This window comes from Enterococcus aquimarinus (assembly GCF_001885765.1).
Taxonomy (GTDB): Bacteria; Bacillota; Bacilli; order Lactobacillales; family Enterococcaceae; genus Enterococcus_I; species Enterococcus_I aquimarinus.
Window position 1 is genome coordinate 1 of sequence record NZ_JXKD01000016.1, and the last position, 57,191, is coordinate 57,191.

Genomic DNA, 57,191 nt, shown 5'->3' on the forward strand with positions numbered 1-57,191 from the left:
GCTTCTTTAAACGTAAAAAGGTTTTGTATTCAGAAACCTTATTTAGCTGAGTATTGACGGTTTTAAACCCCCATTTAATAATAGATTGATTGTTTTCCACCCCACATTTGAGACAACAATCAGGCGTGTAGGAAAGCGTGGCATGGAAAACATGACAGATTTCTTCTTTAATAAATTCCTTGGTATAAAGATCTTCTTCTTTTTCGCCTTGAAAAACGATAGTAAAGTCTAGAATATTTAGCATGGTTCTGATAAAATGAAGTTCGAGCATCTTGAATTCCCCCTTGGATTTGTTTTAGACGACTTAATTCTAGAGGATTCAAGATGTTTTTTCAATACACAAAAATAGTGCTGGTAAATTTCTACCAACACTAGAAAGTATAGAACCTATAACATGAAATTCACGTGGTGTTTTTTTATGGATTTTTAGAGGTGGCTAACCTCATTATAAAATCCTCCAGTGAATTAACTTGCTTTTTTTCCTTCCCTTATTTATAATAAGTTTGACATTAAAATAAGAAGTGCGGGAGTAACTGGCAGTTTTTTACTGCTACAGTGCCACCAAACGTAGATAATTTATCTGCTGGTGCTGTATTAAATAGTAAGACGCATACGGAAGTGAGTTTTTCCGTATGCGTCTTTATTTGTCTCACTCCAAAAGCATAGAAAGGACAGAAAATGGATTATTATAAAGAAAGTATTGAAACGGTATTGTCGTCTTTAAACACCTCTACCGAAGGAATTATGACGGAGGATGCAAAAAAGCGGCAAGAAGAACAAGGGTTTAATGAAATCAGTAGAAAAGATAGACAGTCTACACTCTCTATGTTCATTGATACCTTTAAAGACCCATTGGTTATCGTCTTGCTTATCGTTGCCATCGTGCAAATCGTATTAGGAGAAGCTGTTGAATCTCTCATTATTTTTGCGGTGCTTATCATCAATTCAATCTTAAGTGTCGTTCAAACAAAAAAGGCAGAAGATTCTTTAGAGTCTTTAAGACAAATGGCTACTCCAACGACTACAGTCATTAGAAATGGTCGTCCACAAAATGTCGAGGCTAGAGAACTGGTCAAAGGGGACATTGTTCTTTTAGAAGCGGGAGACAATATTCCAGCAGACGGAAGACTGATTGAAGCGGAATCTCTTCAAGTCGTAGAAGGGGCATTAACAGGTGAATCGGTTGCTTCAGATAAATTCGTTGCTAAGCTGGAAGAAGATGCCCCTCTTGCGGATAGAAGTAATATGACTTATAGTGGCACGCTTGTCACTTACGGTAGAGGAAAAATGGTTGTCACAGCTATTGGAGAAGAAACAGAAATGGGTAAAGTCGCCCAGTTGATTCAAAGTGCAGAAGCCAAACAAACCCCTCTCCAACGAAAGCTGGAAGATTTCAGTAAAAAACTGGGTATTGGTATTCTGATTTTATCCATTCTCATTTTTGCTATTCAAGCTGTTCGAATCTTCTTAGGAGATTCACAAGACTATACTGTTCCATTAGTTAACGCCTTTATGTTTGCGGTAGCTGTGGCTGTTGCGGCTATTCCTGAAGCTCTCCAATCCATCGTAACGATTGTCTTATCTGTTGGAACAAATAAAATGGCTAAACAGCATGTGATTATCAGACAATTGCCAGCTGTAGAAACCCTCGGATCAACAGGTGTTATCTGTACAGATAAAACCGGGACATTGACACAAAATAAAATGACGGTCGTGGATGCCTATATACCGAATGGTGTCACACACTTATTTTCTGGGGACAGCCAAACGTGGTCTGATTCCGAACGCATCCTCATGCAAATAGCCGTACTAGCGAATGATTCCAATATTGATGAAAAAGGGGAATCGAGCGGTGATCCGACGGAAGTGGCTTTAATTGCTTACAGTAACAAGCAAGATGCACCCTATGAAGAAATCCGTAAGAAATACCCTCGTTTACTCGAGCTGCCTTTTGATTCAAGCAGAAAGCGCATGTCAACCGTGCATGAAATCAATAGTGAAAAACGCCTCTTAACAAAAGGTGGGCCAGATATTATCTTCGACTTGTGCTCACGTATTAAGCTGAACGGTGAAATTGTCGAATTAACAGAAGAACGATTAGAGGCTCTCAAAGCGCAAAACGAAAAGTTCTCTGACCAGGCCTTTCGTGTGTTAGCTTTCGCTTACAAGCCTATTGAAAAAGATACTATTGAAGTTGAAGATGAAAGTGATTTAATCTTTGTCGGTTTACTTGCAATGATCGATCCTCCTAGAGAAGAAGTGTATCACGCCGTTCAGGATGCAGAAAAAGCAGGAATTAAAACTGTCATGATTACTGGTGACCATAAAACGACTGCACGAGCCATTGGTCGGGACTTGAATATTTTCAAGGAAGGTGACCTTGCTTATACCGGACAAGAATTAGACGCGCTAAGCGATGATGAGCTGATGGACAAGTTAGAAAAAATATCAGTTTATGCGCGTGTTACTCCAGAAAACAAAATCAGAATCGTAGATGCTTGGCAAAAGAAAAACCAGGTGACCGCAATGACTGGAGATGGAGTGAATGATGCCCCTGCTTTAAAACAAGCTGACATCGGGATAGCCATGGGTAGTGGAACAGATGTGGCTAAAGATGCCTCTGCTATGATTTTGACAGATGATAACTTTGTATCTATCGTTCATGCGGTTGCTGTCGGGCGTACGGTTTACAGTAATATTAAAAAAGCTATTGCTTACCTATTCTCAGGTAACTTAGGTGCTGTTATTGCGATTTTAGTTGCTTTATTACTCAATTGGGTTAACCCCTTTACAGCATTACAATTACTCTTTATTAACTTAGCTAATGATTCCCTTCCTGCTATTGCTTTGGGATTAGAGCCTAGAGAACCTAACGTCATGAATGAATCACCGAGAGATCCTGATGAGTCTATTTTCTCAGGAAAAACCTTAAGCACAGTTATATTCCGGGGTTCTTTAATCGGTCTAGCGGTTATCATTTCTCAGTTTATTGGGTTGCAGTACTCAGCTGAGATAAGTGTAGCGATGGCCTTTACAACACTTATTTTATCTAGAACATTGCAAATATTCCCTGCGCGTTCGACTACTCAAACTAGTTTTGAAGCAGGATTCTTTACTAACAAATTTATATTAATGGCCTTTATTGCTTGTTTAGGTCTATATGGTATCACTCTTTTACCGGTTGTTAGAGGGGTATTCTCAATCCCAGATACTTTTGGCTTAATGCATTGGGCTATTGCAACAGGATTGGCCTTATCTACAACTGTACTGATGGAATTGAAGAAAAAAGTTTTCCCCGCTAAATAAATTAATACGTTTTAAATACAGAGCACGAAAAGGAGGCTGGGACAAAAGGTCCCGGATTCTGAATCAAAAGAGAACTTACAATTTCTGTCTTGTAAATTGCATGTTCTCTTATTTTAATGTTTAGATTTTTGCGAAAATATGTAACATGAACAGTACAAAAGCCACCTTGCAGCAAATAGGGTGGCTTTTTATCGCTATTTTTGTATTAATTTAACTTTTACCTGAATAATTCATAGTTTTACTAATAGTCTTTCCTAACATTGATTGTAAGCGCCGAATAATAGGGTACCTACCAATCAAAAACGCCGTCATCTATACTGAGAACATCAAGTATAAATGGAGGCGTTTTTTAATGCATACTCAAGAAGTAGTTCAAATTCAATTAGACAAAGAAAGTTCGAAACAGACAGATAACTCTGTGAAACTGGCTATTCAATTCGAAAATAAAAATCAGAACATTCAAATTTATAATGGGGCCAGTCTCTATCTGGTTCAAGTACTTTTGAAAGAAGTCTGCGCTCATGATGCTTGACTATACGAAAGTTTCTAAGATCTACCTTGTCTGTGGGAAAACCGATTTGCGTAAAGGAATTGATGGGCTTGCCGCAATCATCCAACATCAATATCAATTCGATCCTTATGAGAATGCGCTCTTTCTTTTTTGCGGTGGCCGCTTGGATCGTTTTAAAATGTTGTACTATGAAAACGACGGCTATCTGCTCCTTTATAAACGATTGGACCAAGGAAAATTTCATTGGCCCCGAACTAAAGAAGAAATTCGTCAACTCAGTCACCAACAACTTCGCTGGTTGCTTGAAGGGATCAGTATCGATCAACCGAAAGCCATTCGTTCTGGTAAAAAGGGAATTTTTTAAAGGTTTCAAGCGAAAAACTTTCTTGTTAATCATTGATTTATCACTCTTTTCTCCTGCTTTTTCTTTTGGTTTTTGGTAAAATGAATCCAATCATTAAAAAAGAGAGCGAGGAGAAAACAGTGACGACTAAAACAAAGCCATCCACGACTGATTCCCTCATTCAAATGCTTCAAGAACAAATACAAACCAATCAAAAACAATCCCTCATCATCGACGGCTTAACACAAGAAATCAAATTACTGCGTGAACAAATCGCTTATTTGACGAATAAAATGTATGGGAGATCCAAGGAATCTTTGCCTGAACAAGTGTCAGGTCAATTAAGCCTGGGGCTTTTTGAGGAACCTGAAATTTTTGAGGGGCTAGAAACCGAAGAAACCTTGACCGTTCGTTCACATCCAAGAAAAAAAGGGACGAAGGCCAATAAAATCGCGCACTTCCCGACGAAAGAAGTCCATCATGAGTTGTCAGAAGAGGCACTCGATTGCGAGAAATGTGGCTCAAAAATGGTTGATATTGGGACAAAAAAGTACGTGAAGAAATCCAATTTCATCAAGCGCGCATTGATACTTTACAGCACATCCAACACAGTTATTGTTGTAAAGCCTGCGAACAAAAGGGCGAAAGTTTCTTTAAAAAAGGGCCTGTCCCTAAACCGGTGATTCAAAACAGTTTGGCTTCTCCTAGCCTCGTTGCCGAAACGATTCGTTTGAAATTTGAACAAAAAGTCCCTGCTTATCGCCAAGAGAAATATTGGTAACAGCTGCAGCTCGATATTTCTCGGGATAACATCGTCAACTGGCATATTCGTGTCAGTGAAGACTATTTAACCCCACTAATTGAACGGTTAAAACAAGAATTTCTTCATCAAGACGTGGGTTATGCCGATGAAACGCCGTATCGTGTGTTAGAAAGTGAAAAAGCCACCAACTATTTCTGGGCATTTAGTAATTTTGAACACTCTGAAAAGCCCTTTGTGATTTTTCACTACGCCCAAACGAGAAGTCGCGAGATTCCTCGTGCGTTCTTAGCCGATTTTAAAGGGTATCTTCATTGTGATGGTTATTCTTCTTACGACTCGCTTGAAAACATTCTTCCGGTGCGTTGTTATGCCCACGTCAGAAGGAAGTTTTATGAGGCCTTGCCCCAAACGACGGCTTGCGAAACTATCCATCCTGCAGAATACGTCTTGAATCAGTTGAAAAAATGTTTTAAACTCGAACAAGACTGGAAGCCTCTTTCTCCAAAGGAGCGACTCGTTCAGCGCAAGGCAGAATTGAAACCACGAATGGACGCGCTTTATCGCTACGTGGGCGAGATTTCTGCCGTGCCCAAATCGAAACTCGACAAAGCCATCCAATATTTTATGAAATATCGAAAAGATTTGGAGCGCGTATTTGAAGATGGACGATTAGAGCTGACCAATAATCAAAGCGAGCGCTTGATTAAAGATTTAGTCATGGGGAGAAAGAATTATCTTTTCTCGACAAGCTACGCAGGTGCAGAGGCTCTTGGGAATATTCTCAGTCTTTTAAAAACGTCAGAGTTAAACGGCCTCAATCCAAGCAAATATTTCACGTACTTATTTGAAGCACTACCAAACTTACCGGTACTCACTTCAAAACACGTCGATGACTATCTGCCTTGGTCTCCCAAAGTTCAAGAACACTGCAAAGCATAAAAATACGCCAAGGCTCAAATGTAGAATAACATTTGGGCTATTTGGCGTACAGGTACTCTGTTATTCGGCGCTTACGTTCAAACTATTTTAGTTGATTTTACAATCTGTCACTTTCAACTCCAGTCAAAAGGCTGGAGTTTATGCTTTTTCTCGAAAAAATGGTCATTCATTACAAAATAACGACAGTTCATGACATGGATAAAAAAATCGGGCTGAGTTAGCTTATACTAAGAGTGTAAAAAATAAGAACAAGGAGAAATGAGATGACAGAAGAACAATTGCTACATGTCGCTATGATAGTCTATACCTTGTATGTGCTGTACTTACTTGTCACCAAGAATTTTGTACCACGCTTCATAACTCCCTATGGACTGTATCTATTTGTACTCGTTGAAGAAAAATTAGAGAAATTTTGTAAAAAACTATATCACAACTTAATGAATCGATAAAAAATGGTCATTCATTACAAAATAACGACCGTTCATGACATGGATGAAAAATTTGGTCTGGGTTAGCTTATACTAAGAGTGTAAAGAAAACAAGAATAGGAGAAACAAAGATGAGAAAAAAAAAGGAAATTGTTATTACAGGGAAACACGTATTACATGCAACAATGCTTGTCTATACCTTCTTTATTGGATTTGCATTCATTAGACAGAATCTTGAGTTGCCGATGTTGATACCATACGGATTCTATCTACTTACCCTTATTCTTGAAAAAATGGACAAAAGTGTCAAAACGTTATTTGAAATCAGAATTGAACGTTAAGGAAAATGATAGTGAGGAGAACTGAGGATGAAAAAAATCAATAAAGCTATAATGGTTGAGATAACTTGTACTATACTCTTTATTTTATATGGTATAGCTACCATACTATCTGATATAGGAGTAATCCCATTTTCAGAACCGATTCCACTTACAATTGTAATCTGCATATATTTAGGTATTTTGGGAAATATTGAAACAAATAGACTTAACTTTGAAAATGATAAAAATGGTCATTCAAAATAAAACGAGAACAAGGAGAAAGGAAAATGGAAAACAAACATCAAATGATGACTATCAAAGAAACGAATAAAATTATGCAGTTCTTGCAAGGGCTTGTTGAAGGATTTTTGGTCACTGCCTTTCTAATTCACCTAGTAGTTGGGCTTGTTCTTGGAAAAACAGTAAATGTTTTCTCATCTGACCTATATCCAACGCTCTTTATTGCATTGTATTTTCTAATGAAAGTGAATAAGACTAAAAAGGAGGACTAGCTTACGAAACGTGTTAAAAATATTTTAAAATTTATTGGTTTGATTCTTGTCATCGTTGCGATTAACATAACTCCGATGCAATTGATTGCCATACAGGATTCGATGTCAGGTGCCATGCAGTGGGCTTCTGGAATTGGCTATCTAGTCATTGCGACAGCTATTGTGGTGTGGACTTGGAAACGGTATAAGAAAGGTCTACCTGACCAGCAAAAACGGTTCACATTTACTTGGAAAGATTTTGGGTTTGCTCTGCTATTTTTCTTGGCCGGACGGGTTGTCGGTATTGGCGGAACGTTATTGACCCAGTTGGTAACTGGTAATGCTACCACAGCCAACGATGCAGCACTTTTAGCTACAAATGAGCAATTGGCGAAGATGTTTCCGCTATACTTTATTGCCTTTCATATTGCAATAGGTGTCTTTGCTCCTTTTATGGAAGAGCTTGTTTTCAGAGGTTTGTTTAGCAGTTATTTCTTCAAAGAAAATCAAAAATGGCTAAAATTGATAATCAGTTCAGCTGTCTTTGCTCTTCTTCATGCGATTCATCCAATTGAGTTGCCACTTTACTTCTTGCTGGGCGCAGTCTTCTATTTGGCTTATGCTCGCCGTGGCAATATTGTGGATGCGATTCTTGTTCATATCTTGAACAATAGCTTGATGGTTATCTTCTCAATTATTGGCTACTTATTGATACTGTTTGGTTAGTGATGTTAAAGGAGTTCAGTTATGACAATGATGGAAAAATTAGATAAAAAATACCAATAATTTGAAACAGCTTAGGAGTCTTCTACGTTTGCAATGAAATTCTTGGTCTGGGTAGGAGTAGCTCTGACCTTGATGACACTTGGATCAGTTCTTGTACCAGCGATTTATTCTACAGGGCAAGATTTCGGGGGATTTCTATATTCTGTTTTTGGATGAGGGAGTGGGAAAGACGGGCATTAATAATCGGAAATAATAGAGATGGACCCAAGGAATATGGAGGTTGCAGATGGATTTCAGGTGATTATGTCAGAAATTACAAAGATCACAATCACATCATTAGACGATTTATCTAGGTTAAGTGAATGGTGGCTATATGACGGTGAACCTAGCCATCGAGAATCCTGATTACTATGCAGCAATCTTCCCAATCTGTCAAGCTTATCAATCAGAATGGATTGACGATGACGACTTAGAGAAATTACTGACATCCCAATCTGGTTCGTTCACGCATTGAATGATGTGGTTGTTCAATTCCAACCAACAGCAGGCGACTTATACGATCGATTAGTGGAAGCCGGTCATGAGAATGTTGAATTGACGATCTTTGATAATGTGATAGATACGAGTGGTCAATTCGTTGATGCAGACGGCAATCCCTATGAATATCTAGGCCACTGGTCATGGATCTACCTATATAACGACGAAGTTGCCAATGAAGAAGGCGTGAACTTCTATGAATGGTTGAACGCCCAAGCAAAGAATTAGTACTCTTTCTAGGGAATGGGCCGAGACCATTTCCAATTATGGTTGACTTTTCACTGAGCTTGCAATAAAATATTAATTAATAATAAGAAAAATTAAAAAACGATGAAGAGAAGAGTAGCCAAGATAGCTGCTTCAGAGAGCCCGGCTGGTGGAAAAGGGTACAGTGACGGTTGGTGAAGATGAACTCAGAGTATTAGTGAGGTAAAAGCTTCACTAACGGTCGCAACCGATAGCTTGCCAACATTGATCGATGTTTTTGAGGCGCCATAATTATTGGCGTAAAGATGGGTGGTAACACGGTGAATAATCGTCCCTAATTAGTTATGTGTAACTAATTGGGGACGATTTTTTTGTTTTTATTTTTCAATAATGGAAGGAGAAAGAAAGCATGCCAATAAAGCTTGCGCCAGGCTTACCGATCCGTAAGCAATTGAAAGAAGAAGGAATTGTCGCGATAGATGAACACCGGGCACGGAGTCAAGATATCCGGCCATTGAAGATATTGATATTGAACTTAATGCCTAAGAAAGAAAGTACGGAATTACAATTGCTCCGCTTGTTAGGTAACACCCCTCTACAAATCGAGGTGGACTTTGTCTATACCCAAACTTACGAAGCGTCACATACACCGCGGAGTTATTTGAAAGAGTTCTACAAGTCTTATGAACAAATCAAAGACCAGCAATATGATGGCTTAATCATAACTGGGGCGCCGGTTGAACACCTTGCTTATAGAGAAGTGAGTTATATTCAGGAGCTAGACCGTATATTAGCATGGTCCAAGCGCAATGTATTTGCCCGGGTCTATATTTGTTGGGGTGCTCAATACGGTCTCTACCACGATTACGGCATTAACAATGTGAAGTTAGACCAGAAATTGTTCGGCATCTTTGATTACCAAGTCCAAGCCCCTAGCCATCCTTTACTAAGAGGCTTCAATGATAGTTACCAAGTTCCTCAATCGCGGCATACGACCATTGATGGCCACAAGATCAAGGCGACTGAAGACTTGGCAATCCTATCCAGTCACCCTATCTATGGGCCGGATATGATTGCCAGTCGGTCGGGACGGGACGTCTACTTGCTAGGCCACTTAGAGTACGACCGGACGACCTTAGAGGATGAATACCAACGTGACTTGGCAGCCAATAAAATAATTCAAGCCCCTGAGAATTATTATCCAGCAGGCGAGCAAGGCGGCAAGCCGGTCTTCAGTTGGCGCAGTTATGCTCATTTATTTTATAACAATTGGTTGAATGAAGTTTACCAAAATACTTACTACGACTTAACAGACTTATTAAGGGAGGAAAATTAAGATGACACACAGTATATTCACACAGTTAGCTCAATTAGGTAACCGCAAGGACCCGGTGACAGGGTCTGTCTCATCACCTATTCACTTATCAACGACCTTTGCCCATCCGGGTCTGGGACAAAGTACTGGTTATGACTACAGCCGGACGAAGAATCCGACGCGGGATACATTAGAAGAAGGCTTGGCTATTTTGGAAGGGGGAGTCCAAGCGATAGTGACCAGCTCAGGTATGAGTGCCTTACAACTTGTCTTTCAGCTGTTCAAGCCAGGGGCAGTGATTTTCGTCTCAAGAGATTTATATGGAGGAAGTTTCCGCTTCTTTGACCATTTGGAAGAATTAGGCTTAGCGTCTTTTGCCTATTTTGATACGGAAGAAGAATTAGCGGACTTAGTGGTAGCTTATGATAAGGTGGATGGAATCTTTATTGAGACGCCGACGAATCCATTGATGCGTGAAGTGGATATTGTGGCTATTGCGAAAGTATCTAAAGAGGCCCAAGCCTTACTAATTGTAGACAATACTTTGCTAACTCCCCTACGCCAGAAGCCTTTGGACCTAGGGGCAGACTTGGTAATTCATTCAGGAACGAAATTCTTAACAGGTCATAATGACATCTTAGCGGGTGTGGTCGTTGCTAAGACAGCCGAATTAGGCGAGAAGTTACTTTGGCTATCGAACACAACGGGTCCGACATTATCACCCTTTGATTGTTGGCTCTTCATAAGAAGTCTGAAGACATTAGCCGTTCGCTTCGACCGCCAAGAAGCAACCGCCCGTGAACTCGTTAATTGGTTAGAAGAAGAAGACCGAATCCAATCGACCTTATACGCCGGTCAAGGGGCCATGATCAGTATTCGCCTAGCCAGTGAAGAGTTTGTGGGGCCTTTCTTAGAAGCGCTCAAGGTCTTTACTTATGCTGAGAGTCTAGGTGGGGTGGAAAGTCTCATTACTTACCCAACGACCCAGACTCATGCGGATATTCCGGAAGACCTTCGCGAATCTTATGGTCTAACACCGGACTTATTACGTCTGTCTATTGGACTAGAAGATCCAAAAGATTTAATTCAAGATATTAAAGCTGCTCTGGACGCTGTGGAAGGGTGATGGATGATGACAATTGAAGAATTTGTAAGGGATTATTATGTAGAGCGGCAAGATAGCCAATCTTTGAAATGGGATTTGCTGGAAGAACGCTTCGGTAACCCAGACCTCTTGCCCTTGTGGGTAGCCGATATGGACTTCAAAGTCAGCCCAGCCATTACCCAAGTTCTAGCTGATCGGGTCCAACATGGTGTCTATGGTTATAGTTACGCGACATCGACGTATTACGAGGCTTTGAGCCAGTGGTTAAGCCGTCATTATAACTTTGAGATTGAGAAAGACTGGCTGCGCTTTTCGACGGGGGTTGTTCAAGCCATCTACCACCTCATTCATGCCTTTACTGCAGAAGATGATGCGATTCTTATCCAGACGCCCGTCTACTATCCTTTTGCCAATGCGATTCGTGATAGTGGGCGCCAGCTCATCAATGTTGACTTGAAGAATGAAAATGGTTATTTCACCATTGACTTTGACCGATTCGAAGAAGCCGTTATTCAACATCAGGTGAAGATGTACTTACATTGTTCGCCTCACAACCCTGTTGGCCGGGTCTGGACTGAAGAAGAATCAGTTCGTCTTCTAGAAATCTGTCACAAGCACAAAGTCCTAGTAATATCAGATGAAATCCATCAAGACTTTACTTACGGCCACCATCATATACCGACGGCAGTCTTAGAGGGTGGTCGTTACCGAGACCAGACCATTACTTTGAATTCTGCATCCAAAAGCTTTAACATTGCGGGTTTAACTCATTGTCACATTATTATTAGTGAAGCTAGCTTACGCCATCAATATGATGCTTTTGCTAAGACAATCTTTCAGACCGAGCCCAACCTCATGGGGATGTTGGCAACGGAAGCGGCCTTTCAAGCCGGGCAAGCTTGGTTGGATGGCGTTAAGGAAGTGATCTATCACAATTATCGGGAAGTGTTTACGGCCTTTGAACAAAGGGCGCCTGAAGTTATTGTTTCGCCCTTAGAAGGCAGTTACTTAGTATTCATTGACTTGAGGCAAGTTCTTGATCCTTCTGAAGTGAAAACCTTCATCCAAGACCGATGTGGGTTGGCAGTTGATTATGGAGAGTGGTTCGGTGAGAATTATGTCGGCTTTATCCGCCTGAATTTAGCCACCAAGCCGGACTATATTCAGCAGGCAGTGGACCAGATTATTAGCCATCTTAACTAGACAAATCAATAATAAATAGCCCTAGCACTTTCTTAACAGTAAGTGCCAGGGCTTATTTTCTCATGTATTAAGGAAGTTGAGTCTGACTGGATGGATTCGGTACAAATAGACCGTATGACAAAATCAACCAACTGAGTCCTAGCGAATAACCGGCTAGAATATCACTCAAGTAATGGACGCCCAGATAGATGCGACTGCAACCAATGACTAAGATAATAAGTCCTAAGCCGAAGGTCGCCAAATGGCGTTTGCCACTGGCTTTACAACTAACCCACAGTATCAAAATGACACCCCCATAGAGCATCATAGAAGCAAAGGCATGGCCCTTGGGAAGGAGTAAGTCTTCTCTATGACTAGCCGCATGGCCTTTTTAGGTCGCTGAAGTTGGATAATGCTTTTGACTAGCGGATTAATTCCTAAGCTTCCAATGGCATTGGCCAAAAGGAACCACAAACTCAGCCCCCGCTTAGCATATCGGAAGTAGAGAAGTAGGCTGGTTAAAGCGACCATAACAAACGCAAAGACTGGGTTCGCTAGGCGGGTTACTGCGAAGAAAAAGGCGTTAAGCCCTTGAGTTCGTATGCCATAAGCCGCTAAGCTAGTGATATTGTCCATGTGTTGCAGCGAATTGGCATCCAATATATACCAACCATAAAAGTCAACTTAAAAATCCTGATTTGTCTCACTTAAGATTCCCCACTTTTTCGTGGGAAAAGTTTATCTTTAATTCGATAAGAAGGTCCTGTTATATTAATGAGATAAGAATGATGTGAAATACGATCGATAATCGCCTTTGTTAACATCTCGTCTTGTCCCATAATGGTATGTGGAATGGCAACACTTTTCTAGACAAAAATTATAAGGTCTGTTTATGACACCATATCCAGTTGCCCTTGACAACGAGCCTCCTCAAATCGGTTTTCTTAGCGGCGTGCTCACTTTGAATAAAATAAGCCGCTCGAACAGAAGGTAACCGATTCTTGCTCATTATCAAGGGTTCGCTACGCCAACCTCCGCATAGCGTACCTCAATTGGTGTTTTATAACCAAGAGAACTATGGATCCGATGATGATTCCACCAATTGACATAATCAAAACATTCTAATTCTAAGTGTGCCATCGTTTCAAATTGATATTGACTCACAAATTCCGTCTTAAAAGCTTTGTAAGTCGCTTCTGAAACGGCATGATCATATGGACATCCAGGCTTACTCAAGGAGCGTTGAATGCCAAATGTTTCTAAGATAAGTTCAATCAATTCATTATCAAATTCTTTTCCACGATCCGTATGGAAGAGTTCGATTTCTTGAAGTGAGTAAGGAATGCTTTGAATGGCCCTTTTTACAAGCTGCGCATCTTTTTTATTTCCGCAAGAATGGCCAATAATTTCACGATTGAATAAATCAATCATCAAACAAAGATAAGCCCAATTTGACCCGACCCGAACCGAACATAAGTTAAATCCGTGACAACCGCTGACAATGCTTTTGTTTGAGTAAACTTTCGATCTAAGTGATTCGCAATTTTCTTTTGATTGCTTTGGCACGAATGTACGCGATATTTGGGCTTCGTGTAACTGGATTTCAATCCTCGTCTTTTCATGATGCGACGAATTTTTCGACGACTCAAAATGAGATTTTTCTTATCAAGGCGTTCCTTGATTCTGCGTGAACCATAAGCTCGTCTATTTTGTTGAAAAACTTCTTCCACCGCTTCTTCTAATATAGTAGTAAAAATTATTAAAACATTTAAAAAGACTAAACTTGATTTAGATCAATTTAATTTCTTTCAATCTATAGTATTATATAATCAAGATAAAGAAAAAATAAAACAAGAAAGAAGGAAAAAAATATGTCAAGACAATTAAATTTTAATCAAGTAAAGGAAACTCATTTAAAAACATTAGCACAATATGTTCCAGTTGTAGCAAAAGTTCATGGAGGAAATCATCCAGAATTCTACCAGGTTCGTAAAGTATATGATGAACTTGCAAAGAAAGCAAAAGATGCGGGAGTAGAAAAGCCGGACTTAAAAGAGGAGTTTGTAAAATTACGTGAAATCACAGATAATTATACAGTTCCAGGTGATGTATGCGAAAGTTATGAAGCAGTATATAACATGTTAGCAGAATTAGATAAAGCATATGAAGCATAAAAGAAAATAAACAAAGCAATGAAAAGATATAAATAATCTAATAGGGAGGAGTATGAATATGCAAAAATTTATATTAGGAAGAAAAAACCATATTACAATAGTAAGTGCAATTTTAATAATAATTGCATTTGTCAGTAAATTAGGCTTCGAAAACGAACAAATAGCCATATGGGCATTAGTAATTGCTTCAATTTTGGGAGTTTCACCTATTGCGATTCAAGCGTATCAAGCATTAAAAGTCAAAGTAGTTAGTATTGATGTTTTAGTTACCATTGCAGTTATCGGAGCCTTTATAGTTAGAAACTACGAAGAGTCAGCAATTGTTACATTTTTATTTCTATTTGGAGCTTATCTAGAACAAAGGACACTTAATAAAACACGTTCTGCAATTAAAGAATTAACTCAAATGGCACCAGAAAGTGCCTTAAAACAAGTGGAAAATGGTGAGTTTGAAGAAGTAGAAATAGATGAAGTTGATGTAGGAGATATTTTGCTTGTTAAAACGGGTGCAAAAATCCCAGTTGACGGTACAGTGTTAACAGGAGAAGGGCATATTAATGAAGCAAGTATTACAGGAGAAGCGGTTCCTGTAAGTAAAAAGAAAGATTCGGGGGTATATGCCGGAACAATTTTAGAAAATGGAACTATTCAAATCACTGCTGATCGTGTAGGTGAGGATACTACTTTTGGTAAAATCATTGAGTTGGTTGAAGAAGCACAGGATTCAAAATCAGAAGCAGAACGTTTCATTGATAGATTTTCTAAATACTACACACCAGCTGTTTTAGTTCTCTCTTTTATTGTATGGATATTTTCAAGGGATATTGAACTTGCAATTACAATATTAGTTTTAGGATGTCCAGGAGCATTGGTAATCGGTGTACCGGTTTCAAACGTCGCGGGGATTGGCAATGGAGCACGTCATGGAGTCCTTCTAAAAGGTAGCGAGGTTATTAGTGACTTTAGCAGACTAGATACCATGGTATTTGACAAAACAGGTACATTAACAATAGGAAATCCCAAAGTAGCTGATAAAGAAATTTATGCAGATAATGTATATGAAGTATTAGGGTATCTAGCAAGTGTTGAAAAGGAATCAGATCATCCATTAGCAAAAGCAGTTGTAGAATATATTGGAGATATAAAATTATATACAGTTGAAAAAACAGATGTTGTAAAAGGTGGAGGAATTGTAGCTCATGTAGAAGGTCATAAAGTTGCAGTCGGTAATGTGGCACTAATGGAGCAAGAAAATATTCTTTTAAGTGAAAAAGCTCGTGCAGATATTGCCAGATTTGAGAAAAATGGAAATTCACTTGTTTTAACATCAGTTGATGGGGAATTAAAAGCATTGATGGGTATTCGTGATCAAATTCGCCCGGGTGTAAAAGATGATCTTAAAAAGTTGAAAAAACTTGGTGTTAAAAATCTAGTAGTTCTTTCTGGTGATAACCAAGGAACAGTTGATTTAGTAGCACGTGAACTAGGACTTACAGAAGCTCATGGACATATGTTGCCAGAAGATAAAGCAACATATATTAAAGAGTTACAAGAAAAAGGTCAAATTGTGGCATTTGTTGGAGATGGAGTAAATGATAGTCCTTCACTAGCTCTAGCACAAATTGGAATTGCTATGGGAAATGGAACAGATGTAGCAATCGAAACTTCAGATGTCGTTTTAATGAATTCAGATTTCAGCCGCTTGCCACATGCATTAGGTTTAACAAAAGCAACCGCTAATAACATGCTTCAAAATATTATTATTGCAGTAGGGGTTGTATTAGTCCTTCTTGCCAGCGTATTCTTTAGTGAATGGATGAACATGTCAATCGGTATGTTAGTACATGAAGCAAGTATATTAGTAGTGATTTTAAATGGTATGAGACTTCTTCGCTATAAATTAAGAAAATAAAAATAAATAAAATTCTGGATGTAAATCAATTTATTATAGATAATAATAGTAAATAATACAATTAACATAAACTAAAGGAGAGATGAAAAATGCAAAAAGCAACAATTCAATTAGAAACATTAACATGTCCATCATGTATGCAAAAAATAGAAAATGGAGTTAAATCATTAGATGGAGTAGACAAAAAAAGCATAAAGGTGCTATTTAATTCAAGTAAAGTAAGAGTGGAATATGATGATGAAAAAGTATCTATAAAAGATATTGAAAATGCCATCGATAAATTAGGATATGAAGTTATAAAATCTCAAGTAAAAGCTTTATAAAATAAGAGGGAATAAGTTTGGTTTTAATGATATCAGATGCTGGTTAATGTCATCTACGGTAAAGGACACAGTTACCAAGTTATAATGTCGTTGATATCTTCCCACACACGAAAGCCCACAGTGGATATGTTCTCACAAAGAGAATTTCTGATAAAAATATTTTGGTTACTAGTATTTGACAGCTATAACTTCCGCTCAAGCCATGTGGAAGCAGTGTGTCTGTTAACAAGAAAATAATCATTGTTCGTCCTGACGAGTTGTTAGACTCGACAAGGATAAACATCATTTTTAGAACCGCTAGCCGATTTTTGGCTAGCGGTTTTTCATTGTGTATGAAATGTAGGACTTCTGTTTACTACGAAAAAATTTGTTATATGAGGAGATTACGATTGTAGGGAAATAGCCAGATTAAGAAATCAGATGTTTAACCAAAATCGTCCAAAAAATTGCTGATGACTATCGGAATATTTCACCATGTATAGTCTGAATTGGAAAGAAAAGGGAAAAACGATAGCTAGAAGAGATTGGATTTTTTAGAAATGTACAGTAATGGTGAGTATCCACAAAATTTCATCTTCTTAATTATTTAAAATTTAAATTGACGCGTCGTTTAACGGGGAAAGATGATTCTTTGACGAAGACAGAAAAGAAGAATTTCAGTAGCGTCCAGGGAATCCAGAATCGTTAGTCATATCAATTAAAAAAACGGCGTAAATTTACAGCAAATAGAGTATAATTTAATCAAAGAAAGTATTTGAATGGTATATGAATTATGGTGTTAGTGAAATCTGTTAACAATGATTTTTATAATAAATCTAAAAATTAGAGGAAAGAGGAATATATGGATAAGAATACTATTTATTTTGCTGGTGGATGTTTATGGGGCGTGCAAGCATTTATTAAAACATTACCCGGCGTAGTAGATACTGAAGCAGGAAGAGCTAATGGTGAAACTAATTCTTTAAATAGTCATTATGACGGCTATGCAGAGTGTGTCAAAACAACCTTCGACGAAAGTGTTGTTTCAGTTACACAACTAGTAGACCTTTTTTTTGAAATTATTGACCCGTATAGCATTAATCGACAAGGTAACGATGTTGGACTAAAATATAGAACCGGTATTTATAGTGAAAATGCGAATCATATTGAAGCTGTGATAGATTATATAGCTAGACGAAATGATAGCGAAAAAATCGTTGTTGAAGTTAAACCACTTACTAATTATGTAAAAAGTGCCGATGAACATCAAGATAGGTTGAGTAAATACCCAAATGATTACTGCCATATTCCTAAAGAATTACTAACAAGGTATCGTAAATAACTTGGATACATTCCCACAAACTGAAAATAATAAAATACTAATCGACTTACTCTCATGAAGGTATAATCGAAAAATATTTAAAAACCCTGGGATTTTCACCCTATAATTATACGAAAAATAGATCTAAGTAGTTGATTTTTTAATCTTCAAAAATATTTCGAGTTAAGAAATGGGGTTAGAAAAATGATAAAAATAATCGAAAATCAAGAACTTGAATTACTATATAAAAAGGGGTTTGGAGCATGGACATATCACCTAAGAATACCGGGGACAGCAAACATTAAAGGAAAATGGGGTCATCTAAAAGTTTCTGGCACGATTGATGATTATGAAATAAAAAACATAAACTTGGCTCCAAGGAAAGATGGTGACCACATCATTTCCATAAACAAGAAAATTAGAGAATCGATAGGTAAAAGTGGTGGAGATATGGTAATAGTAACTTTATATTTGCATGATTAGCATAGTTAATTAACACGAATCGTGAAGGAAGACATATTTTTTGATAGTATTCTTTTTCATGCAGGATTCATTATGGATTCAACAAACAAACCCGAAAGGAGACGATCATGATTCTTAACAATCACTTGATTCGGATTTTAGTTCCCTCATGGAATAAAATAATCGACGCGTATTATTTTATTTAAAAGGAGTTTGGATAATCAATGATCACTATTTTTTCTAAATATGTATTACAAAATGTATTGGCGATGGTGGGGATTTCGGTCTACATTCTGGCAGATACGTTCTTTATTTCGATGTATGCAGGAGCGGATGGATTAGCGGTTTTGAATTTAATCTTACCGCTTTACGGTCTGATTTATGCGATAGGTGCGATGATTGGGATTGGATCTGCTACTGGGTTTTCAATAAAAAATGCGCGGAAGGAACGGACTGATTTTCATTTTTCACAGTCGGTGTTATGGAGCTTGATTGCCAGTGTCCCTTTCATGCTTTTAGGATTGTTTTTCCCTGACAAAGTACTATCGCTTTTAGGAGCGGACGAAGGGTTAATCTTATTAGGTGGTCAGTACATTCAAATCATTTTACTTGCGGCGCCTTTATTTATGGTGAATTATACGTTCACAGCCTTTTTGCGCAATGATTATGCACCGAAAGTGGTAAAATAGAGAAAAGCTTCCTTATCCTTGGGATGATATGTCCGAACGAAACGCTGAATAAAATGAGACACAAGTTGGAGGAATGGCAGATGAAAATGGTGATTTTTACACTTGGTTCAAGAGGGGATGTTCAACCGTATGTGGCTTTAGCAAAAGCCGCCATCTTAAAAGGACACCGCGCCGTGATTTGTACGGGAAAAAGTTTTCAAGCGTTGATTGAAGAAAATGGCGTTGAATTTGAACAAGCGACGAGTGACTTAATGGCGATGCTTGAAACAGAAGAAGGAAAAATGATTGTGACGCATCCGCTGAGACATCCAATCAAAACAAAACACTACTTAAATTCAGTCGTCAATCCAGCTTTTCGACAAACATTGGATGATTTTTATCGGTGTGCCAAAGGAGCTTCCGTGATTATCTATCACCCAAAAGCTTTGGGAACACCGGATATTGCTAAAGCGTTAGGCATTCCTTGTGTTAGCATCCCACCTATTCCCATAACGTATCCCATTGAGGAATTTCCGAACTTGGCGATTCATTCACACAAGAACTTTGGGAAAATATTGAACAAGTTGACTTACACGTTAATGGGTAAAGCTGAAAGTGCGAGCATCAAAGAAGTAAATGATTTTCGAGAAAAAACTTTAGGGCTACCGAAGAGAAAAAGTGGCGTCTATGCCTTTGAAATTGATGGCAAAGAAATACCGATTATTTATCCGGTGAGTAAGGCGTTATTTCCAGAAGTGAAAAGTTGGGAAAATAAAGTATCATTACCTGGTTTTTTTTATTTGAAGAACGAAGGTGAAGCGCTAGAAGCACGAATAACAGCCTTTATTCAGGCCGGACCCGCACCCATTGTTTTGACTTTTAGCAGCATGCCTGTTAAGTCACCTGCTAGATTCCAAGCAATCGTAACGGAAGCTTTACGTGAAACAGGAGATCGTGCGATTATCGTGATTGGGAATAGCGGCCTCTCATTTGAATCAAAGGAAGACCAACTCATTCTCCAAGCAGTGCCGCATCATTTGTTATTTCCATTGGCAAAAGGCATCATTCATCATGGGGGTGTCGGGACAATGGCGGCAGCTTTAAAAAGTGACCGACCACAATTAATCATTCCGTTTGCGGTTGATCAGCCATTTTGGGCCCATCGACTGGCTCGTTTAGGCTACGCGTTAGAACCACTTACTGAAAAGCAACTGACAAAAGAAAGACTCGTGCAGCGCTTAAACGAATTTAATGATCCAAAAGTCAAACAACAAGCACAAGCTATCCGTCAGATTATTGCAAAAGAACAGGGTGTGGATGATGCTATCACATTGATTGAAAAAATGGTGCGCGAGTCGCAATTAGTGAACCAAAAGGGGTGAACCAATTTGATAAAAAAAGAATTTTTTTCTCCCGCGCCGTGGCAAATGAGCGGAAAAGGGTATATTTTCCTCTATCCCTTAACAAAAGAATTTGTCATGACCCAAGGGATGGTACCCGATTTTTTAAAGGGGCGGTATACTGGCGGCTTTGGCAGTATGATGCTCGTGAACTACGCTGATTCCAATGTCGGTCCCTATAGTGAACTTCTTTTTATCCCAGGAAAATTTGATTACAAAGGTAAGAAATTGCAAACGATTAGTAAAATCTATGTTTCGTCTGAGGCAAGTATTGTAAATGGTCGTAAAAATTGGGGCATTCCTAAAGAACGAGCGACGTTTGAGTTTAAGCGACTCAATGAACGGGAGGAACGTATTATTGTGACGGCAGGAGAGACACGAATCTTGGACGTCGTACTTCGCTCTGGCGTAATGCCATTTCCCGTTAGTACGAAGTTCCTCCCATTTCATCTCGTCCAACGTGAAAAGCAAAAAGAATTCTATACAAGTTTTTCAGGAAAAGGGACAGGCCGCTTGGCAAAAGTCAAAAAAATAAGCGTTAATTCTGATTTTTTCCCAGATGTTTCGCTTAAAAAACCGCTGACAGTCGTACATGTCGATCCCTTTATGCTAACCTTTCCTGTTCCACGGATTGAAAGGGTAGATGTTCACGATCCAAATAATCGATACCACTCTTAGTAAGGAGCCAATGACGCGTGTTGCAGACAAAAAGAGAATGTTTGTGCTGCCGATCAAATTCGTCGGACACAATCGGATTCGTTCTCGTATTCAGCCTGCAAAATTGGTATACTAAATAAAGAAAATTGGTTGTTAGGAGAGAGCGAATGGCTAGAAGTGAAGCAGCAGTATTTACGAATATGTGTATGGTTTATAATGAGCAAGGTCAAATTCTCGTACAAGATCGAAAAAAACAAGATTGGCCGGGAATCACGTTTCCTGGCGGGCATGTCGAAAAAGGAGAATCGTTCGTCGGCTCTGTGATCCGCGAAGTCAAAGAGGAAACGGGTTTGACGATTCAATCTCCTCAACTGTGTGGCGTTAAACAATTCCAAGATAAACAAGGTGCTCGTTATGTGGTCATGTTGTATAAAACGAATCATTTTAGTGGGACATTACAATCTTCTGCAGAAGGCGAGGTTTACTGGATTAATCGGCATGAATTATTGCAATTGCCTTTAGCCGATGATTTTGCAGAAATGATTGCCGTTTTTGAAAAAGAAGACTTAAGTGAATGTTTTTATGAACAAACAACTGACGCGAGCTGGCAATTGAAACTTTTTTAAGTCAGATAAAAAGCGACTTGTCCTTGTTGCTTGTAGAATCGAAGAAAGAAGGCGAACGAATTGGTGACGATCAATGACATTGCCCAGTTAGCGGGTGTAGCAAAAAGTACCGTTTCACGGTACTTAAATGGGGGTTCTGTGAGCCGCAAAACCCGAGAAAAATTAGATGAAATCGTTCGTGAAACAGGGTATAGTCCCAATACGTTTGCACAAAGTTTAAAAGCGAAACGAACGAATATTGTTGGGACGATTATTCCGCGTCTTGATTCTTATTCTTCCAACGAAATATTAGAAGGCATTGATCAAGAATTATGGCAGCGACAACTTCAACTCATTATTACCAATAGTGATCAAAATGTGGCGCGTGAGATTGAGAATATTTATGCACTAGCAAGACAAAAAGCGGATGCGATTATTTTATTTGGCGGTGTGATCACGAGTGATCACTTAAAAGCGATTCACGAGGTAAATATTCCGGTCGTCATTTTAGGACAAGAGACGCCGGACGTTCATTGTTTGGTGCATGATGAAGCACATGCTGGTATCACAATGGGGAGACACATCACGTCTTTAGGCCATCAGAAAATTCTTTTATTGCGTGTCAAAAAAGAAGATCGAGCAATTGGTCAGTTAAGAAGGGCAGCGATTATTGAAGGCTTATCACAAAAAGCGTCTGTCGAAGTAGAAGAACAAGAAGTATCGTTTGTTTTTGAAGAGGCTTACCAACAAGCGAAACTCATTTTACCAAAGACCAAAGCGACTGCCATTATTTGTGTCACAGATACCATTGCTTTAGCAGTAATGAAAGCCGCGCATGAGCTTTCCTACGTGATTCCCAACGATTTTTCTCTCGCAGGTTTTGGTGGCTATAATGCGACAACCATTGTTAGCCCAGCAATTACAACGGTTCGTTATCCCTATAGAGAACTTGGTAAAAAAGCCGTAACAACCGTTTTACAGCTGTTAAATGCAGAGGATGTACCGATGAAACAAATTATGAAAAATGAATTAATAGTCCGTGAATCAACTCAGAAAATCACTCTTTCTTAAATCGAAGGAGTGATTTTTTTTAGTAAACAGTAGACAAACAAAAATGAAAGCGCTATAATGTGAATGTAACAAAATAGAACCGGTTCCAAAAATGAAAGGGAGGAAGAAAAAATGACAGAAAATCGATTAATCGCACAAGAAGTCATCGAAGCAGTTGGGGGGACTGAAAATATTCAATCAGTGGCACATTGTGCGACACGGCTAAGAATTATGGTAAAGGACAAAGAAAAAATTGATGAAGCGAGAGTAGAAAATATTGACAAAGTAAAAGGGGCCTTCTTTAATTCAGGGCAATTCCAAATTATTTTTGGAACCGGTACCGTCAATAAAATCTACGAAGAAGTAAGTAAGTTAGGGGTGAATGAGGTCAGCAAATCGGAAATGAAAGAGGAAACGAAGGGTCAAGGAAATAAATTCCAGCAGGTAATTCGGACGTTTGGGGACGTCTTTGTTCCAATTATTCCTGTGTTAGTCGCAACGGGATTATTTATGGGATTAAGAGGTCTATTGACACAAGAAACGATTTTAGGACTAATTGGGTTAACACCAGATAGCATTAATGAAAATTTTATTTTATATACTCAAGTCTTAACAGATACAGCGTTTGCCTTTTTACCAGCCCTCGTAGCATGGTCTGCTTTTAAAGTATTTGGCGGATCACCGGTCATTGGGATTGTCTTAGGTCTCATGCTAGTAAATCCCGCGCTCCCAAATGCCTATGAAGTCGCTGCAGGAACAGCTGATCCGATCATGATGGCTGGATTCATTCCAGTTGTTGGATATCAAGGAACCGTCTTACCAGCCTTTATCGCAGGGTTCCTAGGTGCTAAAACAGAACGAATGATTCGAAAACGAGTGCCAGAAACGCTTGATTTACTCTTAACACCGTTTTTAACGTTATTAATTTTAAGTATTTTGGCATTATTTGTTATCGGACCGGTATTTCATTCGTTAGAAGTTGTTGTACTTGATGCGACATTATGGTTACTAGAATTACCATTTGGTTTAGCTGGATTGGTAATTGGTGGTTTAAATCAATTGATTGTCGTAACAGGTATTCACCATATTTTCAATTTCTTAGAAGTACAATTATTAGCTAATACTGGTACAAATCCATACAATGCGATTATTACGGCTAGTGTTGCGGCTCAAGGTGGCGCAAGTTTAGCTGTTGCAATGAAGACGAAATCGAAAAAATTAAAAGCGTTAGCGTATCCTTCAACGTTGTCAGCGATGCTTGGTATTACAGAGCCCGCTATTTTCGGTGTCAATTTACGGTATGGCAAACCTTTTGTCTTTGGGTTAGTTGGCGGTGCAGCAGGTGGTTTCTTAGCCTCTTTATTACAACTGGAAGCAACAGGGATGTCGCTAACAGTCATTCCAGGTGCCCTTTTATACTTGAATAGCCAATTTATCTGGTATATTGTCGTCAATGTTGTGGCGATTGCGGTTGCCTTTATCTTAACGTATCTTTTTGGCTATAGTGATAAACAATTAGAAAATGCTTAGGAGTTTTACGATGAAAAATCAGATGACGTACCATATCACCCCTCATCAAGGGTTAATCAATGATCCCAACGGCCTTGTGTATTTTAAAGGACGACATCATGTGTTTTTTCAGTGGAATCAAACAGGAGTTACGCATAGCAACAAAAGTTGGGGGCACGTCAGTACAACCGATTTTGTGAATTGGCAAACTCATCCACCTGCGCTTGAGCCTGTCGATGAATTTGATCGAGACGGTTGTTACTCGGGGAGTACAGTTGTCCATGATAATTGTTTGTATCTTTTTTATACAGGAAATCTTCGTGGAGAAAATAATGAACGGATTACGACACAATGCTTGGCGATCTCCGAAGATGGCATTCATTTTACAAAAAAAGGCCCCATTATTACGCAACCGTCAGGCTATACTGCACACATTCGTGATCCGAAAGTGTGGCAAACTGCAGATGGAAGCTGGTCGATGGTCTTAGGAGCCCAAACACTTGATTTAACTGGAACAGTCCTTCTTTATCAATCGGATAATTTGATTGATTGGGTATTTAAAGGGGAATTCGTTGAAGAAGTACCTGATTTTGGTTTTATGTGGGAATGTCCAGATGTACTCATAACGGCTTCAAAACAAGCCTTAATCATATCGCCCCAAGGACTGACCGCGCAAGGAATAACTTTAAATAATTTATATCATTCAGGTTATTTTATTGGTCAGATTAGCAAAGATAAACACAAGTTCCAGATTGAATCTACTTTTACTGAGTTTGATCGAGGATTTGAGTTTTATGCACCCCAAACCTATCAAACTGATGACGGGCGTCAAATCATGTATGCATGGATGGGATTGATGCAAGAAGCAGATGAACGTGCTTTTCCAACGATTAAAGAGGGTTGGATTCATTCCTTGACCATACCGCGAGTGTTAACGATTGTTGGTAATCGTATTATCCAAAAACCAATCGACGAACTTCTAAAGCTTCGAGGTGAAACTTTAGAACAAGTAAAAAACATCAAAAAATGGCAGGAAACGTTACCCACTTTTCAAAATGAAGTCCTCTTTCATTGGCCAGAAGCAGCTCCTGATTTTACGGTGAATATTCGGAATTCAGTGACGTTTACCTATTATCAACAAGAACGACTGTTCACTGTTTATCGAATAAATTGGCGGACTCAGCAAACAGAAAAACGTAGCGTACGCTTAGAAAATGAATTGACCGACTTACAATGTTTTATGGAAGAATCTTCTTTAGAAATATTTTTGAATCAGGGTCAGGAAGTCTTTACGTTGCGATATATTAGTCAAGAAACCGAAGCGTTCATTGCTTTTGAACAGCAAGGAATACAAGCAGAAAATGATTTAATCATCTATCCATTGAATGGTTTTTGTAAAAAATAAAACCTAGAAAGACAGAGTTGTAAATACATGATTCAGTAAAATTGTTATTTATCAGGAACATTAAACAATAAAAGCCAAGCACTACCAAATGGTGGATGCTTGGCTTCTATTATTTTGGAAAATACATTACAAATCTTTAACAATATCCTCATTCAGGATGGGAGAGTGCGTAGTATGATTTTATTTCTGCTGGTAAATCTTGCGGAATGACGGTCGCAAGTCGCTCTTCATGCCCATCGCAGAGCGCTTGTTCATAGTACCACTGTTTAAATTTAATCATCGCCAGCGCTTGCTCTAAGCGATCAATTTCGGTTTTGACGGCTATTTCTTGCTGGTCAAATAGAGCTTTGCGTTGTGGGTAAGTTTGGCTTCCTAGTTTGCACCATTCCATAAAGCGTTTGATATCTTTAATTTCCATCCCGGATTTTTTCAAGCATTCAATCACTCGTAACGCTTCGATTTCTGATTGGCCAAAATGGCGAATCCCAGCTTTTCGCTGCAGGTCTGGAAAGAGTCCTTCTTTATCGTAATAACGTAGGGTTGATATCGGCAGATCAAATAATTCTGCGATTTGTCCAATTGTTTTCATCGGTTCACCTCAAAATATTTTTAGAAACAAAAGGCTTTACCTAAAGTCAGGTTTAGGTGTTAGAATGGTATCATAGCAAAACAAACGCGTCAATACAACAAAGAATTCTGTTTTTGCTTAAGTGGCGCCAAATATTATGGAAAAATAGAAGGGAAAGAAAACGATGTTAGGGAATTTTAGTTATTCAAATCCAACAAAATTATATTTTGGAGAAGAGTCGTTGTCCTTTTTGAACGAAGAACTTCCGAAGTATGGAGATAAGGTCTTACTTGTTTATGGCGGCGGTTCAATTAAACAAACCGGATTATATGACGAAATCATGCAAATTTTAGCAGAAAATGGCAAGCAAGTATTCGAAGATGCCGGAGTGATGCCGAATCCGACAGTCGAAAAGTTAACGGAAGGTTGTCAGATTGCGAAAGATAATGATGTCGATTTTATTTTGGCTGTAGGCGGGGGCTCTGTGTGTGATTATGCTAAAGCAGTTTCAGCTTCAGCTTTCTGTGAAGAAGATCCTTGGGAGAAGTATTTTATTCGGAAAGAAGCGGTTGATAATCCGATTATTCCGCTGGGCTGTGTGTTAACGATGGTTGGAACAGGTTCAGAAATGAATGGCGGTTCTGTCATTACGAATACGACAACGACTCAAAAAATTGGCCGCGTATTCGGAGAGGATGTCTTTCCGAAATTCTCGATTTTGAATCCAGTCTTAACCTACACGGTGCCAAAACAGCAAATGGTGGCGGGTTTCTTTGATATTATGTCACATATCTTGGAGCAATATTTTAGTAATGAAGACGACAATACTTCAGATTATATTATGGAAGGTTTATTAAAATCGTTGATTCACAGTTCAAAAATTGCACTTGAAAATCCAACTGATTATGAAGCGCGTAGTAATATCATGTGGACGGCTACTTGGGCCCTCAATACATTAGTCGCAAAAGGAAAATCAACTGACTGGATGGTTCATATGATTGGACAATCAATCGGGGCCTATACCGATGCTACTCACGGGATGACGTTATCGGCGATTTCGCTACCATATTATCGCTTAATTTTGCCAGCAGGACTCGCAAAATTCAAACGTTACGCTATCAATGTCTGGGGGGTTAATCCGGAAGGCAAGACGGATGAACAAGTTGCGCTTGAAGGGTTATCCGAAATGGAGCATTATATGAGAACGCTTGGTTTAGTCTTAAATATTAAGGAACTAGGTGCTACACCAGACATGTTAGAAGGAATTGTAGCGGGTTCATTTATCACAAAGGGTGGCTACAAAGTCTTAACCAAAGAGGACATTATGAGCGTTTTAATCGAAAGTATGAATCAATAAGAGGTGGGAAAATGGAACTTGATCAATTCTTGCATCATTTAAATGAAGGGAAGTCGGTTGAGGCGGGTTCTGCGGAACATCAAATGATGTTACAACTATCACAAGAAGCCTTAAAATTGACGATGGCATTAAATAATACGTATCATACTCCTGAAGAAATTCGAGTCATCATCGCACAACTAACCGCAAAACCAGTCGATGAGACATTCAACCTATTTCCACCTTTTTATACCGATTGCGGCAAAAATCTTCATATCGGGAAAAATGTTTTCATTAATTCAGGTTGTCGTTTTCAAGATCAAGGCGGTATCACAATTGGTGATGGGACATTGATTGGTCATCAAGTTGTTCTTGCAACGTTGAATCACGAATTGAACCCACAAACACGTGGGACAATCCATCCACTGCCGATTTCGATTGGTAAAAATGTCTGGATTGGGGCTAACGCGACTGTTTTACCAGGTGTTCGAATTGGGGATGGTGCGATTATTGCAGCCGGAGCAGTCGTCAGCAAAGACGTCGAAGAAAATACCATTGTCGGTGGTGTTCCTGCGAAGGTTATGAAGACAATTGAAGTTGAATAGACAATCAGATAAAATTCTCAACAAACTTAAAAAACAAGCTAGATTCCAATTTCCAGAGGATCTAGCTTGTTTTTTTATAGGCATTTTCTCTCGATTAGGTGATATCATTTGCCAAACAATAAACCTGTTGATAAAAGCACGTCTGATGAAGAGTCTCATTTGGGAAAAACTGTGCACTAAAATCAACGAGGGGGCTTGAATCGTTAGCACCTCCTTTTTGAATCCAACGTGTTCAGATTTCTATCATGAAATCTTCATTTTTTGACATTTTTACTTGTGATTTTGGAAGATAAAAGGCATGATAGCTAATGGGTGTTTGAAAGGAAGAATCAAGCTCAAGAAGGAGAGGAATGAAATGATAGTCACAGAAACGATAAAATACTATTTTATTGCTTATTTGCTGGTCACGGTATTTGCGTCACTGCATTTTTTACTTAACTGGAAAGTGCGAAAACAACAAGCTTTTGATCCAACGATGGGACTACGTGCACTTCGAGAAAACGCCACGACATTTGAGGCTTTTAAGACAACAAAGCCTTTTCATCCACTATACAACCTCATTATTTTTCCACTTGTCGGTGTGATGATGATGAATCAGTGGACGATAATCCCAACGCTAACGCAAGCGATGGGAATTGGAGGATTATGGCTCATTTATAGTGTCTTATTTGATCTTATTTGTTGGGTTATCATTCCGCATCCGTGGCGTTTAAGTTTAAAGGGGTTATTTATTACGTATCAACCTTGGATTTCCTTCGCGTATCTCGCGATTGCCATAAGTCCGATGATTAGTATTTTGTACTTCTTTTTATTTTCGTAAAAGGATAACGAATCACAAGCAATTCCAGTCGCGTTTTTATGGTTGATTGGAAGAAAAAACGAGCAAGAGGAACGAACGATCTATGATTGATTCTCCAAGCGCTTTGTAAAAAATAGATTGAATAGTAGGAGAGTATGATAGATATGAAAGAAACAAAAGTAAAAGTGATCGTCGCTGATCCCTCTGCGTTAGGATTATTTGGACTGGCAATGGTCACACTAGTTGCGTCCTCACAAAAATTAGGATTCACATCTGATGTCTCGTTGGTATTACCATGGGCAATCTTTTTAGGAGCGTCTGCGCAATTAATGGCGGCGACCTATGATTTTAAACACAATAACACTTTCGGTGCGACAGCTTTTGCCGCATATGGCTTTTTTTGGTTTGCTATGGGCTTTACGTGGTTAATTCAAAAAGGACTATTTGGTGCAGCGTTAGCATCTAGTGTCGATCCCAAACAACTTGGCGTGGCATTTTTAGGTTATTTTATCTTTACATTATTTATGACAATTGGTGCCATGGAAACACATAAGGTCTTATTTACGATATTTGTATTAATTGATTTCTTATTCTTAGGATTAGCCGCTTCTTCATTTGGCATTATGACACATGCGAGTCATCAAATGGCAGCATACGCAGAATTAGCGATTGCCATTGTGTCTTTTTATGGATGCGGTGCAGCTGTCTTGAATACCCATTTTGGGAAAACATTCCTACCAGTAGGAAAACCATTTGGTATTTTTAAATAATCATCAATTAAGATTGGACTTTTAGAAGGCTTCTTTTTCTAGAAGTCCTTTTTTAGCGTTTTTTTGAGAGGCATGGAGCACGAAATAATCATTTATTATCATTCTTATCAGAAAAATGGGTTAAAAAGGTGCGAAATTCTATGATTCATGCTAAGATTTAAATCAAAAAGGAGGCGTTTTTTTTGACAAGAAAAGCATATACAGGAGAGATTGTTTCGTCATCTGGTCCGTATTCGCATGCAATTGATAGTGGCGATATGATTTATTTTTCAGGTCAAACGGCGTATAACGGCATAGACTACCAAGGGGAGAAATACGATATCAAAACCCAAGCAGTGAAATGTTTTGAGCATTTACAATCGGTGACTCAAGAGGCCGGTGTGGGGCTTGATCAAGTGGTAAAAGTGAATGTCTATTTAACAAGTATGGCCCATTTTGATGAGATGAATGCTGTTTACAAACAAATGTTTACAGAACCTTATCCTGCTAGAACGTGTGTTGCTGTCCTAGCATTACCGTTAGAAGCAGATATTGAAATTGAATGTATTGTAAAAAAATAATCGTGAACAATGATCGCTACGATGCGACTCCCAATGCATCATCGTTTTGGGTAGGCTAACAAATGTGTCGTAGTGATTTTGTTATTGCTTTTGATAGGCAACAACAAAATCTTTGAGGCACTCGTCTCGGTGATGGCCAATCTTAAAGGAGGAATTCGCTTGTTTCGTAAACGATTTTTAATGCTATCGCTACTCCTTTGTGGCGTCATCAGCTTCTTTTGGTTGACGGGTCAAACATTCATTCAAAGTGATGTGAAACAAGAAGAGGCGCAAGAAAAAGAACGTCTTCTACAAATGGATGAACCCCATTTTTGGATTATTTCAGATAATCATTTTTTTCCGGATACTTTTATTGAAGAGAGTGCTGCGTTTCGTGCATTTGAAGCGACCGCACTAGGCAATGACCTTCGCTATACGGAAACCATTTTAAACGCATTCGTTCAAAAAGCGTTAGTCGAAAAACCGACGGGGATTATTTTTACCGGAGATGTGACACTAAACGGTGAAAAAGCAGGACTTGACCGGATGGTTGAACTCTTACAACCTTTGCAAGAAGCTGGTATTTTGATCTTGGCGATTCCAGGGAATCATGATATTTATAATGGTTGGGCGCGGGAATTTAAAAATGGGGATAAAATTACGACCCATCAAATTAGTCCGCAAGATTTTCAGCGAGGATTTTCCGACGGCTATCGTCTTAGTCAGGCGACAGATAAGCATTCTTTGAGTTATTCTTTAGATGCCGGTGCGTATCGCTTATTTTTACTGGATAGTAATATTTATGCGGATCGTTTTTCGAAAAAAGAACCGGTCAGTCACGGACGTTTATCAGAAGAAACACTGGCTTGGTTAGAAGCGGGGTTATCGGATGCAAAAGAAAAGGGGAAGACCCCTATCCTTTTTTTACATCATAATCTGTTGGCCCATCATGAACAGATGACGGACGGTTTTGTTTTGAATAATGCACCAGACGTTCTATCTTTAGTAAACCAGTATGAGGTGCCACTCGCATTAAGTGGTCACACGCATTTGCAAAACATTTTGCAACAAGTAGATCCGTCCAATTTTTATGAAATTAGTTCGGGATCGTTTAGTGCGGCAGGAACGTCGATAGGCCATTTGACATTGCAGGAAAATACTATCATTTACGAAAATGAGTCGTTTGACCCTCTTCCTTATTTAGATTCCCAACATCTTGCGAATCCGGATTTAAAAAATTATTCGGCGTACGTCACGTTGAAAGCTCAGGAATTGGGAGAAGAGATGGCGCGCGAATTATTCCGTTCCTATGCGATTGATGCGGATACGCAGCTAATGAAAGAAGTCGGGGAGGCGTATGTTTTTTACTTTATGGGAGGCAGTCAGCTCACTCCACTTGAAAAAGAAGCACGACTTGCCCGGTTGCAAGAATCTTTACCTCGTAAAGCTGATTCTTCATTGCTCGAAAGCTATCGACAGTTGTTAGATGCGGCTAACTGGGAAGCCCATCACCATTTAGTTATTCAACCCTAGAACTTGTGTAAAAGAACGGTCAAAAAAACGCTCTTGATAACGAGCGTTTTTTTGACCGTTAAGAGCAAGTATAATAGTCGTGATGCAATTGTTGAATTTTTTGGGCGAGCGCAGGTACTGGACCTTCAACATGTGCGTCTAGTAGAACGTCTTCAATTGCGAGCGGTTTTACTGGGCCTGGGGCGATATTCATTGCGGTAAGCCAATGGGTTAACTGTTTGGATGAACTGGCGTAAACAATCCTTCCGAGACCGACCCAACCATGGGCTGCTGCACACATCGGACAATGTTCACCAGAGGTATATACGGTCGCTTGTTTGCGTTCGTCGGGGGATAAATGCTCGGCTGCCCAACGTGCAATCGCAAATTCTGGATGTTGGGTGTGATCGCCTGAAGCGATTTGATTATGCCCTTCGTATAAGACGTTACCTTCCGCAGAAACTAGGATTGAGCCAAAAGGGGCATCCCCTTTTGTGAGAGCCATTTCGGCTAATGTGACACATCGCTCTAAATACTTGAAATCATCATTTGTAATCATCAAATGCTTCCTCCTTATGATTCTTCTTTGTGCATTGATTATACCGTTAAAAGTAGAAAGAAGCGAAGAAACATCATTCAATTAAACAATAACAATCTAACGTTCAAAGAAAGGTGTGAAATAAATGGAAAAAGAAAACAAGAGCAAAAAAAGATCATTTAAAAAAATTGGGTTATGGATACTCGCGATAAGTGTCATTATAGTGGGGGGGAGTTATCTCTTCATCCAAACGCTCACATACGGCGCAACTCCACAAGCGCAACAAGTCAGCCAAGAAGCACAAACAGAAAAAAATCTGACATTTTACGATAGTGGAAATCCTGAGGCGGTGGGGATTATTTTTTATCCAGGCGCTTTTGTGAAGCCTGAAAGTTATAGTCTATGGGCTCAACAAATCGCGGATGCCGGTCACGACGTATACGTCATGCACTTTCCACTGAATTTGGCAGTCCTTGGCGGCAATCGCGCGAGTGAAGTTCAGGAGCAACATCCCGAACAATCTTTTGTGTTAGCCGGACATTCACTCGGTGGTGTAATGGCCAGTCGTTACGTAGTGTCAAATCCAGAAAAGATTGTCGGGATTGTTTTTATGGCAAGTTATCCGGATGAAAAAGGGGCATTAAATGAGCTTGATATCCCAGTCTTATCGATTACAGGGTCAAAAGATGGCGTGTTAAATCAAGAAGCATACGAGTCAGGCAAACAATTCTTACCAGCTGAAACAACGTTTGAAGTAATCGAGGGCGGTAATCATGCAGGCTTTGCCAGTTATGGCGCACAAAAAGGTGATGACGAAGCGACCATTCCAAATGAAAATCAACAAGAAATCATCAGTCAGCTTGTCCTTGAATGGCTGGCGCAGTTTTAAAACGCAACCCTTTGAGTTTTGAATGATGGGAAGACAATTCGGCACAGAAGTTTTGCTTCTTATGATGATTCTGAGTATAATAATGAAGAATGTTTTTAGTAGATTGATAGGAAATGGAGATTACAAAGAATCATGACGAATTTTTGGGCAGAATTACCAAAACCCTTTTTTATTTTAGCGCCAATGGAAGATGTGACGGATGTTGTTTTTCGACATGTCGTGAAGGAAGCGGGGGCACCAGATGTCTTCTTTACCGAGTTTGCCAATTCAGATAGCTTTTGCCATCCTGAAGGAAAAGATAGTTTACGGGGACGTTTGACGTTTACGGAAGATGAACAACCGATTGTGGGGCATATTTGGGGTGATAATCCGACCTTTTTCCGTGAAATGAGTATCGGTTTAGCACAATTAGGCTTTAAGGGCGTCGATATTAACATGGGCTGTCCAGTACCAAATGTGGCAGGACGTGGTAAAGGGAGTGGACTCATTTTACGTCCAGAGGTAGCAGCTGAATTAATCGCTGCGGCGAAAGCAGGCGGTCTACCTGTTAGTGTTAAAACACGGATTGGTTACACAGAAATGGCAGAGATGGAAGCATGGATCACTCATCTTCTAAAACAAGACATTGCGAACTTATCGATTCATTTACGGACACGTAAAGAAATGAGTAAAGTTCCTGCTCATTGGGATATAATTCCGCAAATTATGGCTCTGCGAGATCAAATTGCACCGCAGACGCTCATTACGATTAATGGCGATATTCCGGATCGTCAAACTGGCTTGGAACTCGCTGAAAAGTATAGCGTAGATGGAATCATGATTGGCCGAGGAATCTTTAAGAATCCATTTGCCTTTGAAAAAGAACCAAGAGAGCATACGAGTGAAGAATTATTAGGCTTACTTCGTTTGCAACTGGATTTACAAGACCAATACAGTGAAATGATTCCTCGCTCAATTGTTGGCTTGCATCGCTTTTTCAAAATCTATGTTAAAGGATTTTCCGGTGCGAGTGATTTACGAGTGAAATTAATGCAGACAAAGTCGACAGATGAAGTCCGCGCGATTCTAGCAGCATTTGAAGCAGAAAATAAAAGTGGCGCGTGAGCGTTTCAAAATGAGGGATTCTAAATGGACGGAACAAAAAGAAGTGATATTACCATCGGGGCGAAGGTATTCGTCGTGCAAAAACAAGATCAACGAACAGGGAAATTAACCGAAGGCGTTGTTAAACGCATTTTAACGAATTCACCTCAACATCCACATGGGATTAAAGTAATGTTAGAAAGTGGGATTGTTGGTCGTGTGAAAAAGGCCTAGCCTAAGAATACATGTTGTTGTTCATGAACGACTCACCAAAGAAACCTTCGATAACGGCTGTTTCTTTGGTGTTTTTTGTGTCCGTTCTCTCTGGAATTTGAGTATCAGCGGACAATCTATTCCAGTCTTTAAGAAGTCTTTTAATCGTTTTTTGAGATTTCGCCTGTTTTTATCAGCCGTTCATAGCAAATAGCTCCGGAATTCGAATGATAGAATGGGACTTACGATTTTATTTCGGCTTCTAAGCTTTTATGATTGACAGCTTTTCTAACTTAGGATAAAGTAACTAATACTTGTATTAGAAATTTTCTAATTTTTTTACAAGGATTAAAAAACAATTTTTCTTCATAGGCTTTCAAGGGATTTTAATATCCTAATTGTGGTCATATGAAGTCAAGAGAGAACAATTATTTCGCCTTAGGGTGTGACGTGATCTGTGTCAGTAGGTGTTCTCCTATATAGGAGGTGGGGCAAAAAATGAGTAATCAAGATGTAGACGAAGGTTGTTGTTGTTGCTTTTTGCTTCAACAGATAGAGGTTTCTGAAACAACCGTTTGACAATGATGGAAAACGTTAAGGTTTTAAAGAAAAAGGGGGAAATAATAAAATGATTCATAAGAAAAAATGGTTTATTGGCAGTTTAGTGTTTGCAGGGCTTTTACTGAGTGCGTGTGCGGGTGGAAGTGCTGATAATACAGGGGAAAGCCAAGCAGCGGATAACGCGGCGAATCAAGATACGTTTACATATGCTATCAGCGGTGATCCTTCTGCGACAAATCCGATTAATACGAGTGATCGTTGGGGGTTAACCGTTAATAATATGATTTATTCACCACTTGTCGCCATTGAAACAGATGGAACAGAAAAAAATATTTTAGCTGAGTCAGTTGAAGCAGCAGAAGATGGATTATCGATTACCGTTAAGTTAAAAGAAGACGTTAAATGGTCTGACGGCGAAGCATTCACAGCCGATGATGTCATCTTTACTTATGAGCAAAAAGTGAAAAAAGAAAATGGGAATGCCGATCAATTATGGATTCAAGATGAGCCTGTAGCGTTTGAAAAAGTGGATGACTACACTGTCAAATTCATCTTACCTTCTCCAAGTGCAGCCGCATTACATAATATCGTGACTGAAACATTTATTATTCCGGAACATGTCTTTAAAGATGTGGAAGATTTCTCAGTCAACGAATTGCCTGTAGCAGCTGTTGGAACAGGTCCTTATAAATTAAAAGAGTACAAACGTGGAGAGTATTTAACGTTTGAAGCGAATGAAAACTATTTTGGTGGCGAAGCTGGTATTCAAAATGTGACATTACGCATTATCACAAGTTCAGACACGGCTAAAGTAGCTTTACAAAAGGGCGAAGTTGATACAGCAGTCGTTTTACCTTCTGATATTGATGACTTAGATACCGATACGATTACGGTCTATCCTTATTCTGAAAACCGTGTTGGGTACATGGGACTTAACACGCAATCCGAGGCATTAAAAGACGAGAAAGTTCGTCAAGCAGTCTTGTTTGCATTAAATAAAGAGGAGCTAAATCAAGCAGCGTATTTAGATGCCAAATATTACGAGCAACCGTATTCGTTTTTACCGCCAAATAATCCTTACGTAAGTGAAGATGTTGAAAAATACGAAACAAATATCGAAAAATCAAAAGAGTTGTTACAAGAAGCTGGCGTGACTGACTTGAAATTAAACTTGGCTTTCTCAGCAACCGATCCTGCACAAACAGTTCAAGCAACCTTAATTCAACAACAATTGCAAAAAGCAGGAATTAATGTCACGTTAGAAGGTGGCGATGGTACCGCGATTTTTACTGAATTGAAAAAAGAAGGCTCAACGAAATATAACCTTTTCTTAGGTGGTTATATTATGGGAAATGACCCTGATCTTTATGGTGCCTTATTTAGAACAAATGGCAGTGCGAATTATTTCCAAACAAATAATCCGGTAACCGATGAGTTATTTGATGCAGCGGCACTCGAATTAGATGCTGACAAACGTCAAGCATTATATGATGAGTTACAAGCTGAAGTTGCGAAAGATGCGAGATTCTATCCAATCGTCGACAACAAAAAAATCTTAGCAGTGAATAACCGGATCTCTGATGTTGAAGCAGCAACATTAATTCCAATTTATACTTTTGAAGATATGTCAAAATTGTCCATTAAGTAATGATTCGTGTGAGAGCTGTGACGTTATCGTTGTCACAGCCTCTTTTTTCGTTATAGGGACGAAGAAAAAGGGAGGTCAAACAAGTGTTACGATATATAGTTAAACGAGTGCTTCAAGCAATTCCATTGTTATTTATTATTTCTTTTCTAGTATTTTCTCTCATTCAACTGGCACCTTATGATGTGATTGATTCGGTTACCACACCGAATATGTCACAACAACAAATTGATTTACTAAGGGAGCGGTATGGCTTAAATGAGCCGTTTTTAGTCCAATATTTTGTTTGGATTAAAAATATTTTCCAAGGCGATTTAGGGTATTCTCTTGTTTCGCAAAAAAGTATTGCGCAAGAGTTAGCGGTTCGGATTCCAAATACCATCCGTCTTGTGTTGCCCGCGTATTTAACGGCGCTCTTATTAGCGATTGTTCTCGGCTTAGTTGCTGCAGCGAATAAAGGAAAATGGGCGGATCGCTTGATTGACGGCATCGCTTCTTTAGGGATTGCGATTCCAACGTTTTGGTTTGCGATGATTCTGATTTACTTCTTTGGCTACCGATTAAATTGGTTTTCCATTATTGGGATGCATACCGTTGGAAAAGAAGGACAATTTGGCGATTACCTGAATCATTTTGTCTTACCGTATGCGACGTTAACGGTTGCGTTCTTTCCAGAATTGACGCGCTACATTCGTGCTTCTGCGACCCAACAAGTATCAGAAGACTACGTAATGGTGCAGCGAGCTTTTCACGCTACAAAATGGCAGATTTTTAGTCGCCACATTAGCCGGAACGTTTTAATTCCGGTCGTGACGCAAATTGGGATGGCCTTGCCGATGTTGGTGACGGGTGCCATTATAACCGAAACGATATTTGCTTGGCCAGGTGTGGGACCTTATTTAATGGGGGCTACGAAAAGTCTGGATTATCCGATTATCATGGCAGTGATGCTACTTTCAGCGACGCTAGTTATTTTAGGGAACCTATTATCGGATATCTTGTATTCGATTGTCGATCCAAGAATTCGTCAGGAGGGTCGTGCCTAATGATTAAAATTAAAAAAATTGGACAAGTTATTTTTTCATCACCTGTTTATACCTTTTCGGTGATCTTTTTGATTGTGTTAATTATCCTATCTCTCATAGCACCGTTATTACCGTTAGATCCAAATGCGACCGATGTGAGCAACATGTCTCAACCGCCGAGTTTAGCGCATTGGTTTGGTACCGATGAAGTAGGACGTGATTATTTTATCCGCGTGTTGTATGGAGGGCGTGTCTCATTATTAGTCGGGGTGCTGGCGATGTTAACTGCGACAACGATCGGTACTTTAGTTGGGTTGACAGCAGGCTATTTCGGGGGACTAATTGATAGTATTTTAATGCGTCTACTCGATGTCTTATCTGCGATTCCTTGGCTTGTGTTGGTAATTGTATTAAGCGTCTTTTTAAAACCAGGATTAACAACGATTATTATTATTATCGGCTGTTTCTCATGGATGGGAATTGCGCGCTTAATTCGAGGCGAAACATTAGCAGCAAAAGAAAGAGATTATGTGATTTATGCTAAATTTATCGGTATTCCTCCTTTTAAAATTATTGTAAGACATATTTTACCGTCCGTTTTACCAACCTTAATTGTAGCAGCTTCAGCAAGTATTTCAGGTGCAATCATGACGGAATCAGCGCTAAGTTTTCTAGGAATGGGGATTCAACAACCGATGGCGTCGTGGGGGAGTTTATTACAAAATGCGCAAAGTAGTTTGCAACGAGCACCTTATATGGCTATTTTACCGGGATTATTCGTTGTTTTCACCGTGTATTCGTTTAACAATTTGGGGGATTTGATTAAATCCATCTTACAAAGGGAGGTCTAGCGATGGAAACTAATATTTTAGAAATTGATGGCTTACAAGCCTCATTTTATGATAAAAAAAGTCAAAAAATGCTCCTCAAAGACATCCACTTAAGTGTTCCCCGAGGAAAAGTGGTCGGTGTTGTTGGTGAATCTGGTAGTGGGAAAAGTATGACGATGAAAAGCATCATGAATATTTTACCCGATAATGTTGAAGCCTCTTTTGAACAGTTTGTCTTTGATGGGAAATCGGCTTCCAAGGAAGAAGTCTTACCGATTGCGATGATTTTCCAAGATCCGATGACCTCACTTAATCCGCTACGAACGATTGGCTATCACCTAATTGAAGTGATTCGTCGTAACCAAAAAGTCTCGAAAAAAGAAGCCGAAGTATTAGCCATTGCCGAATTAGAAAAAGTCGGAATTCCTTTAATGAAAGAGCGAATGAGACAATATCCGCATGAACTTTCTGGTGGGATGCGGCAACGCGTGATGATTGCGATGGCATTACTAGCGCAACCGAAACTCTTAATCGCAGATGAGCCGACGACTGCTTTAGATGTCACTATTCAAGCTCAAATTTTAGCGTTAATTAAACAGCTCCAACAAAGTGAAGCCCTCTCTGTCATTTTAGTAACCCATGATCTAGGGGTGGTAGCAGGGATGTGTGATGAGATTAAAGTCATGTATCAGGGCAGAGTAGTCGAAGAAGGCACGACCGAAGAAATTTTCTATCAACCGCAACATGCCTACACGAAAAAATTGCTACAAGCGGCTCATTTAGGCGATAAAGATGCGCAGCTAAGTGCGGTCGATGCACCTGTTTTGTTACCTGAACAATTAAAGAAAGTCGTCTTTTCAGATACGCATGCGATTTGGATAGGGGAGGAGGATTAGCGGTGAGTGAATTAATTCGCGTAGAACATGCAAGCAAAGTTTTTACGTCAAAAAATTGGCAAGGAAACGTGACTGAAGTTCAAGCGGTCGATGATGTTTCTTTAACCATTCAAAAAGGCGAGACGCTAGGTTTAGTCGGAGAATCAGGTAGTGGGAAAACAACATTCGGTCGCAGTATTTTGAATTTAGAATCGTTAACTTCCGGTCGTATTTTTTATGAAGGACAGGAGTTATCGGAATTGCCTAAGAATCAACAACAGGCGATTTACCAACAAATGCAAATCATTTTTCAAGATCCTTATTCAGCATTGAATCCACGGTTAACCGCGTTAGAATTAGTCATGGAGCCGTTAATGAACGAATCAAAAGCAGAGGCCCGCAAAAAAGCGGAGGAAATTCTTGCTGTTGTCGGGATTACAGGAGAGGCGATTCATAAAATTCCGCGGCATTTTAGTGGCGGTCAACGCCAACGGATCGGAATTGCCCGGGCTGTCGTCAATCGTCCATCCTTTATTTTATGTGATGAACCAACTTCTGCCTTAGATGTGTCGATTCAAGCCCAAATTATTCAACTTTTATTGTCATTACAAAAAGAATTTGCGTTATCGTATTTATTCATTTCCCACGATTTATCGGTGATTCGTCATATTTCAGATCGAATTGCGGTGATGTATCAAGGGAAATTAGTGGAACTCGCTCCAACGGATGAATTATTTGAGAATCCTCAGCATTCATATACGAAGAAGTTACTCGCAGCTGCGCCGATTGCGGATCCTAAAAAGGCACGCGAAGCGATGACAAAATCAGTGATTCAAGAATCGATTCATTTAGCCAGCGAGGCTGAATGGCGCGAAATCGCGCCGAACCATTTTGTTCGACTCGATAAATAAGTGATTTAAGCAGTCCACCCTAAGTTACCGATGAAACCATCTGTGACTTAGGGTGGTTTTTTATTCATTCATAAGATTTAGTCATTTCTTTGACGGAGATTAACTTCTATCCGAGCCTACAATTATTGTACGAAAGGATACGTGAAGTGGTAAAATGAGTTGTCTAGAGGAAGTAACTTTCTAGAAATCAATCGGTCGTATCAAGGAAAAGATTGTGATGTAAAATGGCAATTAGAAAGAAGGTAGGTAAAGATGGGATTAGGATCTAAGGTACAAGTTATTATCGATCGCCCCTTAGGGAGTGTGCACCCTAAACATGCTTCTTTGTATTATCCCATTAACTACGGATACATTCCAGGGATTATCGCACCGGACGGGGACGAGCAAGATGCGTATATTGTAGGCGTGGACAAACCACTGACGACCTTTACAGGCATTGTCATCGCGATTATCACTCGTTTCGATGATGTCGAAGAAAAATGGGTCGTTGCGCCAGAGAACTGTTCCTTTACCCGTGAAATGATTAGGGAGCAAGTTTATTTTCAAGAACAATATTTTGATACACAGATTCAAATGGCCAATGATGACATTAAGTAAACCGAAAATTCAATCAATGTATTCTTGCGAAAAAACACCGAAAAATATAGCATTCATCAGAGAATAAACTATCTCTGATGGATGCTAAACTTATCCAACCATTTTCATTTGTACGTATACTAACTGCAGAAGAATGAGACCCACTGCAATACTTGCGACAAGTTCACTATTTGCTACGCCAACTAGTCCCCAAATGAGCAACCAAAGTGCAGATAGTGCATAAGTCAGACCGACTGATGTTGCCAATTTCTCTTGATCAGCAACGCGTTTTTGATTATAACCTGCAAGTAACCAAGTGGCTTTTTTGATGCCAACGAGATAGGCAAAAATCGCGAGTACAACGCCGAAAATCATCAATTCATGATTCATAAATGCTTCCCTCCTAAAAATAATCAATGATTGTTGGAATGACATAAAAAGGAATCAACAAAGTGAACATTAAATAGATCATGATCCCGTTTATCGAAATATCAACGGTTAAGATTCCTTGTTCATTTAATAGTAAAATCAATAGAAGAAGACTATTGAAGCCGTACATTGTTCTCAAACGCCATGTTGTCGTATTTCGCTGGACGCGTTCGTCGAAAACAAGGGTTTCTTTTTCTTGTTGACTCCGAGAATATTTCGCAATCACCATCAGTACAACTAAAAAAACGAACCCTGCAACAATGATTCCTGATGGTTTCGTGATCAGCAACAATAGTGAAAAAAGGAATGCTGGGACATAAGTTAACATCTTTTTCATTTTTCTTCCTCCATCCAAAAAAGTTGATCAATCGTTGTTTGTAAGCTTTTTGCAATCAGTAAACAGACTTTAATCGTCGGATTATACTTTTGTGCTTCAATGAGATGCATCGTTTGGCGCGTTACACCGACTTCTTGAGCAAGTTCGCCTTGCGTATGCTGACCAAGAGTAATCCGTCGAAGTTTGACGTCATTTCGAATCGTAATTTCCTTCACGGATAACTTCCTCCTCTAAGAAACGATTTTATAGATATTGTAACATATACTATTAAAATGTAAAATATAAATTACATAATTGCTTAAAAAAAACGGAAGCTCTGACAAAAGTCTGCTCATTCGAAAAACTTCACGACACTCGATCAATTAAAAGAGATCATTGGTTGAATATATCGTCAGTTTCTCAGAGCCAAACGACTTTGGTCACGGCTTCCGTGTCTCGTGAAGTTGTTACGCTGCATGATAAGCGCCGATTTCGCCGCGATAAACAATCTTCATTTGGGATAATTGCAAATAATCATGTGGTCGAATCAAGGTTTCTGGTTTTTCAAAAAGAGAAAGACCTGAACGATTCAATACTTCCGTTACAAATTGGGAACAAAAGTATTTGTTTTTTCGTTTAATTGGCATACCGAGTTCACAATAAATCAGACCGATTAAACTATAACTGTATTGATTACTCGTAGCAGTAAAAAGAGACAGTTCTTTTTGAATTTGAAACCATTGTTGACTTGTGACTGAAATTTTCATGACAAGAATTCTGGTCTTCCCATAGTGTTTATAAAACCCACTACTTTTACTCTCGTGAACAAATCCAGCAGAAAACATGTGCCAATAGGTTTTACGGCCAAAAGAATAAATTCTTTCTAAATTTTCATCCAATGAAAGAGAGCAATGATTATAGCTAACACCTAATTTTTTTTGAATCACTTTTCCTAAAACAGTGTCTGTACTCGAAAGTACAATATAAATATCTTTATTCGCTGCGTTAAACAATCGGGTTCCTCCTGAGTGCTCTTGTTGCTCGATGATTTCGTTATTCAAAATCATAAAAGAAAATAAGCACGCTTCTCATTATAGGCTAGTATCATAGGAAAAGGAATGCTAATATTTGAAATAAGAAGAAACTTCGAAGAATAGAAAAAATGACGGCCTTCTCATTGATTGTTAAAAAATCGATTGAGCAGTCGTACCGTCAGAAAAAGAGGGAATCCATGCGAACGGAAAATGAAATGATGAACCTGATTTTACAGCTAGCAAAAGATGATGACCGAATCCGCTGTGTTTATTTAACGGGTTCTAGAGCCAACCCCAATGTAGAAAAAGATAACTATCAAGATTTCGATGTGGTATTTGTTGTAACGGAAACGGCTTCTTTTTTACAGGAGGACTCCTGGCGTGCATCACTGGGAGAAATCGCGATGATGCAAGAGCCACTATCATCCTATTTGGGTTGGGGAGAAGGGAATGACCCAAATGAGTGCTATACTTGGTTGATGCTATTTAAGGATGGTCAACGAATCGATTTGCAACTACATTCACTGCAAGTGGCTAAAAGGAATTTTTTAGCAGAATCGTTAACGGTGACGTTATTAGATAAAGATGCCTTTTTGCCAATTAATGAAGCCCCTTCTGATCACCATTACTGGATTGCAAAACCAAGTCAAGCCGAATTTTTAGCTTGTTGTAACGAATTTTGGTGGTGTTTATCAAATGTGGGGAAAGGACTTGTTCGTCAGCAACTCCCTTACGCCTTGCGGATGTACCATGAAACGAGTCACGCAGAACTGGATAAGATGATTGAGTGGGCAATTGGGCTTACTTATGATTATCAAGTTAATACAGGATTATGGGGAAAATATTTTAGAGACTATTTGTCCGAAAAAGACTATAATCATTACTTAAAGACGTATGCGAGTGGGGACGTTTCTCATATTTGGACCGCTGTATGGATGGCAGTTGAAATGTTTCAAGAAAAAGCAAGAGACGTGGCGCATGCTTTTGATTATCCGTATCATCAAGAGGAAGAAACGGCGATAATTTGTTATTTAAAAGGCTTAAAAGCCACGACTGAATTCACAGAAAGTCAGAAATCAGGAAGAGGGATGAACGATGAATATCCGCAATGAGCAACGTTTGTATCAGATGAGTGTCGGTAAGGTCTATCCACTGTATCTTGCGAAAGTTACAAAAAAGGGGCGTACGAAAGAAGAAGTCGATGACATCATTCAATGGTTGACGGGTTATTCATCCGAGGAACTCGCACAAGTTGTGCAACAAGAAGTGAGCTTTGAACAGTTTTTTAAAAATGCTCCTAAGATGAATGAGGCAAGACGATTGATTACTGGTGTGATTTGTGGGATCCGTGTCGAGGAAATTGAAGATCCGATTATTCAAGAAGTTCGCTATTTAGATAAATTGATTGATGAGTTAGCCAAAGGAAAGAAAATCGAAAAAATCAAACGTCCACTCATAAAAATGGAGGAATGAGTGAATGAAAAAATATAATTTACTCTTAATTTATCATCATTCAGAAGAAAAAATAATCATGTGCCACCGAGTCAAAGAACCTTATTTAGGATTAATCAACTTACCAGGTGGGAAAATTGAAGAAGGAGAATCTGGGATTGAGGCGGCTTATCGTGAGTTGCAAGAAGAAACCAATATCACATCTGCAGACGTAACGTTACATCGATTGATGCGCTTTGACTATTGTTTACAAGACTGTCTGTTAGAAGTTTACGTTGGGAAACTCAAACATGAAGTGACCTTAGTTGAAGAAGTCCATCCGCTTTTTTGGTCGGATTTGTCTCATGATTTCTTTGATTCCACGATCTATGCTGGAGAAGGGAACATTGGGCATCTTCTTTTTCAAGCTGATTTAGTGAAAGAAAGCTTATTTTTAGAATAACGAAACAGCGTAAAATAAGGAGAGACCCTGTTCTTATTCATCGTTAAACCATTAGAATGAGGAGTAGTACGATGAAAATTCGACAAGAAATACCAAATGATTACCGCGCCGTCTATCAATTAGTTCAATCGGCTTTTGAAACAGCCGATTTTGCCGATGGGAATGAACAAGAGATTATCGAGAAATTGCGAGCCAGTGAAGCCTTTATTCTGGAATTATCCTTAGTTGCCGAAATAAAAGATGAAATTGTTGGCCATATTCTCTTTACAGAAGGTCACGTTGGCGAAACGACAGTCCTTGTCTTAGCGCCACTTTCTGTTTTACCTATCCATCAAAAATGTGGCGTAGGGCGTGCGTTAATCGCAGAAGGGCATCGCAGAGCGAAAGAATTAGGCTATTCTTTCAGTCTCGTTTTAGGAAGCGAAAATTATTATCCGAAATTTGGCTATCTTCCAGCGGCTGATTTTGGCGTCACCGTACCGGAAGGAATTCCTTCGATGAACTTTATGGCTTGTCCGTTAACGACTATCATCCCTCAGTTGGATGGTTCATTACGGTATGCCAGCGAATTTGGCGTAGCAGAGTAATCAGTCCTTCAAAAATGGACAAAAGGCATCTTGAGCAATCGCTGCTGAAGATGCCTTTTGTTATGAATTATAAGTATTTATTCGTAAAATCATCCAAGGATAGGGCATGTGAGAAATAGAATCCTTGTAGACAATCTGAACCAAGCTCTCGGGCGTAGGTTAGTTCAACCTCAGATTCAATCCCTTCAAAGCAAGTTAATAACCCTAACTCTTTTGCGAGTTGGAGGATATGTTTTAAGACAATTTCTTTTTTCGGTTCTTCTTTAATCCCCATAATAAATGTTGCATCTACTTTTAAGATATCAAAAGCTGCTTCGGTTAGTAAATTAAAATCCGAATATCCCGAGCCAAAGTCATCTAAGGCAAGTCGAAAACCCATTGATTTTAGTTCTGAAAGAATATTGAGTGCATTACTAGAACGGTTGAGCGAAATGTGTTCCGTAATTTCGAAGACAATTTGATGAGGATTAAGCGCTTTTGTGGCCACAAGATTTTTGATGTCTGATAAGAACAAATCATTTGTCAACTGGACGGCATCAAGATTAATGGTAATCGGGATGTGATCAAACAGACGATCTTCCACCACTTTATCTAAAATCCAGGTCGTTAATTTATGAATATGGCCATACTCTTTTGCGCCTTTAATAATGACAAGCGGGGAAACGGCACCTAATTCCTCATCGCGCCAACGAAGTAAAGCTTCGGCGGCTTCTAGATTTCCATTTTGATCCATGATCGGTTGATAAAGGACTTTAATCTGATTGTCTTCAAAGGCGGATTGCAGTTTTTCAATGGTTTGCAGCGTGAGGGTATAGTCATTGCTCATTTCTTCTGAATAATAAGTGATACGCGTAGAATCACGTTGGTTTAAACAAATTTCAGCGCTTAAAAGTAAATCCGTTAATTCGAGTACTTGTGTAGGATAAAAAACGACTCCCATTTCAATGGTTAAAAAGATTTTTTTTGAGTCGATTGATAAGGGCGTTAATAATGTTTGATAAAGTTCTTCGATTAATTCTTTGAAGGATGCTTCATTTTTACATTTAGAACAAAATACAGCAAATACATCTCTTGATAAACGATATAAATAGTATCCGCTTGGCAAGGCTTTTTTGATTCGTCTAATCATCGTATTTGTGACTTCATCCATGATTTTTCTGGAATAATGAACGGTGATTTCAGATAGATTTTGACAACGAATTAAAGCGAGTCCTTTGACATCGGAGTCGCGTTTGCGCGCCATTTGGTTAATATCAAAAGCGAACTGATTAAAATTGGGGAGAAACGTTTTCGTATCATAATACGTTAAGGAATGATCGCTAAAGTCACGATAATTCACGCTGTCGGTATCAAAAAATAAAATACCATACGTTGGGGCATAAGGAGGATTCTCAAAGCGTGTTACTTTTATCCAACTACGTTTAGCATTATTTTCATTGTCGATATAAGATAAACGGCCGTTCCAGTGATTATTCAACCGGACTTCATCGATAATGGCTTGTTTGTCTCCTTCGTTTAACCGTAAAGGAATGACATCAGAGATTGAATGACCAATTAATTCTGATTGATTTTTCCCTAGTTTGTATTCAATCGTTTTATTTGTGAAAAGAATCGTTTCATTCCGGTCAACAAATATCACCGACACAGGTGTTGATTGCATAAAGGTAAGATATTGCGCCATGATTTCAGGGGGAAGTTCTAGGCGGCGTAAATTATCAATCGTTTTTGTATAATCATTGGAATTATTCAAAAATTGGATAAAGGAGGGCGTAACTGGATTTGTTCGATTTGACTCTGTCTTCATATTCTAGAAACCTCCAAATGAATTATTCTATTACGTTATTTTTATATATTGTACCATCTTATGAAATCGTACGCATTAAAAGAGTACAAAATGAGAAAATTTTTTCAATTGATGAGAATATCCAATAAAGACTATGGGATTTTTTTCAATTATGTTATGATAATAACGGTTTTGGGTGAATTTTTATACATAAATTAGCGAGAGGAATGAATAAACTGTGTCACTAAAAAAATATATTGTCTCTTTTCTAACGGCCTTCTTCTTTTTCAGTAGCCTTATTCCGTTGAATGTTGTTAATGCAGCGACTGAGGATCCTTATTATGAGGCAATTATAGAAAGAGGAACGCTAATTGTCGGTTTATCGCCGGATTATGCGCCTTATGAATTTTATGCAGAAGTGGATGGTCAACAAACGATTGTGGGCTTTGATGTTTCTGTTGCTGAGAAGATTGCCGACCATTTAGGCGTCGAATTAAAAATCGAGCCGATGGGATTTGATGCATTACTTGGCGCTATGAGCACTGGGAAAATTGATATGATTATCTCAGGGATGTCACCGACACCCGAGCGTTTGAAAGAAGTTAGTTTTTCCAAGTCCTATATGACGATTGAACAAAAATTACTTGTTCGTAAGGAAGATCAAGCGGATTTAACGACAATTGCTGACTTTGATGGACGAACAGTCGCAGTGCAAAAGCAATCAACGCAAGAAGAACTGGCGTTTAGTGAGCTATCAAATGCCTCCATTATTTCGTTGCAAAAAATTCCAGATGTCATTTTGAATTTAAAAAATAAAAAAGTGGATGGTGCTATCTTAGAAGGTCCCGTTGCACAGGGGTACGTCGATCGCCATGAAGATATTGTTTATTCTGATGTTGCTTTTCAAGATGCGAACAAAGACGTGGCAGTTGCCTTTTCAAAAAATGCGCCTGTTTTAGAAGAAAGAGTGAATGAGGCGATTACAGAAATATTAGATAACAATTTATTGGTTGAATATCAAGCGCAAGCCAATGAGTGGTTATTAGAAGATGACCAAGGATTCTTTCGGAAATATTATTCTTACTACCTTTCAGGTGCAAGCTATACGATTTTCCTTGCGTTTATTGGTGTCTTTTTCGGAACGCTTGTCGGTGGATTACTCGCTTGGATGAAATTAGGTTCGAGCAAACTGATTCGCTTATTCGCCACGATTTATATTGAATATATTCGCGGGACGCCTTTACTGGTCCAAATCTTCATTGTTTATTTTGGAACAGGGATTTTAGGCTTGGATATCTCCCGGCTTGCGGCTGGCTGTATCGCCCTTTCGTTAAATAGTGGGGCATACGTCGCAGAAATTATTCGTGCTGGGATTAACGGGGTTAACCGTGGTCAGTTAGAAGCCGCTCGTTCGTTAGGGATGAATCAAGTGCAAGCGATGCGTCATATTATTTTACCGCAAGCAGTGAAAAATATTTTACCAGCTTTAGGAAATGAATTTGTGACAGTTATTAAAGAGTCATCAGTCGTGTCCATTATTGGTGTATCTGAACTCATTTTCCAAGCTGGAAATGTTCAAGGTGCGAGCTTTAAGCCATTCTTACCGTACCTTGTCGTTTCATTCATTTATTTTGCTTTAACCTTTACGCTATCTAGAGTACTTGGCGTTGCTGAAAGGAGAATGAACGCACATGATTAAAATCCGTCAGTTACACAAATCATTTGATCAAACGCCCGTCTTAAAAGGCATTGATTTAACTGTTGAAAAAGGCGAAGTAGTCGTCATTATTGGACCTTCTGGGAGTGGGAAAAGTACCTTTTTACGGTGTTTGAATCTACTTGAAACACCTACTGAAGGCACGATTGAATTTGAAGGGACCAACATTTTAGCAAAAGATCATAATATAGACGAATTACGCCAAAAAATGGGAATGGTTTTTCAAAGTTTTAATTTATTTCCTCATAAAAGTGTCTTAGAAAATTTAACGATTAGTCCCATAAAGGTCAAAAAGCTAGACGAACAATTGGCAAAAGACAAAGCGCTGACTCTTTTGGAACAAGTAGGATTAAAAGAAAAAAGTAGCAGCTATCCTTCCAGTTTATCTGGTGGCCAACAACAAAGGGTTGCGATTGCGCGAGCACTGGCCATGGATCCTGACGTGTTACTCTTTGACGAACCGACATCGGCTTTAGATCCTGAAATGGTCGGGGAAGTGTTAGGGGTTATGCAAAATTTAGCAGAAAAAGGCATGACAATGGTCGTTGTCACGCATGAAATGGGCTTTGCTAGAGAAGTGGCGAGCCGTGTGATTTTTATGGATGAGGGCGTGATTCAAGAAGAAGGAACGCCGGCAGAAATATTTGGTTCTCCGAAAAATCCGAGAACACAAAATTTCTTAAATAAAGTGTTGTAAAGGGAACACCTCTTCTTAGTTGATTGATTAGGAAGAGGTGTTTTTGTGGATAGTCACTCAAGAAAAGAGAATATCAGTAAAAACCAATGAGGCTCTTTCATTTTTCTGAAAGATCCTCTTTTCTTTCGTAATATAATTAGTAAATGATTTGAAAAAAATGAGAAAACCCCTATTTTTACGATTAGAATGTGCTATACTAATCAAAAAAGAAGGGGTGGTTTGATGAGAGGCATTTTAACAGTCATTGGGAAAGATAAAGTGGGGATTATCGCGGGTGTGAGTCAGACGTTAGCATCATTAAATATTAATATTGTTGATGTGACACAAACGATTATGCAAGAATATTTTACAATGATGATGGTACTGGAACTAAATCCAGCTTTGGATTTTGAGCAAATACGCGCGCAACTAACGCAAGCTGGTGAAGAATTGGGTGTCAAAATTAGCATTCAAAATGAAGAAATTTTTGATGCAATGCACAAATTATAATCGGAGGTTATCAGATGGAAGTTAATCATATACTGGAAACCATTCGTATGGTGGAAGAAGAACATTTAGATATACGAACAATTACAATGGGGATTTCACTCCTTGATTGTATGGATAGCAACATTGAAGCTGTCTGCGAAAAGGTGTATCAAAAAATTACGACGAAAGCAAAAGAGTTAGTCGCAGTTGGCGAAGCGATTGAATTGGAATATGGGATTCCGATTATTAATAAGCGAATTTCCGTTACGCCGATAGCGATTGTGGCTTCAGCCGTGACCAATACGACCACAACAGACTGTATTCAATTAGCCAAAGCGCTTGATCGCGCAGCGGAAACGGTAGGGGTTAACTTTATCGGAGGATATAGTGCATTAGTCGAAAAAGGCTATCAAGGTGCGGATCGAGTATTAATTGAATCTATCCCTGAAGCATTAGCACAAACGCAATTTGTTTGTTCATCTGTGAATATTGGATCAACAAAAGCGGGAATTAATATGGACGCCGTTAAATTGATGGGCGAAACCGTTAAAGCAACAGCTGAAGCTTCAGAGATGGGGTGTGCCAAATTAGTCGTCTTTGCGAATGCGGTGGAAGACAATCCATTTATGGCGGGGGCTTTTCATGGCGTCGGTGAAGGTGACTGTGTGATCAATGTTGGCGTGAGTGGACCAGGAGTTGTCAAACGCGCCTTAGAAAAAGTCCGTGGCGAAAGTTTTGACGTTGTGGCAGAAACGGTCAAAACAACTGCGTTTAAAATTACTCGCATGGGTCAACTCGTGGGTCGCGTCGCTTCCGAACGATTAGGTGTTCCTTTTGGCATTGTCGATTTATCGTTGGCTCCTACGCCAGCTGTGGGTGATAGTGTGGCTTTTATCTTAGAAGAAATGGGTCTTGAATCAGTTGGGACGCATGGTACTACGGCGGCTTTAGCACTTTTAAACGATGCTGTTAAAAAAGGCGGCGTCATGGCATGTAATCATGTTGGGGGCTTATCGGGTGCATTTATTCCCGTCTCAGAAGATGCAGGAATGATTCAAGCGGTCCAAAATGGGTTTTTAAATTTAGAAAAATTAGAAGCGATGACAGCCATCTGTTCGGTCGGGTTGGATATGATTGCGATCCCTGGTGAAACGAGTGCAGAAACGATTGCGGCGATGATTGCCGATGAAGCCGCGATTGGTGTGATTAACCATAAAACGACTGCGGTGCGCATTATTCCGGCAAAAGATAGTAAAGTCGGTGATATGATTGAGTTTGGCGGATTACTCGGAACGGCACCGGTTATGAAAGTAAATGCTGCGAAATCTTTTGACTTCATTCAACGTGGCGGACGTATTCCAGCACCGATTCATTCCTTTAAAAATTAAAAAGGTTCTTATTTTTTAGAATAATCGTTAAAAGATTCTTAGTAAATAGGCTAAGAATCTTTTTTTTTGTTGAAATAAAACCAATCTTTTTTCGTATGTTTCTACTGAAAGGAGTGATTCGATGAAATTTCAAAAGTTCAATCAATCATTGCGTTACATCATCATGAGCGGGCTTGTTTTGATACTTGTGATTAGTGGTTTTTTTCTTTATACCACAAACAAAGAAGAAGAAGTGCTTTGGGAGATTGCACCGAGTACTTCTGACGAAGAAATCGCCGTTGAAGTCAGTGAAAGTACGACAACAACGGAGATTTTAGTTGATATTAAAGGAGCCATTCAACAACCGGGAGTCTATCATTTGCCTAGCGACGCGCGCTTGCATGAGCTAATTCTTGCGGCAGGTGGCTTTACGAAAGAAGCAGAAGAAAGGAAATTGAATCTTGCGGAAAAACTAAGTGATCAACAAATGATTTATGTCCCAAGTAAAGAAGAAGTTGACTTTTCAGTGGAACTTCCTCAGATGAATCAAGAAGGCAATGCCGAAACGGGCTTGATAAATCTTAATACAGCAACGCTTTTGCAACTTCAAGAATTACCTGGAATCGGACCGGCAAAAGCACAAGCAATTATTACGTACCGCGAAGAAAATGGCTTATTCAAAACGGTGGAAGATTTGCTGAATATTTCTGGCTTTGGCGAAAAAACACTTGAGAAGTTAAGAGCAATGATTACGTTATAAACACAACACCGTATGATGCAAAAATTGGTTCTTTGAAAATAACATAAAACGTTGTAGCAAAATATTGAAGACAGCGATACACAAACGATTGGGGATGTGGTACATTATTACCAATCGATGAAAGCGTAAAAGGAGTGTCTGAATGGTTGATTACAATGATGATTTAACAAATAAACGTACGCGTATCCCTTGGGATCAGTATTTTATGGCTCAAGCAGTATTGCTGTCTTTAAGAAGTACTTGTACGAGGCTAGAAGTCGGCGCTACGTTAGTCAAAGATAAACGGATTATTGCTGGCGGATACAACGGCTCAGTTAGTGGGGATGATCACTGTATTGACAGTGGCTGTTACGTTGTCGAAGGGCACTGTATCCGCACGATTCATGCGGAAATGAATGCCTTACTCCAATGTGCGAAACTTGGAGTTTCAACAGAAGGTGCCGAGATTTATGTCACGCATTTTCCTTGTTTGCCTTGTACAAAAGCGATTTTACAAGCTGGAATCAAAAAAATTCATTATCTCAATAATTATCGGAATAACGAATATGCCCAAAATTTGATTCAACAAGTTGGCGTCCAAGTCCATCAAGTCACGCTCGAGTCTACTTATTTTTCAAAACTATCTTTTCAATCAAATGATGAGCATGCTAATGGATAGATCATGGCGCAACCAACTCGTATTTCCGATGCTGATTGCTAGTTCTTTGCTCTATAGTTTTCTCTTGAAAAAAATGATTTTACTTCTGATTGCGATGTATCTCATCCTTCACATTTGCTACAAAAAGCAAGTAACACTTTTGTTACTTAGTCTTTTTGTAGCTTTTTTATTTTTCCTTCGTGTCGGAATCAAGCCAGCTACTCTTCCGCCAACAGAACAAGAGCTGACGATTATTGTTCGAATTTATCCCGATACCATTCAAGTAAAAGAGTCTTTTGTCACAATGGAAGGTAAAGCGGCTCAAGGAGAAGTTTTCCTACAGTATCCGTTAAAAAACGCACAAGAAAGCAACCATTGGCAGTCTCGCAAGGATCAGAATGTAACCATTCGAGCAACTGGTGTCTTTAAGCAAGCGGATCCTGCTAGAAATCTTCATGGATTTGATCGTCAGTGGTATGAGTGGACGGAAAATAAAGTCGGTACTTTTCGAATCGCGACTATTTTACAGACGAAACCCAATTCACGCTGGCACTTTGGTCGCGCTATGCGAGCAAGGGCAATTGACTGGGTAGAAACCGAATATTCACCGAAAATTGCGACGTATATTAAAGCACTGCTGCTAGGCTATCGGGATAATCAATTTCGAGAAATTCGCGAAGTTTATAATAGTAGCGGAATTTTACATTTGTTTAGTATTTCAGGAATGCACATGAGTCTTTTTCTAGGTTGGTGTTTGACCTTATTTCGCTACAGTCGTTTAACCTTTGAAGAATTTTCGATCCCCTTTTTAGTCGTCACGCTTCTATTAGTCTTCCTATTCGGTCAGGGAATTAGCATTTTACGAGCGACATTGATGTATCTCGTAAATATTCTCTGTAAAGAAAGGCAATGGCATTTCTCAGCACTTGATCGTTTTTCTTTCGTTATTTGTCTCTTATTATTAATTGAACCAAAATCATTTGTTCAAACCTCAGGCGTCTTATCCATCCTCTTATCCTTTATCATCTTGATGAGTAGTGACAATCGGAAGAATCCTTTTATCTCGAGTATGGAAATCAGCTTGTTAGCAAGCCCCATTTTGATGTTTTACTTTTATGAAATCCCATTGTTAGCCGGCATTCTAACGGCACTGATCACGCCTCTTTTTTCTTTTATGTTACTTCCTGGTTTGTTATTTTCGTCGTTATGGCACGTTCTTGGATTACCGAGTAGCTTGATTGATTCGTGGATGACCTCTTTTCTAAAGTTACTAGAAACAATCATTCAATTCAGTCACTCGTTTCTCGTAACGACCGGAAAACCTGCCCTGTGGTTTGGCATCGTGATTTTTTTAGTTGGTTTAGCGTGTGCCACAGCAACTCTAAAACATCGGATATTATTTTTCGTTTCGATGATGATCTTTATTTTACTGCCAAGCTTTCCATTGAAAACAGCAGTCAGTTTTGTCGATGTCGGTCAAGGAGATAGCATTGTCTTTCAAAGTTTTGGCAATCAAAAAGTTTACGTCGTTGATACGGGTGGAAAAGTCAATTTTTATGCAAATGATTCGGATAAGGTAACTAAAAATGCCGAATACACCTTGATTCCATTTTTGAAGGGAGAGGGGATTCGGCAAATTGATGGGTTGTTTTTGACACATGGAGATTTTGATCATATGGGAGACATAGAAGAAATATTACGTGAATTTTCCGTTGAGACTCTTTATGTTGCAGAAGGAATGTTACATCATCAGAATATGGTAAACTTAGACTCGGAATTATTCAAGCAAACAGCAGTTGTTGAATTGCGTCAAGGTGATCGCGTCGGAGTCCATCCAACCTTTGAAGTATTATCACCTTTTGAAAAAGGAACCGGTGAAAATAAAGATTCTCTCGTTTTAGCAACCGTTATCAAAGAGGTACGATTTTTATTAATGGGTGATTTGGAGGAAGAAGGCGAAAGGCGACTGATTAATGAGTATCCCAATCTTCATACAGATATCTTAAAACTAGGACACCACGGCAGTCGCACGTCTAGCTCAGAAGGTTTTTTACAGCATGTACAACCGAAACACGGAATTATTTCGTGTGGAGTCAACAATCAATTTAAACATCCTCACGTAGAAGTTCTCGAGCATTTAGAGAGGCAAGAAATAAAAGTGTTACGGACTGATGAACAAGGAATGATCCGCTATGAATGGTCTCTGTTCTCGTCTCATCCGCAAATCATAACCGCTATTCAATCAACGGAATAAATGGAGGTGAATGTACAAAGTATTTATTAAAATACTACGTTCTATAAACGAGAGAATTCAAAAAGGAGCTATGACAATAGTCACAACTCCATTAAAATTTTTTAGATGCGGATGGATTGGCTAGAATGAGCCGCTTTCCATAATATAATGCCGCCTAAAACGAGGTGTATGCTTCCTAAAAGGATTAATTCAACTGTTGCTAAATAGGTTTCACCTAATATCATGATAGATAGAATGCCACTCACAATCAAAAATGATCCCATGAGTAGCATTAGGCGTGCAACAATTGACCGTGATTGAAAGAGGTCGATACCTGCTACGAATAAATGACTCAGACCCAAGAGAAGAATAGCGAATCCAGGTAAAACCCAACTCGTAAAAGGGAGTTTAGTGAGCCACTCTCTAGGATATTCGCCCAAACGACCTTGTATAACTTGTGCCCCAACGTAAATAAAAAGAAGTGCTAAGAAAAAATGATACCCACTGATGAATAAATTCTGTTTTTTCATACTCCATCCCTCCTAGGATAGTCATTCGATTTTTATTGATTAACGCCATCTTAACATATCACAAACCGAAAGCGCTTCTTTTCGAAAAGACTTAAACGAAACTTTAAAACGCGGTGAAGCATTTCTCATCGAAAGAGAATAAGAACTAGTTAAATTTGATACTTCATGTTAGGATAATGAAGGAAGAATGGCAAAATAGATAGGAAGGATCGCTGAGAAATGAATGTACAAGAAGCGCTTCAACAAATCCAACAAAAAAAACTAGCCAATTTGTATCTCGTTCTTGGGACAGAGCAGTTTTTGCAACAACAAGTGCGAGAAGCCTTTATAAAACGGTTAGCGATTGAAGAAAATGATTTAAACTTTGCCCAGTTTGATTTAAGTGAAGTTCCAGTAAGTGATTTGTTAGGGGAAGTAGAATCGAGTCCTTTTTTTGGAGACCATCGTTTAGTTTTTGCAGAAAATCCCTTTTTCTTAACGGGAGAAAAACCAAAAAATGCACCTGAAAATGATTTAGATGCGTTGATCCGGTATTTAGAGAATCCTTTGGAAACAACCATCCTTGTTTTTTGGCTCAATCATGAAAAAATGGATGAGCGTAAGAAAATTACGAAACGCTTGAAAAAATCTGCGGTAGTCATCGATGTTCAACCAATGAAGGAAAACGAGGTCCGTCGCTATTTACAACAAACGATCACCAATGATGGTCTGACGTTTAGTCGGGATGCGTTTGACTTATTTTTCTTCTTAACGGACGCATCTTTATCAAAAGCAATGAAAGAACTAGAAAAAATTCGTTTGTTTGCAAATCAAGGACAAACAATCACTCGGGAAATCGTCGAATCCCTTGTTCCACGCTCGCTAGAACAAAACGTCTTTGATTTAACGAGTAAAGTTTTAGAAGGAAAAGCGCAAGAGGCGTTATTACTGTATGAAGAATTACGCGTGCAAGGGGAGGAAACGATTAAAATCAATGCCATTTTAATCAGCCAAATCCGGCTACTGTTGCAAGTTCGGATTCTGCAAAATGTGGGGTATCAACAAGGAGCAATTGGCGAAACGATTAAAATTCATCCTTACCGAATTAAATTAGCGATGCAACAAGCTCGTAAATTTGAAGTCGGACAATTAGTCAAACTCTATGATGAGCTAATTGAGAATGATTATAAAATCAAAACGGGACAAATGGATAAAGAACTCATTTTTCAGTTGTTTGTCTTAAAAACATGTCGACCTTTACAAAAATCATCATAAAATAAAAAAGACAACCGTCAATTCAATGAATCGAGGGTTGTCTTTTTATTATTTAGCGATTTTTTTACTTAAACGAGATTTGTCGCGGTTCGCTTTGTTTTTGTGAATTAGACCTTTTGTTTCAGCCATGTCAATTGCTTTAGTAGCAGCTTGATATAACTCAGTCACGTTTTCATCACCAGCTTCAGCAGCTTGGTCAAATTTCTTAATCGCCGTACGCATCGCGCTTAATTGAGATGAATTTAACGCATTAGCAGCTTCGCTTGTGCGAGCACGTTTGATTGCAGATTCGATGTTTGGCATTTATTTCACCTCCGATAAAAAAGTTATTATACGAATAACGTATAAATCAACACTAGTCATTATACCTAATGAAAACAAGCTTTGCAATAGATGTTGTAAAGAATTTTTACTTAACACGAAAAAAGTTTCGTCTAGAAAGCTTATAACAGCGACTTTCTAGCCTATTGAGTGTCAAAAAATTGGGGAAGGTCTGTGCTTTTGTCTGTATCTTGTTAAAAATTAACAAAGTTTGCAAATTTTTCAGCAGTCTTTTCTTTTTCTTCAGGCAT

The 57,191-nt window shown here is 39.0% G+C and carries 64 protein-coding genes, 3 pseudogenes and 1 other annotated feature (1 of these 68 running past the window's edge); of the genes and pseudogenes, 53 read left to right on the forward strand and 14 right to left on the reverse strand.

Going from position 1 to position 57,191, the window contains the following annotated elements; translation table 11 throughout:
* Positions 1–271: pseudogene (locus RU93_RS09735) on the reverse strand (ISL3 family transposase); the annotation flags it as partial.
* A 407-nt stretch (positions 272–678) separates the two neighbouring features.
* Between RU93_RS09735 and RU93_RS09740 the strand changes: the two are divergent.
* The 14 genes from RU93_RS09740 to RU93_RS09800 all read left to right on the forward strand — a co-directional run bounded on the left by RU93_RS09740 (position 679) and on the right by RU93_RS09800 (position 12,194).
* Positions 679–3,306: a cation-translocating P-type ATPase gene (locus RU93_RS09740; RefSeq protein ID WP_071875439.1), complete on the forward strand. Its 2,628-nt coding sequence runs from the start codon at positions 679–681 to the stop codon at positions 3,304–3,306.
* 352 nt (positions 3,307–3,658) lie between these two features.
* A complete protein-coding gene (locus RU93_RS09745) occupies positions 3,659–3,838 on the forward strand; it encodes a hypothetical protein (protein WP_071875440.1) in 180 nt (59 codons plus the stop codon).
* Entirely contained in the window at positions 3,828–4,181 is a 354-nt protein-coding gene (tnpB, locus tag RU93_RS09750) for an IS66 family insertion sequence element accessory protein TnpB (RefSeq protein ID WP_071875441.1), read from the forward strand. The genes RU93_RS09745 and tnpB overlap by 11 nt, the downstream gene beginning before the upstream one ends.
* 119 nt (positions 4,182–4,300) lie before the next feature.
* On the forward strand, positions 4,301–4,843 hold the full coding sequence (locus tag RU93_RS12285) for a transposase (RefSeq protein WP_245785402.1): 543 nt from the start codon (positions 4,301–4,303) through the stop codon (positions 4,841–4,843).
* Positions 4,844–4,986: 143 nt separating this feature from the next.
* Positions 4,987–5,862 carry an IS66 family transposase gene (gene tnpC / locus RU93_RS12295; RefSeq protein ID WP_245785410.1) on the forward strand — a complete coding sequence of 292 codons (876 nt, stop codon included), beginning with the start codon at positions 4,987–4,989 and terminating at the stop codon, positions 5,860–5,862.
* A gap of 559 nt (positions 5,863–6,421) precedes the next feature.
* Positions 6,422–6,631 carry a hypothetical protein gene (locus RU93_RS09765; RefSeq protein WP_071875443.1) on the forward strand — a complete coding sequence of 70 codons (210 nt, stop codon included), beginning with the start codon at positions 6,422–6,424 and terminating at the stop codon, positions 6,629–6,631.
* A 27-nt stretch (positions 6,632–6,658) separates the two neighbouring features.
* Positions 6,659–6,874 (forward strand): hypothetical protein, encoded by a 216-nt coding sequence (locus RU93_RS09770; protein WP_071875444.1) that lies wholly within the window; start codon positions 6,659–6,661, stop codon positions 6,872–6,874.
* Between the two features lie 23 nt (positions 6,875–6,897).
* Positions 6,898–7,122, forward strand: a complete 225-nt coding sequence (locus tag RU93_RS09775) for a hypothetical protein (RefSeq protein ID WP_071875445.1) — start codon at positions 6,898–6,900, stop codon at positions 7,120–7,122.
* Positions 7,123–7,197: 75 nt separating this feature from the next.
* Positions 7,198–7,827 carry a CPBP family intramembrane glutamic endopeptidase gene (locus RU93_RS09780; RefSeq protein ID WP_245785404.1) on the forward strand — a complete coding sequence of 210 codons (630 nt, stop codon included), beginning with the start codon at positions 7,198–7,200 and terminating at the stop codon, positions 7,825–7,827.
* A 358-nt stretch (positions 7,828–8,185) separates the two neighbouring features.
* Positions 8,186–8,341 (forward strand): hypothetical protein, encoded by a 156-nt coding sequence (locus tag RU93_RS12110; RefSeq protein ID WP_169818110.1) that lies wholly within the window; start codon positions 8,186–8,188, stop codon positions 8,339–8,341.
* The gene (locus tag RU93_RS09785) at positions 8,338–8,592 is read left to right on the forward strand and encodes a hypothetical protein (protein WP_071875447.1); all 255 of its coding nucleotides are present in this window, start codon (positions 8,338–8,340) and stop codon (positions 8,590–8,592) included. Before RU93_RS12110 ends, RU93_RS09785 begins: the two co-directional genes overlap by 4 nt.
* A 93-nt stretch (positions 8,593–8,685) precedes the next feature.
* Positions 8,686–8,910 (forward strand) — a binding site (T-box leader).
* Positions 8,911–8,980: 70 nt separating this feature from the next.
* Positions 8,981–9,907 carry a homoserine O-succinyltransferase gene (locus RU93_RS09790; protein WP_071875448.1) on the forward strand — a complete coding sequence of 309 codons (927 nt, stop codon included), beginning with the start codon at positions 8,981–8,983 and terminating at the stop codon, positions 9,905–9,907.
* Position 9,908: 1 nt separating this feature from the next.
* The gene (locus RU93_RS09795) at positions 9,909–11,012 is read left to right on the forward strand and encodes a PLP-dependent transferase (RefSeq protein WP_071875449.1); all 1,104 of its coding nucleotides are present in this window, start codon (positions 9,909–9,911) and stop codon (positions 11,010–11,012) included.
* A 6-nt stretch (positions 11,013–11,018) separates the two neighbouring features.
* Positions 11,019–12,194: a MalY/PatB family protein gene (locus RU93_RS09800; protein ID WP_071875503.1), complete on the forward strand. Its 1,176-nt coding sequence runs from the start codon at positions 11,019–11,021 to the stop codon at positions 12,192–12,194.
* A 67-nt stretch (positions 12,195–12,261) separates the two neighbouring features.
* Here RU93_RS09800 and RU93_RS09805 read toward each other — a convergent pair.
* The 3 genes and pseudogenes from RU93_RS09805 to RU93_RS12305 all read right to left on the reverse strand — a co-directional run.
* A pseudogene (locus RU93_RS09805) lies at positions 12,262–12,513 on the reverse strand (phosphatase PAP2 family protein); the annotation flags it as partial.
* A 367-nt stretch (positions 12,514–12,880) separates the two neighbouring features.
* Positions 12,881–13,012 (reverse strand): ATP-binding protein, encoded by a 132-nt coding sequence (locus RU93_RS12300; protein WP_281246337.1) that lies wholly within the window; start codon positions 13,010–13,012, stop codon positions 12,881–12,883.
* A 117-nt stretch (positions 13,013–13,129) separates the two neighbouring features.
* Positions 13,130–13,915 (reverse strand): annotated as a pseudogene (locus RU93_RS12305) (IS3 family transposase); the annotation flags it as partial.
* A 129-nt stretch (positions 13,916–14,044) separates the two neighbouring features.
* Here RU93_RS12305 and RU93_RS09820 point away from each other — a divergent pair.
* The 12 genes from RU93_RS09820 to RU93_RS09880 all read left to right on the forward strand — a co-directional run bounded on the left by RU93_RS09820 (position 14,045) and on the right by RU93_RS09880 (position 25,638).
* Entirely contained in the window at positions 14,045–14,347 is a 303-nt protein-coding gene (locus RU93_RS09820) for a hypothetical protein (protein ID WP_047001639.1), read from the forward strand.
* Positions 14,348–14,405: 58 nt separating this feature from the next.
* Positions 14,406–16,259 carry a heavy metal translocating P-type ATPase gene (locus RU93_RS09825; RefSeq protein ID WP_071875452.1) on the forward strand — a complete coding sequence of 618 codons (1,854 nt, stop codon included), beginning with the start codon at positions 14,406–14,408 and terminating at the stop codon, positions 16,257–16,259.
* Positions 16,260–16,348: 89 nt separating this feature from the next.
* Positions 16,349–16,582, forward strand: coding sequence for a heavy-metal-associated domain-containing protein (locus RU93_RS09830; protein WP_047001637.1), 234 nt, complete (start codon positions 16,349–16,351; stop codon positions 16,580–16,582).
* 841 nt (positions 16,583–17,423) lie between these two features.
* Entirely contained in the window at positions 17,424–17,903 is a 480-nt protein-coding gene (locus RU93_RS09840; RefSeq protein ID WP_071875454.1) for a peptide-methionine (S)-S-oxide reductase, read from the forward strand.
* 183 nt (positions 17,904–18,086) lie between these two features.
* Positions 18,087–18,365 (forward strand): DUF1905 domain-containing protein, encoded by a 279-nt coding sequence (locus RU93_RS09845; protein WP_071875455.1) that lies wholly within the window; start codon positions 18,087–18,089, stop codon positions 18,363–18,365.
* Between the two features lie 203 nt (positions 18,366–18,568).
* Positions 18,569–19,033, forward strand: a complete 465-nt coding sequence (locus tag RU93_RS09850; RefSeq protein ID WP_071875456.1) for an MATE family efflux transporter — start codon at positions 18,569–18,571, stop codon at positions 19,031–19,033.
* A gap of 80 nt (positions 19,034–19,113) precedes the next feature.
* A complete protein-coding gene (locus RU93_RS09855) occupies positions 19,114–20,394 on the forward strand; it encodes a glycosyltransferase (RefSeq protein ID WP_071875457.1) in 1,281 nt (426 codons plus the stop codon).
* Between the two features lie 6 nt (positions 20,395–20,400).
* Entirely contained in the window at positions 20,401–21,090 is a 690-nt protein-coding gene (locus tag RU93_RS09860) for an acetoacetate decarboxylase family protein (RefSeq protein WP_071875458.1), read from the forward strand.
* Positions 21,091–21,236: 146 nt separating this feature from the next.
* Entirely contained in the window at positions 21,237–21,695 is a 459-nt protein-coding gene (locus RU93_RS09865; RefSeq protein ID WP_071875459.1) for an 8-oxo-dGTP diphosphatase, read from the forward strand.
* Positions 21,696–21,758: 63 nt separating this feature from the next.
* Entirely contained in the window at positions 21,759–22,745 is a 987-nt protein-coding gene (locus tag RU93_RS09870) for a LacI family DNA-binding transcriptional regulator (protein WP_245785406.1), read from the forward strand.
* A 111-nt stretch (positions 22,746–22,856) separates the two neighbouring features.
* A complete protein-coding gene (locus RU93_RS09875) occupies positions 22,857–24,254 on the forward strand; it encodes a sucrose-specific PTS transporter subunit IIBC (RefSeq protein WP_071875461.1) in 1,398 nt (465 codons plus the stop codon).
* Between the two features lie 10 nt (positions 24,255–24,264).
* Positions 24,265–25,638 (forward strand): glycoside hydrolase family 32 protein, encoded by a 1,374-nt coding sequence (locus RU93_RS09880; protein ID WP_169818113.1) that lies wholly within the window; start codon positions 24,265–24,267, stop codon positions 25,636–25,638.
* A gap of 148 nt (positions 25,639–25,786) precedes the next feature.
* Here the strand turns inward: RU93_RS09880 and RU93_RS09885 are convergent, their stop codons facing one another.
* On the reverse strand, positions 25,787–26,227 hold the full coding sequence (locus RU93_RS09885) for a MerR family transcriptional regulator (RefSeq protein ID WP_071875463.1): 441 nt from the start codon (positions 26,225–26,227) through the stop codon (positions 25,787–25,789).
* 163 nt (positions 26,228–26,390) lie between these two features.
* Between RU93_RS09885 and RU93_RS09890 the strand changes: the two genes are divergently transcribed.
* From RU93_RS09890 to RU93_RS09920, 6 genes are all read left to right on the forward strand, one after another.
* Positions 26,391–27,563, forward strand: a complete 1,173-nt coding sequence (locus RU93_RS09890; RefSeq protein WP_071875464.1) for an iron-containing alcohol dehydrogenase — start codon at positions 26,391–26,393, stop codon at positions 27,561–27,563.
* A gap of 11 nt (positions 27,564–27,574) precedes the next feature.
* A complete protein-coding gene (locus tag RU93_RS09895; protein WP_071875465.1) occupies positions 27,575–28,147 on the forward strand; it encodes a DapH/DapD/GlmU-related protein in 573 nt (190 codons plus the stop codon).
* Positions 28,148–28,502: 355 nt separating this feature from the next.
* Entirely contained in the window at positions 28,503–28,967 is a 465-nt protein-coding gene (locus tag RU93_RS09905) for a hypothetical protein (protein ID WP_071875467.1), read from the forward strand.
* A 143-nt stretch (positions 28,968–29,110) separates the two neighbouring features.
* Complete coding sequence (locus RU93_RS09910; protein ID WP_143139443.1) at positions 29,111–29,716, forward strand: acetate uptake transporter; 606 nt, start codon at positions 29,111–29,113, stop codon at positions 29,714–29,716.
* Positions 29,717–29,898: 182 nt separating this feature from the next.
* Complete coding sequence (locus tag RU93_RS09915; RefSeq protein ID WP_071875469.1) at positions 29,899–30,276, forward strand: RidA family protein; 378 nt, start codon at positions 29,899–29,901, stop codon at positions 30,274–30,276.
* Between the two features lie 159 nt (positions 30,277–30,435).
* Positions 30,436–31,788: a metallophosphoesterase family protein gene (locus RU93_RS09920; RefSeq protein WP_071875470.1), complete on the forward strand. Its 1,353-nt coding sequence runs from the start codon at positions 30,436–30,438 to the stop codon at positions 31,786–31,788.
* 58 nt (positions 31,789–31,846) lie between these two features.
* On the opposite strand, the gene RU93_RS09925 is transcribed toward RU93_RS09920, so the two are convergent.
* Positions 31,847–32,326, reverse strand: a complete 480-nt coding sequence (locus RU93_RS09925) for a nucleoside deaminase (protein ID WP_071875471.1) — start codon at positions 32,324–32,326, stop codon at positions 31,847–31,849.
* Positions 32,327–32,450: 124 nt separating this feature from the next.
* On the opposite strand from RU93_RS09925, the gene RU93_RS09930 reads away from it, so the two are divergent.
* The 9 genes from RU93_RS09930 (at position 32,451) to RU93_RS09970 (ending at position 40,934) form a co-directional block, all read left to right on the forward strand.
* Positions 32,451–33,194, forward strand: a complete 744-nt coding sequence (locus RU93_RS09930; protein WP_071875472.1) for an alpha/beta hydrolase — start codon at positions 32,451–32,453, stop codon at positions 33,192–33,194.
* Positions 33,195–33,323: 129 nt separating this feature from the next.
* Positions 33,324–34,298, forward strand: coding sequence for a tRNA dihydrouridine synthase (locus tag RU93_RS09935; RefSeq protein WP_143139444.1), 975 nt, complete (start codon positions 33,324–33,326; stop codon positions 34,296–34,298).
* 24 nt (positions 34,299–34,322) lie between these two features.
* Positions 34,323–34,511, forward strand: a complete 189-nt coding sequence (locus RU93_RS09940; RefSeq protein WP_071875474.1) for a YwbE family protein — start codon at positions 34,323–34,325, stop codon at positions 34,509–34,511.
* Between the two features lie 607 nt (positions 34,512–35,118).
* Positions 35,119–36,699 carry an ABC transporter substrate-binding protein gene (locus RU93_RS09945; protein WP_071875475.1) on the forward strand — a complete coding sequence of 527 codons (1,581 nt, stop codon included), beginning with the start codon at positions 35,119–35,121 and terminating at the stop codon, positions 36,697–36,699.
* 83 nt (positions 36,700–36,782) lie between these two features.
* Positions 36,783–37,742, forward strand: a complete 960-nt coding sequence (locus RU93_RS09950) for an ABC transporter permease (protein WP_071875476.1) — start codon at positions 36,783–36,785, stop codon at positions 37,740–37,742.
* Positions 37,742–38,572, forward strand: a complete 831-nt coding sequence (locus RU93_RS09955) for an ABC transporter permease (RefSeq protein ID WP_071875477.1) — start codon at positions 37,742–37,744, stop codon at positions 38,570–38,572. Before RU93_RS09950 ends, RU93_RS09955 begins: the two co-directional genes overlap by 1 nt.
* Before the next feature lie 2 nt (positions 38,573–38,574).
* The gene (locus tag RU93_RS09960; RefSeq protein ID WP_071875478.1) at positions 38,575–39,447 is read left to right on the forward strand and encodes an ABC transporter ATP-binding protein; all 873 of its coding nucleotides are present in this window, start codon (positions 38,575–38,577) and stop codon (positions 39,445–39,447) included.
* Between the two features lie 2 nt (positions 39,448–39,449).
* The gene (locus RU93_RS09965; RefSeq protein WP_071875479.1) at positions 39,450–40,337 is read left to right on the forward strand and encodes an ATP-binding cassette domain-containing protein; all 888 of its coding nucleotides are present in this window, start codon (positions 39,450–39,452) and stop codon (positions 40,335–40,337) included.
* A 252-nt stretch (positions 40,338–40,589) separates the two neighbouring features.
* Entirely contained in the window at positions 40,590–40,934 is a 345-nt protein-coding gene (locus RU93_RS09970; protein WP_071875480.1) for an inorganic diphosphatase, read from the forward strand.
* Between the two features lie 90 nt (positions 40,935–41,024).
* Here RU93_RS09970 and RU93_RS09975 read toward each other — a convergent pair whose 3' ends face one another.
* From RU93_RS09975 to RU93_RS09990, 4 genes are all read right to left on the reverse strand, one after another.
* The gene (locus RU93_RS09975) at positions 41,025–41,303 is read right to left on the reverse strand and encodes a DUF3784 domain-containing protein (RefSeq protein ID WP_071875481.1); all 279 of its coding nucleotides are present in this window, start codon (positions 41,301–41,303) and stop codon (positions 41,025–41,027) included.
* A 13-nt stretch (positions 41,304–41,316) separates the two neighbouring features.
* Positions 41,317–41,679, reverse strand: coding sequence for a hypothetical protein (locus RU93_RS09980; RefSeq protein WP_071875482.1), 363 nt, complete (start codon positions 41,677–41,679; stop codon positions 41,317–41,319).
* The gene (locus RU93_RS09985) at positions 41,676–41,894 is read right to left on the reverse strand and encodes a helix-turn-helix transcriptional regulator (protein WP_071875483.1); all 219 of its coding nucleotides are present in this window, start codon (positions 41,892–41,894) and stop codon (positions 41,676–41,678) included. Before RU93_RS09985 ends, RU93_RS09980 begins: the two co-directional genes overlap by 4 nt.
* Before the next feature lie 231 nt (positions 41,895–42,125).
* Entirely contained in the window at positions 42,126–42,725 is a 600-nt protein-coding gene (locus RU93_RS09990; protein WP_169818114.1) for a C40 family peptidase, read from the reverse strand.
* Positions 42,726–42,889: 164 nt separating this feature from the next.
* Between RU93_RS09990 and RU93_RS09995 the strand changes: the two genes are divergently transcribed.
* The 4 genes from RU93_RS09995 to RU93_RS10010 all read left to right on the forward strand — a co-directional run bounded on the left by RU93_RS09995 (position 42,890) and on the right by RU93_RS10010 (position 45,173).
* Complete coding sequence (locus RU93_RS09995) at positions 42,890–43,804, forward strand: aminoglycoside 6-adenylyltransferase (RefSeq protein ID WP_071875485.1); 915 nt, start codon at positions 42,890–42,892, stop codon at positions 43,802–43,804.
* Positions 43,788–44,165 carry a DUF2200 domain-containing protein gene (locus RU93_RS10000; RefSeq protein ID WP_071875486.1) on the forward strand — a complete coding sequence of 126 codons (378 nt, stop codon included), beginning with the start codon at positions 43,788–43,790 and terminating at the stop codon, positions 44,163–44,165. The genes RU93_RS09995 and RU93_RS10000 overlap by 17 nt, the downstream gene beginning before the upstream one ends.
* Positions 44,166–44,169: 4 nt before the next feature.
* Complete coding sequence (locus RU93_RS10005; protein WP_071875487.1) at positions 44,170–44,586, forward strand: NUDIX hydrolase; 417 nt, start codon at positions 44,170–44,172, stop codon at positions 44,584–44,586.
* Between the two features lie 71 nt (positions 44,587–44,657).
* The gene (locus RU93_RS10010; RefSeq protein WP_071875488.1) at positions 44,658–45,173 is read left to right on the forward strand and encodes a GNAT family N-acetyltransferase; all 516 of its coding nucleotides are present in this window, start codon (positions 44,658–44,660) and stop codon (positions 45,171–45,173) included.
* A gap of 67 nt (positions 45,174–45,240) precedes the next feature.
* Here the strand turns inward: RU93_RS10010 and RU93_RS10015 are convergent, their stop codons facing one another.
* Positions 45,241–46,977 carry an EAL domain-containing protein gene (locus tag RU93_RS10015; protein WP_071875489.1) on the reverse strand — a complete coding sequence of 579 codons (1,737 nt, stop codon included), beginning with the start codon at positions 46,975–46,977 and terminating at the stop codon, positions 45,241–45,243.
* A 217-nt stretch (positions 46,978–47,194) separates the two neighbouring features.
* Between RU93_RS10015 and RU93_RS10020 the strand changes: the two genes are divergently transcribed.
* The 7 genes from RU93_RS10020 to RU93_RS10050 all read left to right on the forward strand — a co-directional run bounded on the left by RU93_RS10020 (position 47,195) and on the right by RU93_RS10050 (position 54,856).
* The gene (locus tag RU93_RS10020; protein ID WP_071875490.1) at positions 47,195–48,655 is read left to right on the forward strand and encodes an ABC transporter substrate-binding protein/permease; all 1,461 of its coding nucleotides are present in this window, start codon (positions 47,195–47,197) and stop codon (positions 48,653–48,655) included.
* Positions 48,648–49,370: an amino acid ABC transporter ATP-binding protein gene (locus RU93_RS10025; RefSeq protein ID WP_071875491.1), complete on the forward strand. Its 723-nt coding sequence runs from the start codon at positions 48,648–48,650 to the stop codon at positions 49,368–49,370. The genes RU93_RS10020 and RU93_RS10025 overlap by 8 nt, the downstream gene beginning before the upstream one ends.
* Positions 49,371–49,592: 222 nt before the next feature.
* Complete coding sequence (locus RU93_RS10030; RefSeq protein ID WP_071875492.1) at positions 49,593–49,859, forward strand: ACT domain-containing protein; 267 nt, start codon at positions 49,593–49,595, stop codon at positions 49,857–49,859.
* A gap of 14 nt (positions 49,860–49,873) precedes the next feature.
* On the forward strand, positions 49,874–51,226 hold the full coding sequence (locus RU93_RS10035; protein WP_071875493.1) for a PFL family protein: 1,353 nt from the start codon (positions 49,874–49,876) through the stop codon (positions 51,224–51,226).
* Between the two features lie 121 nt (positions 51,227–51,347).
* Entirely contained in the window at positions 51,348–51,965 is a 618-nt protein-coding gene (locus RU93_RS10040) for a helix-hairpin-helix domain-containing protein (RefSeq protein ID WP_071875494.1), read from the forward strand.
* 142 nt (positions 51,966–52,107) lie between these two features.
* On the forward strand, positions 52,108–52,623 hold the full coding sequence (locus tag RU93_RS10045; RefSeq protein WP_071875495.1) for a ComE operon protein 2: 516 nt from the start codon (positions 52,108–52,110) through the stop codon (positions 52,621–52,623).
* Entirely contained in the window at positions 52,616–54,856 is a 2,241-nt protein-coding gene (locus RU93_RS10050; protein WP_169818115.1) for a DNA internalization-related competence protein ComEC/Rec2, read from the forward strand. The genes RU93_RS10045 and RU93_RS10050 overlap by 8 nt, the downstream gene beginning before the upstream one ends.
* 101 nt (positions 54,857–54,957) lie before the next feature.
* On the opposite strand, the gene RU93_RS10055 is transcribed toward RU93_RS10050, so the two are convergent.
* Positions 54,958–55,365, reverse strand: a complete 408-nt coding sequence (locus tag RU93_RS10055) for a hypothetical protein (RefSeq protein WP_071875496.1) — start codon at positions 55,363–55,365, stop codon at positions 54,958–54,960.
* Positions 55,366–55,584: 219 nt separating this feature from the next.
* Here RU93_RS10055 and holA point away from each other — a divergent pair, with 219 nt between their 5' ends.
* Positions 55,585–56,619, forward strand: coding sequence for a DNA polymerase III subunit delta (gene holA / locus RU93_RS10060; protein ID WP_071875497.1), 1,035 nt, complete (start codon positions 55,585–55,587; stop codon positions 56,617–56,619).
* 48 nt (positions 56,620–56,667) lie between these two features.
* Here holA and rpsT read toward each other — a convergent pair whose 3' ends face one another.
* Entirely contained in the window at positions 56,668–56,922 is a 255-nt protein-coding gene (gene rpsT, locus RU93_RS10065; protein WP_071875498.1) for a 30S ribosomal protein S20, read from the reverse strand.
* Positions 56,923–57,134: 212 nt separating this feature from the next.
* Positions 57,135–57,191 carry the 3' end of a hypothetical protein gene (locus tag RU93_RS12310; RefSeq protein ID WP_245785407.1) on the reverse strand. It continues 93 nt past the right edge of the window, so the window shows 57 of its 150 coding nt (coding positions 94–150); its start codon lies off the right edge, out of view; its stop codon occupies positions 57,135–57,137.

Excerpts from the sequence above, each read along its gene's own strand:
- RU93_RS09740 (WP_071875439.1), top strand. The coding sequence starts at position 679 with ATGGATTATTATAAAGAAAGTATTGAAACGGTATTGTCGTCTTTAAAC.
- RU93_RS09745 (WP_071875440.1), top strand. The coding sequence starts at position 3,659 with ATGCATACTCAAGAAGTAGTTCAAATTCAATTAGACAAAGAAAGTTCG.
- tnpB (WP_071875441.1), top strand. The coding sequence starts at position 3,828 with ATGATGCTTGACTATACGAAAGTTTCTAAGATCTACCTTGTCTGTGGG.
- RU93_RS09765 (WP_071875443.1), top strand. The coding sequence starts at position 6,422 with ATGAGAAAAAAAAAGGAAATTGTTATTACAGGGAAACACGTATTACAT.
- RU93_RS09770 (WP_071875444.1), top strand. The coding sequence starts at position 6,659 with ATGAAAAAAATCAATAAAGCTATAATGGTTGAGATAACTTGTACTATA.
- RU93_RS09775 (WP_071875445.1), top strand. The coding sequence starts at position 6,898 with ATGGAAAACAAACATCAAATGATGACTATCAAAGAAACGAATAAAATT.
- RU93_RS09780 (WP_245785404.1), top strand. The coding sequence starts at position 7,198 with ATGCAATTGATTGCCATACAGGATTCGATGTCAGGTGCCATGCAGTGG.
- RU93_RS09790 (WP_071875448.1), top strand. The coding sequence starts at position 8,981 with ATGCCAATAAAGCTTGCGCCAGGCTTACCGATCCGTAAGCAATTGAAA.
- RU93_RS09795 (WP_071875449.1), top strand. The coding sequence starts at position 9,909 with ATGACACACAGTATATTCACACAGTTAGCTCAATTAGGTAACCGCAAG.
- RU93_RS09800 (WP_071875503.1), top strand. The coding sequence starts at position 11,019 with ATGACAATTGAAGAATTTGTAAGGGATTATTATGTAGAGCGGCAAGAT.
- RU93_RS12300 (WP_281246337.1), bottom strand. The coding sequence starts at position 13,012 with ATGGGACAAGACGAGATGTTAACAAAGGCGATTATCGATCGTATTTCA.
- RU93_RS09820 (WP_047001639.1), top strand. The coding sequence starts at position 14,045 with ATGTCAAGACAATTAAATTTTAATCAAGTAAAGGAAACTCATTTAAAA.
- RU93_RS09825 (WP_071875452.1), top strand. The coding sequence starts at position 14,406 with ATGCAAAAATTTATATTAGGAAGAAAAAACCATATTACAATAGTAAGT.
- RU93_RS09830 (WP_047001637.1), top strand. The coding sequence starts at position 16,349 with ATGCAAAAAGCAACAATTCAATTAGAAACATTAACATGTCCATCATGT.
- RU93_RS09840 (WP_071875454.1), top strand. The coding sequence starts at position 17,424 with ATGGATAAGAATACTATTTATTTTGCTGGTGGATGTTTATGGGGCGTG.
- RU93_RS09845 (WP_071875455.1), top strand. The coding sequence starts at position 18,087 with ATGATAAAAATAATCGAAAATCAAGAACTTGAATTACTATATAAAAAG.
- RU93_RS09850 (WP_071875456.1), top strand. The coding sequence starts at position 18,569 with ATGATCACTATTTTTTCTAAATATGTATTACAAAATGTATTGGCGATG.
- RU93_RS09855 (WP_071875457.1), top strand. The coding sequence starts at position 19,114 with ATGAAAATGGTGATTTTTACACTTGGTTCAAGAGGGGATGTTCAACCG.
- RU93_RS09865 (WP_071875459.1), top strand. The coding sequence starts at position 21,237 with ATGGCTAGAAGTGAAGCAGCAGTATTTACGAATATGTGTATGGTTTAT.
- RU93_RS09875 (WP_071875461.1), top strand. The coding sequence starts at position 22,857 with ATGACAGAAAATCGATTAATCGCACAAGAAGTCATCGAAGCAGTTGGG.
- RU93_RS09880 (WP_169818113.1), top strand. The coding sequence starts at position 24,265 with ATGAAAAATCAGATGACGTACCATATCACCCCTCATCAAGGGTTAATC.
- RU93_RS09885 (WP_071875463.1), bottom strand. The coding sequence starts at position 26,227 with ATGAAAACAATTGGACAAATCGCAGAATTATTTGATCTGCCGATATCA.
- RU93_RS09890 (WP_071875464.1), top strand. The coding sequence starts at position 26,391 with ATGTTAGGGAATTTTAGTTATTCAAATCCAACAAAATTATATTTTGGA.
- RU93_RS09895 (WP_071875465.1), top strand. The coding sequence starts at position 27,575 with ATGGAACTTGATCAATTCTTGCATCATTTAAATGAAGGGAAGTCGGTT.
- RU93_RS09905 (WP_071875467.1), top strand. The coding sequence starts at position 28,503 with ATGATAGTCACAGAAACGATAAAATACTATTTTATTGCTTATTTGCTG.
- RU93_RS09910 (WP_143139443.1), top strand. The coding sequence starts at position 29,111 with ATGAAAGAAACAAAAGTAAAAGTGATCGTCGCTGATCCCTCTGCGTTA.
- RU93_RS09925 (WP_071875471.1), bottom strand. The coding sequence starts at position 32,326 with ATGATTACAAATGATGATTTCAAGTATTTAGAGCGATGTGTCACATTA.
- RU93_RS09930 (WP_071875472.1), top strand. The coding sequence starts at position 32,451 with ATGGAAAAAGAAAACAAGAGCAAAAAAAGATCATTTAAAAAAATTGGG.
- RU93_RS09940 (WP_071875474.1), top strand. The coding sequence starts at position 34,323 with ATGGACGGAACAAAAAGAAGTGATATTACCATCGGGGCGAAGGTATTC.
- RU93_RS09945 (WP_071875475.1), top strand. The coding sequence starts at position 35,119 with ATGATTCATAAGAAAAAATGGTTTATTGGCAGTTTAGTGTTTGCAGGG.
- RU93_RS09955 (WP_071875477.1), top strand. The coding sequence starts at position 37,742 with ATGATTAAAATTAAAAAAATTGGACAAGTTATTTTTTCATCACCTGTT.
- RU93_RS09960 (WP_071875478.1), top strand. The coding sequence starts at position 38,575 with ATGGAAACTAATATTTTAGAAATTGATGGCTTACAAGCCTCATTTTAT.
- RU93_RS09970 (WP_071875480.1), top strand. The coding sequence starts at position 40,590 with ATGGGATTAGGATCTAAGGTACAAGTTATTATCGATCGCCCCTTAGGG.
- RU93_RS09975 (WP_071875481.1), bottom strand. The coding sequence starts at position 41,303 with ATGAATCATGAATTGATGATTTTCGGCGTTGTACTCGCGATTTTTGCC.
- RU93_RS09980 (WP_071875482.1), bottom strand. The coding sequence starts at position 41,679 with ATGAAAAAGATGTTAACTTATGTCCCAGCATTCCTTTTTTCACTATTG.
- RU93_RS09990 (WP_169818114.1), bottom strand. The coding sequence starts at position 42,725 with ATGATTTTGAATAACGAAATCATCGAGCAACAAGAGCACTCAGGAGGA.
- RU93_RS09995 (WP_071875485.1), top strand. The coding sequence starts at position 42,890 with ATGCGAACGGAAAATGAAATGATGAACCTGATTTTACAGCTAGCAAAA.
- RU93_RS10000 (WP_071875486.1), top strand. The coding sequence starts at position 43,788 with ATGAATATCCGCAATGAGCAACGTTTGTATCAGATGAGTGTCGGTAAG.
- RU93_RS10005 (WP_071875487.1), top strand. The coding sequence starts at position 44,170 with ATGAAAAAATATAATTTACTCTTAATTTATCATCATTCAGAAGAAAAA.
- RU93_RS10010 (WP_071875488.1), top strand. The coding sequence starts at position 44,658 with ATGAAAATTCGACAAGAAATACCAAATGATTACCGCGCCGTCTATCAA.
- RU93_RS10015 (WP_071875489.1), bottom strand. The coding sequence starts at position 46,977 with ATGAAGACAGAGTCAAATCGAACAAATCCAGTTACGCCCTCCTTTATC.
- RU93_RS10025 (WP_071875491.1), top strand. The coding sequence starts at position 48,648 with ATGATTAAAATCCGTCAGTTACACAAATCATTTGATCAAACGCCCGTC.
- RU93_RS10030 (WP_071875492.1), top strand. The coding sequence starts at position 49,593 with ATGAGAGGCATTTTAACAGTCATTGGGAAAGATAAAGTGGGGATTATC.
- RU93_RS10035 (WP_071875493.1), top strand. The coding sequence starts at position 49,874 with ATGGAAGTTAATCATATACTGGAAACCATTCGTATGGTGGAAGAAGAA.
- RU93_RS10040 (WP_071875494.1), top strand. The coding sequence starts at position 51,348 with ATGAAATTTCAAAAGTTCAATCAATCATTGCGTTACATCATCATGAGC.
- RU93_RS10045 (WP_071875495.1), top strand. The coding sequence starts at position 52,108 with ATGGTTGATTACAATGATGATTTAACAAATAAACGTACGCGTATCCCT.
- RU93_RS10050 (WP_169818115.1), top strand. The coding sequence starts at position 52,616 with ATGGATAGATCATGGCGCAACCAACTCGTATTTCCGATGCTGATTGCT.
- RU93_RS10055 (WP_071875496.1), bottom strand. The coding sequence starts at position 55,365 with ATGAAAAAACAGAATTTATTCATCAGTGGGTATCATTTTTTCTTAGCA.
- holA (WP_071875497.1), top strand. The coding sequence starts at position 55,585 with ATGAATGTACAAGAAGCGCTTCAACAAATCCAACAAAAAAAACTAGCC.
- rpsT (WP_071875498.1), bottom strand. The coding sequence starts at position 56,922 with ATGCCAAACATCGAATCTGCAATCAAACGTGCTCGCACAAGCGAAGCT.